At 74.1% G+C, this 57,671-nt stretch carries 47 protein-coding genes (2 of these 47 running past the window's edge); 31 read left to right on the forward strand and 16 right to left on the reverse strand.

The features are described from left to right. From AC24FB_RS10610 to AC24FB_RS10685, 16 genes are all read left to right on the forward strand, one after another. On the forward strand, positions 1-375 hold the 3' portion of the coding sequence (locus AC24FB_RS10610; RefSeq protein WP_425713651.1) for a NuoB/complex I 20 kDa subunit family protein. The gene continues 180 nt to the left of window position 1, outside the view; only the last 375 of its 555 coding nucleotides appear in the window; the start codon falls outside the window, past its left edge; it ends in the stop codon at positions 373-375. After that, the gene (locus tag AC24FB_RS10615) at positions 372-1,094 is read left to right on the forward strand and encodes an NADH-quinone oxidoreductase subunit C (protein WP_425713650.1); all 723 of its coding nucleotides are present in this window, start codon (positions 372-374) and stop codon (positions 1,092-1,094) included. Before AC24FB_RS10610 ends, AC24FB_RS10615 begins: the two co-directional genes overlap by 4 nt. Further along, positions 1,094-2,437 (forward strand): NADH-quinone oxidoreductase subunit D, encoded by a 1,344-nt coding sequence (locus tag AC24FB_RS10620; RefSeq protein WP_425713649.1) that lies wholly within the window; start codon positions 1,094-1,096, stop codon positions 2,435-2,437. The genes AC24FB_RS10615 and AC24FB_RS10620 overlap by 1 nt, the downstream gene beginning before the upstream one ends. Further along, on the forward strand, positions 2,434-3,249 hold the full coding sequence (gene nuoE, locus AC24FB_RS10625; protein ID WP_425713648.1) for an NADH-quinone oxidoreductase subunit NuoE: 816 nt from the start codon (positions 2,434-2,436) through the stop codon (positions 3,247-3,249). The genes AC24FB_RS10620 and nuoE overlap by 4 nt, the downstream gene beginning before the upstream one ends. Continuing rightward, positions 3,246-4,571, forward strand: coding sequence for an NADH-quinone oxidoreductase subunit NuoF (nuoF, locus tag AC24FB_RS10630; RefSeq protein WP_425713647.1), 1,326 nt, complete (start codon positions 3,246-3,248; stop codon positions 4,569-4,571). The genes nuoE and nuoF overlap by 4 nt, the downstream gene beginning before the upstream one ends. After that, on the forward strand, positions 4,568-7,180 hold the full coding sequence (locus tag AC24FB_RS10635; RefSeq protein ID WP_425713646.1) for an NADH-quinone oxidoreductase subunit G: 2,613 nt from the start codon (positions 4,568-4,570) through the stop codon (positions 7,178-7,180). The genes nuoF and AC24FB_RS10635 overlap by 4 nt, the downstream gene beginning before the upstream one ends. An 11-nt stretch (positions 7,181-7,191) precedes the next feature. After that, a complete protein-coding gene (nuoH, locus tag AC24FB_RS10640) occupies positions 7,192-8,553 on the forward strand; it encodes an NADH-quinone oxidoreductase subunit NuoH (RefSeq protein WP_425713645.1) in 1,362 nt (453 codons plus the stop codon). Between the two features lies 1 nt (position 8,554). Next, entirely contained in the window at positions 8,555-9,274 is a 720-nt protein-coding gene (nuoI, locus tag AC24FB_RS10645; protein ID WP_425713644.1) for an NADH-quinone oxidoreductase subunit NuoI, read from the forward strand. Then, positions 9,271-10,281, forward strand: coding sequence for an NADH-quinone oxidoreductase subunit J (locus tag AC24FB_RS10650; RefSeq protein WP_425713643.1), 1,011 nt, complete (start codon positions 9,271-9,273; stop codon positions 10,279-10,281). The genes nuoI and AC24FB_RS10650 overlap by 4 nt, the downstream gene beginning before the upstream one ends. Continuing rightward, positions 10,278-10,577: an NADH-quinone oxidoreductase subunit NuoK gene (nuoK, locus tag AC24FB_RS10655; RefSeq protein ID WP_425713642.1), complete on the forward strand. Its 300-nt coding sequence runs from the start codon at positions 10,278-10,280 to the stop codon at positions 10,575-10,577. The genes AC24FB_RS10650 and nuoK overlap by 4 nt, the downstream gene beginning before the upstream one ends. A gap of 10 nt (positions 10,578-10,587) precedes the next feature. Next, positions 10,588-12,555 carry an NADH-quinone oxidoreductase subunit L gene (gene nuoL / locus AC24FB_RS10660; RefSeq protein ID WP_425713641.1) on the forward strand — a complete coding sequence of 656 codons (1,968 nt, stop codon included), beginning with the start codon at positions 10,588-10,590 and terminating at the stop codon, positions 12,553-12,555. Between the two features lie 24 nt (positions 12,556-12,579). Further along, entirely contained in the window at positions 12,580-14,205 is a 1,626-nt protein-coding gene (locus AC24FB_RS10665) for a complex I subunit 4 family protein (RefSeq protein ID WP_425713640.1), read from the forward strand. Beyond that, complete coding sequence (gene nuoN, locus AC24FB_RS10670; protein WP_425713639.1) at positions 14,202-15,791, forward strand: NADH-quinone oxidoreductase subunit NuoN; 1,590 nt, start codon at positions 14,202-14,204, stop codon at positions 15,789-15,791. Before AC24FB_RS10665 ends, nuoN begins: the two co-directional genes overlap by 4 nt. Beyond that, complete coding sequence (locus AC24FB_RS10675; protein ID WP_425713638.1) at positions 15,788-16,783, forward strand: polyprenyl synthetase family protein; 996 nt, start codon at positions 15,788-15,790, stop codon at positions 16,781-16,783. The genes nuoN and AC24FB_RS10675 overlap by 4 nt, the downstream gene beginning before the upstream one ends. 78 nt (positions 16,784-16,861) lie before the next feature. After that, positions 16,862-17,194 carry a transposase gene (locus tag AC24FB_RS10680; RefSeq protein WP_425713637.1) on the forward strand — a complete coding sequence of 111 codons (333 nt, stop codon included), beginning with the start codon at positions 16,862-16,864 and terminating at the stop codon, positions 17,192-17,194. A gap of 106 nt (positions 17,195-17,300) precedes the next feature. After that, positions 17,301-17,744 carry an OsmC family protein gene (locus tag AC24FB_RS10685; protein ID WP_425713636.1) on the forward strand — a complete coding sequence of 148 codons (444 nt, stop codon included), beginning with the start codon at positions 17,301-17,303 and terminating at the stop codon, positions 17,742-17,744. 2 nt (positions 17,745-17,746) lie between these two features. Here the strand turns inward: AC24FB_RS10685 and AC24FB_RS10690 are convergent, their stop codons facing one another. After that, positions 17,747-19,270 (reverse strand): MFS transporter, encoded by a 1,524-nt coding sequence (locus tag AC24FB_RS10690; RefSeq protein WP_425713635.1) that lies wholly within the window; start codon positions 19,268-19,270, stop codon positions 17,747-17,749. Continuing rightward, positions 19,267-20,163, reverse strand: a complete 897-nt coding sequence (locus AC24FB_RS10695) for an ABC transporter substrate-binding protein (protein WP_425713634.1) — start codon at positions 20,161-20,163, stop codon at positions 19,267-19,269. The genes AC24FB_RS10690 and AC24FB_RS10695 overlap by 4 nt, the downstream gene beginning before the upstream one ends. Positions 20,164-20,391: 228 nt before the next feature. Here AC24FB_RS10695 and AC24FB_RS10700 point away from each other — a divergent pair, with 228 nt between their 5' ends. The 5 genes from AC24FB_RS10700 to AC24FB_RS10720 are packed head-to-tail and all read left to right on the forward strand — an operon-like array spanning position 20,392 to position 27,624. Then, positions 20,392-22,014 (forward strand): ABC transporter substrate-binding protein, encoded by a 1,623-nt coding sequence (locus tag AC24FB_RS10700; protein WP_425713633.1) that lies wholly within the window; start codon positions 20,392-20,394, stop codon positions 22,012-22,014. 4 nt (positions 22,015-22,018) lie between these two features. Continuing rightward, complete coding sequence (locus AC24FB_RS10705) at positions 22,019-23,107, forward strand: ABC transporter permease (RefSeq protein ID WP_425713632.1); 1,089 nt, start codon at positions 22,019-22,021, stop codon at positions 23,105-23,107. Continuing rightward, a complete protein-coding gene (locus AC24FB_RS10710; protein ID WP_425713631.1) occupies positions 23,104-23,970 on the forward strand; it encodes an ABC transporter permease in 867 nt (288 codons plus the stop codon). The genes AC24FB_RS10705 and AC24FB_RS10710 overlap by 4 nt, the downstream gene beginning before the upstream one ends. Then, positions 23,967-25,565, forward strand: a complete 1,599-nt coding sequence (locus tag AC24FB_RS10715) for a dipeptide ABC transporter ATP-binding protein (protein WP_425713630.1) — start codon at positions 23,967-23,969, stop codon at positions 25,563-25,565. The genes AC24FB_RS10710 and AC24FB_RS10715 overlap by 4 nt, the downstream gene beginning before the upstream one ends. A gap of 52 nt (positions 25,566-25,617) precedes the next feature. Beyond that, entirely contained in the window at positions 25,618-27,624 is a 2,007-nt protein-coding gene (locus AC24FB_RS10720; protein ID WP_425713629.1) for a thioredoxin domain-containing protein, read from the forward strand. A 33-nt stretch (positions 27,625-27,657) separates the two neighbouring features. On the opposite strand, the gene AC24FB_RS10725 is transcribed toward AC24FB_RS10720, so the two are convergent. Then, positions 27,658-28,623 (reverse strand): helix-turn-helix transcriptional regulator, encoded by a 966-nt coding sequence (locus AC24FB_RS10725; protein WP_425713628.1) that lies wholly within the window; start codon positions 28,621-28,623, stop codon positions 27,658-27,660. A 125-nt stretch (positions 28,624-28,748) separates the two neighbouring features. Between AC24FB_RS10725 and AC24FB_RS10730 the strand changes: the two genes are divergently transcribed. Then, positions 28,749-29,144 (forward strand): RidA family protein, encoded by a 396-nt coding sequence (locus AC24FB_RS10730; RefSeq protein ID WP_425713627.1) that lies wholly within the window; start codon positions 28,749-28,751, stop codon positions 29,142-29,144. Here the strand turns inward: AC24FB_RS10730 and AC24FB_RS10735 are convergent. The 3 genes from AC24FB_RS10735 to eccCa form a co-directional block, all read right to left on the reverse strand. After that, entirely contained in the window at positions 29,141-30,076 is a 936-nt protein-coding gene (locus tag AC24FB_RS10735; RefSeq protein ID WP_425713626.1) for a carbohydrate kinase family protein, read from the reverse strand. The two genes, AC24FB_RS10730 and AC24FB_RS10735, sit on opposite strands and share 4 nt — an antisense overlap. Further along, positions 30,073-31,464, reverse strand: coding sequence for a mannitol dehydrogenase family protein (locus tag AC24FB_RS10740; protein WP_425713625.1), 1,392 nt, complete (start codon positions 31,462-31,464; stop codon positions 30,073-30,075). The genes AC24FB_RS10735 and AC24FB_RS10740 overlap by 4 nt, the downstream gene beginning before the upstream one ends. Before the next feature lie 105 nt (positions 31,465-31,569). Further along, a complete protein-coding gene (eccCa, locus tag AC24FB_RS10745; protein WP_425713624.1) occupies positions 31,570-35,658 on the reverse strand; it encodes a type VII secretion protein EccCa in 4,089 nt (1,362 codons plus the stop codon). Between the two features lie 207 nt (positions 35,659-35,865). On the opposite strand from eccCa, the gene AC24FB_RS10750 reads away from it, so the two are divergent. Beyond that, positions 35,866-37,245, forward strand: coding sequence for a hypothetical protein (locus AC24FB_RS10750; protein ID WP_425713623.1), 1,380 nt, complete (start codon positions 35,866-35,868; stop codon positions 37,243-37,245). Between the two features lie 1,415 nt (positions 37,246-38,660). Next, the gene (locus AC24FB_RS10755) at positions 38,661-39,332 is read left to right on the forward strand and encodes an RDD family protein (RefSeq protein WP_425713622.1); all 672 of its coding nucleotides are present in this window, start codon (positions 38,661-38,663) and stop codon (positions 39,330-39,332) included. 127 nt (positions 39,333-39,459) lie between these two features. Here the strand turns inward: AC24FB_RS10755 and AC24FB_RS10760 are convergent, their stop codons facing one another. From AC24FB_RS10760 to AC24FB_RS10795, 8 genes are all read right to left on the reverse strand, one after another. Then, positions 39,460-40,968, reverse strand: a complete 1,509-nt coding sequence (locus AC24FB_RS10760) for a hypothetical protein (protein ID WP_425713621.1) — start codon at positions 40,966-40,968, stop codon at positions 39,460-39,462. A 17-nt stretch (positions 40,969-40,985) separates the two neighbouring features. Beyond that, the gene (locus tag AC24FB_RS10765) at positions 40,986-41,348 is read right to left on the reverse strand and encodes a WXG100 family type VII secretion target (protein WP_425713620.1); all 363 of its coding nucleotides are present in this window, start codon (positions 41,346-41,348) and stop codon (positions 40,986-40,988) included. Positions 41,349-41,433: 85 nt separating this feature from the next. Next, entirely contained in the window at positions 41,434-43,398 is a 1,965-nt protein-coding gene (locus AC24FB_RS10770; protein WP_425713619.1) for a hypothetical protein, read from the reverse strand. Positions 43,399-43,444: 46 nt separating this feature from the next. Then, complete coding sequence (locus AC24FB_RS10775) at positions 43,445-43,795, reverse strand: hypothetical protein (protein WP_425713618.1); 351 nt, start codon at positions 43,793-43,795, stop codon at positions 43,445-43,447. Positions 43,796-43,874: 79 nt separating this feature from the next. Next, positions 43,875-45,815, reverse strand: coding sequence for a hypothetical protein (locus tag AC24FB_RS10780; protein ID WP_425713617.1), 1,941 nt, complete (start codon positions 45,813-45,815; stop codon positions 43,875-43,877). Positions 45,816-45,846: 31 nt separating this feature from the next. Beyond that, a complete protein-coding gene (locus AC24FB_RS10785) occupies positions 45,847-46,224 on the reverse strand; it encodes a hypothetical protein (RefSeq protein ID WP_425713616.1) in 378 nt (125 codons plus the stop codon). Between the two features lie 136 nt (positions 46,225-46,360). Continuing rightward, the gene (locus AC24FB_RS10790) at positions 46,361-46,657 is read right to left on the reverse strand and encodes a WXG100 family type VII secretion target (protein WP_425713615.1); all 297 of its coding nucleotides are present in this window, start codon (positions 46,655-46,657) and stop codon (positions 46,361-46,363) included. A 35-nt stretch (positions 46,658-46,692) separates the two neighbouring features. Further along, positions 46,693-46,992: a WXG100 family type VII secretion target gene (locus AC24FB_RS10795; protein WP_425713614.1), complete on the reverse strand. Its 300-nt coding sequence runs from the start codon at positions 46,990-46,992 to the stop codon at positions 46,693-46,695. Between the two features lie 378 nt (positions 46,993-47,370). Between AC24FB_RS10795 and eccD the strand changes: the two genes are divergently transcribed. From eccD to AC24FB_RS10815, 4 genes are all read left to right on the forward strand, one after another. Then, positions 47,371-48,711 carry a type VII secretion integral membrane protein EccD gene (eccD, locus tag AC24FB_RS10800; RefSeq protein ID WP_425713613.1) on the forward strand — a complete coding sequence of 447 codons (1,341 nt, stop codon included), beginning with the start codon at positions 47,371-47,373 and terminating at the stop codon, positions 48,709-48,711. After that, a complete protein-coding gene (eccB, locus tag AC24FB_RS10805; protein ID WP_425713612.1) occupies positions 48,712-50,229 on the forward strand; it encodes a type VII secretion protein EccB in 1,518 nt (505 codons plus the stop codon). Continuing rightward, positions 50,226-51,566, forward strand: a complete 1,341-nt coding sequence (locus AC24FB_RS10810) for a S8 family serine peptidase (RefSeq protein WP_425713611.1) — start codon at positions 50,226-50,228, stop codon at positions 51,564-51,566. Before eccB ends, AC24FB_RS10810 begins: the two co-directional genes overlap by 4 nt. Positions 51,567-51,647: 81 nt before the next feature. Then, positions 51,648-53,048 carry an FAD-dependent oxidoreductase gene (locus tag AC24FB_RS10815; protein ID WP_425713610.1) on the forward strand — a complete coding sequence of 467 codons (1,401 nt, stop codon included), beginning with the start codon at positions 51,648-51,650 and terminating at the stop codon, positions 53,046-53,048. 24 nt (positions 53,049-53,072) lie between these two features. Here the strand turns inward: AC24FB_RS10815 and AC24FB_RS10820 are convergent, their stop codons facing one another. After that, a complete protein-coding gene (locus AC24FB_RS10820; protein WP_425713609.1) occupies positions 53,073-53,861 on the reverse strand; it encodes a hypothetical protein in 789 nt (262 codons plus the stop codon). A 172-nt stretch (positions 53,862-54,033) separates the two neighbouring features. Between AC24FB_RS10820 and AC24FB_RS10825 the strand changes: the two genes are divergently transcribed. From AC24FB_RS10825 to AC24FB_RS10835, 3 genes are read left to right on the forward strand one after another with little or no spacing between them, the layout of a single operon-like run. Then, positions 54,034-55,431 carry a hemolysin family protein gene (locus AC24FB_RS10825; RefSeq protein ID WP_425713608.1) on the forward strand — a complete coding sequence of 466 codons (1,398 nt, stop codon included), beginning with the start codon at positions 54,034-54,036 and terminating at the stop codon, positions 55,429-55,431. After that, positions 55,428-56,465: a CNNM domain-containing protein gene (locus AC24FB_RS10830; RefSeq protein WP_425713607.1), complete on the forward strand. Its 1,038-nt coding sequence runs from the start codon at positions 55,428-55,430 to the stop codon at positions 56,463-56,465. The genes AC24FB_RS10825 and AC24FB_RS10830 overlap by 4 nt, the downstream gene beginning before the upstream one ends. Before the next feature lie 51 nt (positions 56,466-56,516). Continuing rightward, the gene (locus tag AC24FB_RS10835) at positions 56,517-57,236 is read left to right on the forward strand and encodes an SDR family NAD(P)-dependent oxidoreductase (protein WP_425713606.1); all 720 of its coding nucleotides are present in this window, start codon (positions 56,517-56,519) and stop codon (positions 57,234-57,236) included. Between the two features lie 15 nt (positions 57,237-57,251). Here AC24FB_RS10835 and AC24FB_RS10840 read toward each other — a convergent pair whose 3' ends face one another. After that, positions 57,252-57,671, reverse strand: the 3' portion of a protein-coding gene (locus AC24FB_RS10840) for a YajQ family cyclic di-GMP-binding protein (protein WP_425713605.1). It continues 78 nt past the right edge of the window; only the last 420 of its 498 coding nucleotides appear in the window; its start codon lies off the right edge, out of view — the gene reads right to left on this strand; it ends in the stop codon at positions 57,252-57,254.

The raw sequence follows: 57,671 nt of genomic DNA on the forward strand, positions 1-57,671 counted from the left end.
CGCGCCTCGCCCCGGCACGCCGACGTGATGATCGTGTCGGGCCGCGTGAGCCACAAGATGGCCCCGGTCGTCCGCAACGTCTACGACCAGATGTCGGACCCCAAGTGGGTGATCTCCATGGGCGTGTGCGCCTCCTCGGGCGGCATGTTCAACAACTACGCGATCGTCCAGGGGTGCGACCACATCGTGCCGGTCGACATCTACCTGCCCGGCTGCCCGCCGCGGCCCGAGATGCTCATCAACGCCATCCTCGAGCTGCGGGAGCAGGTCAAGAAGGCGCCGCTCGGCGTCAACCGGGTCGAGGCCGCCCGCGCAGCCGAGCGTGCCGCCCTCGGCGCCACGCCGACCCACGAGATGAAGGGGCTCCTCGCGTGAGCGGCACCGACGCCGGCGGTGACATCGCCGCCGCCCCCGGACCGGACGGGCGCACCGAGCTCGACGTCGTGGCCGTGCGTCGCGGCCAGTTCGGCGTCCACGGCTCCGGCGACACCTCGGGCTTCGGCGGGCTCGTCGTGGCCGTCACCGAGCCCGAGGCCGCGCAGCGCCCCTACGGCGGCTGGTTCGACGAGGTCGTCGACGTCCTGCGCGAGGTCCTCGGCGAGCAGGGGATCGACCCCGACGCCGCGATCGAGCGCGTGGTCGTCGACCACGGCGACCTCACCCTGCACATCGCCGCCGAGCACCTCGTGGCGGTGGCACGCGCGCTGCGCGACGACCAGGACCTGCGCTTCGAGCTGTGCCTCGGCGTCTCCGGCGTGCACTTCCCCCAGCACGCGGGCCGCGAGCTGCACGCCGCCTACCACCTCATGTCGATCACGCACGGGCGCTCGATCGCCCTCGAGGTCACCTGCCCCGACGCGCACCCGCACATCCCCTCGCTGGTCGCGATCTACCCGGGCAACGACTGGCACGAGCGCGAGACGTTCGACCTGTTCGGCATCGTGTTCGACGGCCACCCCGCTCTCGCGCGCATCCTCATGCCCGACGACTGGGTCGGGCACCCGCAGCGCAAGGACTACCCGCTCGGCGGCATCCCGGTGGAGTACAAGGGTGCCACCGTCCCGCCGCCCGACACCCGGAGGTCGTACAGCTGATGTCCGCCCCCACCATGCCCAGCGCACCCGGCCCCGCCCTCGGCGAGGAGGAGCCGGACTTCATCGCCGACGGCGGCGACTGGTCCGACATCGCCGCCGAGGCCGAGCGCCTCGGCGAGGAGCGCATCGTCGTCAACATGGGTCCCGTCCACCCCTCGACGCACGGCGTGCTCCGGCTCATCCTCGAGATCGACGGCGAGACGGTGCACGAGGTGCGGGTCGGCCTCGGCTACCTGCACACAGGCATCGAGAAGAACATGGAGTACCGCACCTGGACCCAGGGCGTGACCTTCTGCACGCGCATGGACTACGTGGCGCCGTTCTTCCAGGAGGTCGCCTACTGCCTCGGGGTCGAGAAGCTCCTCGGCATCACCGACCAGATCCCCGAGCGGGCCAGCCAGATCCGGGTCCTGCTCATGGAGCTCAACCGGATCAGCTCCCACCTCATCGCCGTCGGCACGGCCGGCAACGAGCTCGGCGCCACGACGATGATGACCCTCGGCTTCCGCGGCCGGGAGAACATCCTCGACATCTTCGAGCGCGTCTCCGGCCTGCGCATGAACCACGCCTACATCCGGCCCGGCGGCGTGGCCCAGGACCTGCCGCCAGGCACGGTGGAGTTCGTCCGCGAGCGGCTCGCGGACATCCGGCTGTCCGTCGTCGAGATGATGAAGCTGACGATGGAGAACCCGCTGTTCAAGCTGCGGCACGTCGACGTCGGCGTCATCTCGCTGTCCGGCGCCCTCGCCCTCGGCCTGACCGGGCCCTGCCTGCGCGCCACCGGCCTCCCGGCGGACCTGCGCAAGACCGACCCGTACTGCGGCTACGAGACCTACGAGTTCAACGTCGTCACCAAGGAGCGCTCGGACGCCTTCAACCGCGTCCAGGCGCGCTTCGAGGAGTGCTTCGAGTCGCTGCGGATCGTCCTCCAGGTGCTCGACCGCCTCGAGGCGTCCGCGGGTCGGCCCACGATGGTCGAGGACAAGAAGATCGCCTGGCCGGCGCAGCTCTCGGTGGGCACCGACGGCCAGGGCAACAGCCTCGACCACATCCGCCACATCATGGGCGAGTCGATGGAGTCGCTCATCCACCACTTCAAGCTCGTCACGGAGGGCTTCCGGGTCCCGCCGGGCCAGGCGCACGTGGCGATCGAGCACGCGAAGGGCGTCATGGGCGTCCACCTCGTCTCCGACGGCGGGACGCGCCCCTACCGGGCGCACTTCCGCGACCCGTCGTTCTCCAACCTGCAGTCGATGTCGCTGATGAGCGAGGGCGGCCAGCTGGCCGACGTCGTCGTCATCCTCGCCTCGCTCGACCCCGTCCTCGGAGGAGTGGACCGATGACCGAGCAGACCTACGCGCCGGACGTCGCCGAGTCGCTGACCGCCGACATCGCGGCGATCGTCGCCCGCTACCCCTCGCCGCGCTCGGCGCTGCTGCCGATGCTCCACCTCGTGCAGTCCGTCGACGGCTACGTCTCCGCCCGCGGCATCGCGCTGTGCGCCGAGGCCCTGTCGATCACGCGGGCCGAGGTCTCCGCCGTCGCGACGTTCTACAGCCAGTACAAGCGCCACCCCAACGGCGAGTACAACGTGGGCGTCTGCACGAACGCCCTGTGCGCGGTCATGGGCGGCGACCAGATCTTCGAGGCGGTCTCCGACCACCTCGGGGTCGGACACGACGAGACCACGCCCGACGGCCGGATCACCCTCGAGCAGCTCGAGTGCAACGCGGCCTGCGACTACGCCCCGGTCGTCATGGTCAACTGGGAGTTCTTCGACAACCAGACCCCGGCCTCGGCCACGGCGCTGGTCGACGAGATCGCCGCCGGCCGCCCCGTCCACCCCACGCGCGGCGCCACCACGGTGGGCACGTTCAAGGAGATCTCCCGCGTGCTCGCGGGCTTCGAGGACGGCCGCGCCGACGAGGGGCCCGGTGCCGGCGAGGCCTCCCTGCTCGGCCTGCGCATCGCCCGGGCCAACGGCTGGACCTCTCCGCACGAGGACCACGGCGCGGACGACCGCCACCTCGCCGCCGAGGTCGCGGGCGCCGCGCCCGTGGGCGACACCGGCTCGAGCGCCGACCACCAGGTGCCCACCGCGGGCGAGGCCGACCCCGGGACGGCCGGCCGCACGGTCTCCGAGGAGGAGAAGTGACACTCACCAGCCCCGGCACCCTCACGCCGGTCCTCTCCGACATCTGGGACGCCCCGCGCTCCTGGACCCTCGACACCTACCGCGACCACGGCGGCTACCAGGGGTGGGACAAGGCTCTGACGATGCCCCCCGGCGAGGTCGTCGACCTCGTCAAGGGCTCCGGCCTGCGCGGCCGCGGCGGCGCCGGCTTCCCCACCGGTCTCAAGTGGTCCTTCCTCCCGCCGGCCGACGGAGGGCCGCGCTACCTGGTCGTCAACGCCGACGAGTCCGAGCCGGGCACGTGCAAGGACATCCCGCTGCTCATGGCGAACCCGCACTCCCTCATCGAGGGCATGGCGATCACCAGCTACGCCATCGGCGGCCACCACGCCTTCATCTACCTGCGGGGCGAGACGGTCCACGTCTACCGCCGCCTGCTCGCCGCCGTGCGCGAGGCCCGCGAGGCCGGGCTCATCGGCACCGGGCTGGGGCCGGACGGCGACTACCACCTCGAGATCACCGTCCACGCCGGTGCCGGGGCCTACATCTGCGGCGAGGAGACGGCGCTGCTCGACTCGCTCGAGGGACTGCGCGGGCAGCCGCGGCTCAAGCCGCCGTTCCCCGCCGTCGCCGGCCTCTACGCGCGGCCCACGGTCGTCAACAACGTCGAGTCGATCGCCTCGGTCCCCGGGATCCTCTCCCGCGGCCAGGACTGGTTCACCTCGATGGGCACGGAGAAGTCCGCGGGCCACGGCCTGTTCTCGGTCTCCGGCCACGTGACCAACCCCGGCCAGTTCGAGGCGCCGTTCGGCATCACCATGCGCGAGCTCATCGAGATGGCCGGCGGCGTCCGCGCCGGGCACCGGCTCAAGTTCTGGACCCCGGGCGGCTCCTCGACCCCGATCCTCACCGACGAGCACCTCGACGTGCCGCTCGACTACGAGTCGGTCGGCGCCGCCGGGTCCATGCTCGCCACCCGCGCGCTCATGGTCTTCGACGAGACCGTGTCCGTCGTCCGGGTGATCTCGAAGTGGACGGACTTCTACCAGCACGAGTCCTGCGGCAAGTGCACGCCCTGCCGCGAGGGGACCTTCTGGATGAAGCAGGTCATGCACCGGCTCGAGGACGGCCGCGGGCTGCCCTCGGACGTCGACCTCCTCCTCGAGGTCTCCGCCAACATCGCCGGCCGCTCGTTCTGCGCGCTCGGCGACGCGTCGGCCACCCCCATCCAGTCCGGCATCGCGCACTTCCGCGACGAGTTCGAGGCCGGCTGCCACACGCCCGCACGGGAGCTCTTCCCCTACGAGGCGTCGGCGATCTTCCACGAGGCAGGTGTGCGATGACCCAGACCCAGGAGCAGGCCGCGCCGGCGGCCCCCGAGCTCGTCACGGCCACGATCGACGGCCGCGAGGTGTCCGTGCCCAAGGGCACGCTCATCATCCGGGCCGCCGAGCAGGTCGGCATCCAGGTGCCCCGGTTCTGCGACCACCCCCTCCTCAAGCCCGCCGGTGCGTGCCGGCAGTGCCTCGTGGACGTGGCCAGCCCGGACCGCGAGGGCAACCTCAAGAAGATGCCCAAGCCGCAGGCCTCCTGCACGATGGAGGTGACGCCGGGCATGGTCGTGGCCACCCAGCACACCTCCGAGGTGGCCGACAAGGCGCAGCACGGCATCATGGAGTTCCTCCTCATCAACCACCCGCTCGACTGCCCGGTGTGCGACAAGGGCGGCGAGTGCCCCCTGCAGAACCAGGCGATGAGCAACGGCCGCGCCGAGAGTCGGTTCGTCGACGTCAAGCGGACGTTCCCCAAGCCGATCGCGATCTCCACGCAGATCCTCCTCGACCGTGACCGCTGCATCCTGTGCCAGCGCTGCACCCGGTTCTCCTCCGAGATCGCCGGCGACGCCTTCATCGCGCTCCAGGGCCGTGGCGGCGGCACCCCCGGCCGCGAGGTGCACGCCCTCAACGGCTCGCAGGTCGGTGGCTTCGACGCCGACGTCCTCGGGTTCGACGATGCCGGGCTCCCCGACGCCACGGGCGTCCCGTTCGCCGGCCCCGACGGCGTGCCCGGCATGTCCTCCGGCCACGCGACCGCCCCGATGGGTGCGGCCGAGGCCGACACCTCCGGCCGGCCGTTCACCTCCTACTTCTCGGGCAACACGATCCAGATCTGCCCCGTCGGCGCGCTGACGTCGGCGATGTACCGGTTCCGCTCGCGGCCCTTCGACCTCGTCTCCACCCCGTCGGTCGCCGAGCACGACGCCGGCGGGTCGGCCATCCGGGTCGACCACCGCCGCGGCGCCGTCGTCCGCCGCCTCGCAGGCAACGACCCCGAGGTCAACGAGGAGTGGATCACCGACAAGGACCGGTTCGCCTACCACTGGCAGGACGCGCCGGACCGCCTGCGGATGCCCCTCGTGCGCGACCAGGCCACCGGGGAGATGCACGAGACCAGCTGGTCCGAGGCCCTCTCGGTCGCCGGCTCCGAGCTGGCCCGCGCCGCCGCTGCCGGCGGCGTCGGCGTGCTCCCCGGCGGGCGCCTCACCCTCGAGGACGCCTACGCGTGGTCGAAGTTCGCCCGCACGGTGCTCCGCACGAACGACGTCGACCACCGCGCGCGCCCGCACAGCGCCGAGGAGGCCGACTTCCTCGCCTCCCACGTGGCGGCGACCGGCCTCGGGGTGACCTACCGCGACCTCGAGCGCGCCGGCCGCGTGCTCCTCGTCGCGCTCGAGCCCGAGGAGGAGTGCGGCACGATCTTCCTCCGCCTGCGCAAGGGCGTCCTCGCCGGCACGGCACGGGTCACCACCCTCGCGCCGATGGCCACCCGCGGGACCACGAAGATGCGCGCCGACCTCGTCGAGGTCGTCCCCGGCGGCGAGCCCGCCGCGCTGGACGCCCTGGGCGACGAGCTGCTCTCCGAGCTGTCCGCTCCCGGCGCCGTCATCCTCGTCGGCGAGCGCGCGGCGGCCCTGCCCGGCACGCTCACCGCCGTCGCCCGCCTCGCCGAGCGCACCGGGGCCCGCCTCGCGTGGGTGCCGCGGCGCGCGGGGGAGCGCGGCGCCGTCGACGCCGGCCTGCTGCCGACCCTCCTGCCCGGCGGCCGCCCCGTGGCCGACCCGGCCGCGCGCGCCGACGCCGGCGCCGTGTGGGGCATCGACTCCCTGCCCGACCGTCCCGGCCGCGCCCACCGCGAGATCCTGCGGGCCGCCGCCTCCGGCGAGCTGACCGGCCTCCTGATCGGCGGCGTCGAGACGCTCGACATGATGGACCCCGCGGCCGCGCTGCGGGCGATCGGCCAGGTCGACGTGCTCGTCCAGCTCGAGGTGCGCCGCAACGCGATCTCCGAGCTCGCCGACGTCGTCCTGCCCGTGGCCCCGCCGGTCGAGAAGGCCGGCTCGTTCGTCAGCTGGGAGGGGCGCGTGCGTCCCTTCGGGCAGGTCCTCGCGTCCCACGCGCAGTCCGACCGCCTCGTGCTCGCCGACATCGCGCGCGAGATGGGTCGCGACCTCGGCCTCGGGACCCTCGCCGAGCTGCACGCCGAGCTCGCCGAGCTCGACCCGTGGGACGGCCCGGTCGTCACGAGCGACGACACCGCGGGGGCGCCCGCGGCGCGCCAGCAGCCCGGCGCCGGCCAGGCGGTCCTCGCCACGTGGAAGCTGCAGCTCGACGCCGGCCGCGGCCAGGACGGCGAACCGCACCTCGCGGGGACCGCGCACCGCCCGGTGCTCCGCCTCTCGCCGGCCACGGCCCGCGCGGTCGGCGCCGTCGACGGCGGCCGCGTCCGCCTCACCGGACCGACCGGCTCGCTCACCCTGCCGCTGACCGTCACGCGGATGGCCGACGGTGTGGTGTGGGTGCCCGAGAACTCCCCGGGCAGCGCCGTGCGCGCCCAGACCGGGGCCGGCGCCGGCAGCGTCGTCACCGTCACCACCGCGGAGGCCCAGCAGTGATCACCCCGGTCATGTCCACCGCCTCGGCGCTGCCGACGGCGGACTTCAGCCACGACACCTGGTGGATCTCCCTCATCAAGGCCGTCGTCATCGTCGTCCTCCTGCTCACCGGCGTCCTCATGGCGCTGTGGGTCGAGCGGCGCGGGCTCGGCAAGATGCAGACCCGCGAGGGACCCAACGTGCTCGGCCCGTGGGGCCTGTTCCAGGCGGTCGCCGACGCCCTCAAGCTCGTCCTCAAGGAGGACATCCAGCTCAAGGGCGCGGACCGGGTCCTCTACATGCTCGCGCCCGGCATCGCCGCGTTCTGCGCGTTCATGGTGCTCGCCGTCATCCCGATGGGTCCGGACATCACCAACGGCGCCGACCCGACGTGGTGGACGCCGATGCAGCTGACCGACGTCCCGGTCTCCGTGCTCTACATCCTCGCGATCACCGCGCTCGGCGTGTACGGCATCGTGCTGGGCGGCTGGTCGTCGAACTCGACCTACCCGCTGCTCGGCGCCGTGCGCTCCTCCGCGCAGGTCATCTCCTACGAGCTGTCGATGGGCCTCGCGCTCGTCTCGGTCTTCCTCGTGTCCGGCTCGATGGCGACGTCCCAGATCGTCGACGCGCAGACCAACGTGTGGTGGGCGATCTCGCTGCTGCCGGCGTTCGTCATCTACGTGGTCTCGATGGTCGCCGAGGTCAACCGGCTGCCCTTCGACCTGCCCGAGGCCGAGGGCGAGCTCGTGGCGGGGCACTCCATCGAGTTCTCCTCGATGAAGTTCGCGTGGTTCTACCTCGCCGAGTACGTCAACATGTTCAACGTCTCGGCCGTCGCGACCACGCTGTTCCTCGGCGGCTGGCGGATCCCGTTCCTCTCGGACCACATCGTGTGGTGGGCCGCGCCGATCGTCGGGTTCCTCGTCTTCTGGCTCAAGGTCTGGGCCTGCATGTTCGTCATGATCTGGATGCGCGGCACCCTCCTGCGCGTACGCTACGACCAGCTGATGAACCTCGGCTGGAAGATCCTCATCCCGGCCGCGCTCGTCTGGCTGGTCGCGGTCGCGATCATCCAGGGGGTGCGCCAGTTCAGCGACTTCGAGCTGTGGCAGCTGCTCGCGGTCATCGCCGGGCTGCTCGTCGTCGTCATGATCGTCACCTTCCTCCTCCCGGAGAAGAAGGAGCCCGACGACGAGGAGCGCGATCCCGAACCGTTCGACGCCTTCGCCGGCGGCTTCCCCGTCCCGCCGCTGCCCGGCCAGACCCTGCCCCCGTCGCCCCGCGCGGGCCGACGCCGGGCCGACGCCGCCGAGCCGGTCGTCGCCAGCAGCGCCCGGGCGAGCGCCGCCGAGCGGGGCACCGCCACCGACGCCACCACCGAGGAGGCCTGACATGGCTGACGAGAAGGGCTCCGAGCTGAGCCGCCGCATCACCGCGGACGACGTGGTCGTGCGCAACGGTGACGAGGAGATCCGCCTCGCTCCGGACGTCCCCGGGCCCGTGGGGTCGCTCCTCGCGCCCGTCGCCGGGTTCGGCGTGACGATCACGTCGATGTTCCGGCCCTCCCGCACGGTCCAGTACCCGTTCGAGAAGCCCCCGACGCAGCCGCGCTACCACGGCCGTCACCTGCTCAACCGGTACGCCGACGGGCTCGAGAAGTGCATCGGCTGCGAGCTGTGCGCGTGGGCGTGCCCCGCGGACGCCATCTACGTCGAGGCGGGCCCGAACGGCCCCGACGGTCAGTACTCGCCCGGCGAGCGCTACGGCCGCGTCTACCAGATCAACTACCTGCGCTGCATCTTCTGCGGGTACTGCATCGAGGCCTGCCCGACCCGCGCCCTGACGATGTCCAACGACTTCGAGCTGGCCGGACCCACCCGCGAGGGCCTCATCTACGAGAAGGGCGACCTGCTCGCGCCGATGGCCGACGGCATGCTCGCCGCCCCCCACCCGATGGTGGCCGGAGCGACCGACGCCGACTACTACCGCGGCGAGGTCACCGGCCCCACCGCCGAGCAGGTCGAGTGGGTCGAGACCCACCGGCCCGACGACGAGACGCTCGCCTCCGCCCGCGAGGCCGTGGCCGCAGGTGCGAAGGGGACCGCGCGATGACCCCCACCCCCGTCATGACGGTGCCCGGCGAGATCGGCGGCGGCGAGACCGCGCTGTTCTGGGTCCTCGCGGCCGTCATGGTCATCGCCTCGAGCGGGCTGCTGTTCGCCCGCCGCGCGGTCTACGCCGCCGTGTCGCTCATCCTCGTCATGCTCTGCCTCGCCGTGATGTACGTGGCCCAGGGCGCCCCCTTCCTCGGGGTCGTCCAGGTGGTCGTCTACACCGGCGCGATCATGATGCTCTTCCTCTTCGTCCTCATGCTCGTCGGCGTCGACGCCGCCGACTCGCTGCACGAGACGATCCGCAACCAGCGCTGGGTCGCGGTCGTCGGGGGAGTCGGCCTGCTCGCCGTGCTCGTCGGCGTCGGGGCCCAGGCCGTCGGTCTGCCCGACTCGGCGGGTCTCGCGGCCGCGAACGCCGACTCGAACCCGGTCGGGGTGGCGCTCGTCCTGTTCGGCGACTTCGTCCTCACGATGGAGCTCACGGGCGCCCTGCTCATCACCGCCGCCCTCGGCGCGGTCGTCCTCACCCACCGCGAGCGGCTCACGCCGAGGACCACGCAGGTCGAGGTCGAGGCCGCCAAGATGCGGGCGTTCAAGGAGGACGGCGCCCGGATCGGCCAGCTGCCGACGCCCGGCGTCTACGCCCGGTCCAACGCCGCCGACCTGCCGGCCCTGTCCGCCGCGGGCGAGCCGATCGTCGAGTCCGTGCCCCGGGTGCTGCGCATCCGCGGGCAGGAGCGCACGATCGGCGAGGTCAGCCCCGAGACCGTGGCCGCCGTCGCCCGGTCGCGCACCGAGCCGGCCCGCGGCCTGCACGGCCGCGACGCGACGCGCAGCGTGGGTCGCGCCGGCTTGCCCGCCATGCCCGGCGAGCCCGCCCCGATACCGCTCGTGCCCGGCTCGCCCGGTCGCGAGGTCGTCGCCCGGCGCCGCGCCGCGCGCGCCGAGGCCGCCCGCACCGCGGCCGAGCAGAGCTCCGAGACCACCGCAGGGGACGACCGATGAACCCGATGAACTACGTGGTGCTCGCCGGCATCCTCTTCGCCGTCGGCGCCACGGCGGTGCTCGTGCGCCGCAACGCGATCGTCCAGCTCATGGGCGTCGAGCTCATGCTCAACTCGGCCAACCTCGTGCTCGTGACGTTCTCGCGCGTGCACGGCGACCTCACCGGGCAGGTGGCCGCGTTCTTCGTCATGGTCGTCGCCGCGGCCGAGGTCGTGGTCGGCCTGGCGATCATCGTGTCCGTGTTCCGCACCCGTCGGTCCGCCTCGGTCGACGACGTCAACCTCATGAAGAGCTGAAGGGAGCACGATGACCACCGCCACCCTTCACGCCGTCACCGAGGTCGCCGCGCCCGTGGCCGCCGACGGCCCCGCGAGCCTGGCCTGGCTGCTCGTCGCCGTGCCGCTCGTCGGCGCAGCGGTCCTGCTGCTGTCCGGCCGCGCCGCGAACGCCTGGGGCCACTGGCTCGGCGTCCTCGCCTCCGCCGCGACCTTCGTCGTCGCCGCCTGGATCACGGTCGACATGCTCGGTCGCGACGCGGGGGACCGTGTCATGGACCTCCACCTGTACGACCTGCTGCCCGCCGGCACGCTCGACGTCTCCCTCGGGATGCGGATCGACCCGCTGTCGATGACGTTCGTCCTGCTCGTCACGCTCGTCGGCACGCTCATCCACATCTACGCCGTGGCGTACATGGAGCACGACCGCGACCGGCGCCGGTTCTTCGCCTACCTCAACCTCTTCGTCGCGGCGATGCTCCTGCTCGTCCTCGGCAACAGCTACCTCGTGCTGTTCGTCGGCTGGGAGGGCGTGGGCCTCGCCTCGTACCTGCTCATCGGGTTCTGGAACCACGTGCCCGAGTACGCGGTCGCGGCGAAGAAGGCGTTCGTCATGAACCGCGTCGGCGACATGGGCCTGCTCATGGCGATGGCCGCGATGTTCGCCGGCCTGGACACCGTCAGCTTCGCCGGCGTGGCCGAGACCGCGCCCGCCGCGTCGACCGGCCTGCTCACCGTCATCGGGCTGCTCCTCCTGCTCGCCGCGTGCGGCAAGTCGGCGCAGTTCCCGCTCCAGGCCTGGCTCGGCGACGCGATGGCCGGCCCCACCCCGGTCTCGGCGCTCATCCACGCGGCGACGATGGTCACCGCCGGCGTCTACCTCGTGGTGCGCTCCGGCCCGATCTTCGACCTCACGCCGGACGCGCGGATGGTCGTCGCGGTCGTCGGCGCGATCACGCTGCTGTTCGGCGCGATCGTCGGCTGCGCGAAGGACGACCTCAAGAAGGTCCTCGCCGCCTCGACGATGTCCCAGATCGGGTACATGATCCTCGCCGCGGGGCTCGGCCCGATCGGCTACGCGTTCGCGATCTTCCACCTCGTCACGCACGGCTTCTTCAAGGCCGGCATGTTCCTCGGGGCCGGCTCGGTCATGCACGGGATGAACGACCAGGTCGACATGCGCCGGTTCGGCGGCCTGTCGAAGGTCATGCCGATCACGTGGATCACGTTCGGCCTGGGTTGGCTCGCGATCCTCGGCATCCCGCCGTTCTCCGGCTTCTGGTCGAAGGACAAGATCATCGAGACCGCGTTCGTGCCCCAGGACGGCCACGCCGGCTGGGAGCCGTGGGTCTTCGGCATGGTCACGCTGATCGGTGCCGGCATCACGGCCTTCTACATGTCCCGGCTGTTCTTCATGACCTTCCACGGGAAGCGCCGCTGGACCACCGCTGAGGAGGGCTCCGAGGTCCACCCGCACGAGTCGCCGTGGCTGATGACCGTCCCGATGATCGTCCTCGCGATCGGCTCGGTGGGCCTGGGCTTCGCGCTCCAGCTCGGCGGCGGGTTCGTCACCTGGCTCGAGCCGGTGACCGGCCACCACGAGCACGCCGACCCGGTCCTCGCGGTCCCGGTCATCATGGGCGCCACGATCGCGATCGTCCTGCTCGGCGCCGTCATCGCCTGGGCGATGTACGCGCGCCGCGAGGTGCCCGCCGTGGCCCCCGCCGGCAACGTGCTCGTCACCGCCGCCCGCAACGACCTGTACCAGGACGCCGTCAACGAGGGCATCTTCATGCGCCCGGGCCAGCAGCTCACGCGCGGCCTCGTCGAGGCCGACCGGGGAGTCGTCGACGGCGCCGTCATGGGCACCGCCTCGGCCACCGCCGGTCTGGGCCGCCTCCTGGGCAGGCTCCAGAACGGATTCGTCCGCAGCTACGCCGCACTGATGACGGCCGGCACCGTGCTCGCCCTGCTCGCCGTCCTGGCCTGGCGTCTCTAGGCCGAGGGAAGAGGAACCGAACCTGTGAACACCGCTACCCTCCCGTGGCTCACGCTGCTGATCGCCGTCCCGGTGGTCGCCGGCGCGCTGCTCCTCGTCCCCGGGCTGCGCCGCGTCGCCCGGCCCGTCGGCCTCGGCGTGTCCCTGCTCGTCCTCGCGGGCACGATCGCCGCCGTGGCCACCGACTTCGACCTCGGCGCCGCCGGTGAGCATCAGCTGACCGAGCAGGTCGCCTGGATCCCGCAGCTGGGCGTGTCCTACGCGCTCGGCGTCGACGGCCTCGGTGTGGCGATGCTGCTGCTCACCGCGTTCCTCGTCGTCGTCGTCCTGATCTCGGGCGTCCCCGTGCGCGCCGGCGACGACGACGCGACGACCGAGCGGCGCACCGCCACCTACGTCGCGCTCGTCCTCATCCTCGAGGGCATCCTCGTCGCCGTCTTCGCGGCCCGGGACGTCTTCCTGTTCTACGTCCTCTTCGAGGCGATGCTGCTGCCGATCTTCCTGCTCGTCGGGATGTACGGCGGGGCCCGGCGCCGCGCGGCCGCGATCAAGTTCCTGCTCTACTCGCTCGCGGGCGGGCTCATCATGCTCGCCGGCGTCGTCGCCCTCTACCTCCAGGGCCCCGGCGGCCCCGAGGGCTTCCTCGTCGACAACCTCGCGGGCGCGATGGCCGGGACGTCCGACACGACGGCGCGCCTCATCTTCCTCGCGTTCCTCGTCGCGTTCGCCATCAAGGCGCCGATGGTGCCCGTCCACACGTGGCTGCCCGACACCGCCGAGCAGTCCCCGGGCGGCGTCTCCACGCTGCTCGTCGGCGTCATGGACAAGGTCGGCACCTTCGGCATGATCACGCTGCTGCTGACGATCTTCCCCGAGCAGGTCGCGTGGGCCGCGCCCGCGATGATCGTCCTCGCGGTCATCTCGATCCTCTACGGGGCGCTCCTCGCGCTCGGCCAGCAGGACGTCATGCGGCTCGTCGCCTTCACCTCGGTGTCCCACTTCGGGTTCATCGTGCTCGGCGTCTTCGTCGGCTCCGAGGTGGCCCTGACCGGCGCGATGTTCTACATGGTCGCCCACGGCCTGTCGACCGCCGGCATGTTCCTCGGCTCCGAGTACCTCGTGCGACGCGGCGGCACGCAGCGGATCGCCTCCTTCGGCGGCTACCAGCGCGTCGTCCCGGTGCTCGCCGGCACGTGGCTCGTCATGGGCCTGGCCTCGATCGCCCTGCCCGGCCTGTCCGGCTTCTGGGGCGAGTACATGGTCCTGCTCGGCACGTTCGAGGTCAGCTGGATCGCGGCGGCGTTCGCCGTCGTCGGCGTCGTCCTCGCCGCCCTCTACGTCCTCATGCCGTACCAGCAGATCTTCACCGGCCCGGCACCCGTGGGCGCGGGCGTCACGGACGGCGAGTCACGGCCCGACGGCGAACCCCGCCGGCGCGCCGACGCCCTGCGTGACCTGACCGGGACGGAGCGCACCGTCATGGGGCTGCTCGTCGCGGGCGTGCTCGCGCTCGGCCTCTTCCCGGCGCCGGTCGTCGAGCTGATCCAGCCCGTGGCCGAGCAGGTGGTCGTCCTCGCCGACGGCGCGGACGCCGCTGCCGCTGACGCCGCCCAGTCCAGCCCGATCTCGACCGTGGGGAGCGCCCTGTGACCGCCGCCCTGAGCGCGACCGCCTTCGTCGCACCGACCATCGCCTGGGCGCCGCTCGTCCCGGTGCTCATCGTCGGCGGGGCGGCCGTCGTCGGCGTCCTGCTCGAGGCGTTCCTCCCGCGTACCGCGCGCCGGGGCGTCCAGGTGCCCTTCGCCCTCCTCGCGATCGCCGCCGGCCTCGTCGCCGTCGTCTGGCGCCTGGCGACCGTCCACGGCGCCGAGGCGCCCACCGAGGTCGTCACCGGCGGCGCGTACGTCGAGGACCTGCCGTCCCTCGCGATCCAGGCGGTCCTGCTCGTCAGCGCCCTGCTCGCCGTGCTCGTCATGGCGGACCGCACGGAGACCCGCGAGGGGGCGTTCGCGCCCCAGGCCGCCGCCCGCCCGGGCTCGGCCGAGAGCGAGGCCGCCGCCCGCGCCGGCCTCACGCAGTCGGAGATCTTCCCGCTCACGCTCTTCTCGCTCACCGGCATGATGGTCTTCCCCGCGGCGGGCGACCTCATCACGCTCTTCGTCGCGCTCGAGGTCCTCTCGCTGCCGCTGTACGTGCTGGCCGCCACCGCGCGGCGCCGCCGCCTCCTCTCGCAGGAGGCCGCGATCAAGTACTTCATCCTCGGCGCGTTCGCCTCGGCGTTCTTCCTCATGGGCATCGCGCTGCTCTACGGGTTCGCCGGCTCGCTGCGGCTGACCGACATCGCGGCCGCCGTGCCCTCGACGCCGGGGCTGGACTCGCTGCTCCTGCCCGGGGTCGTGCTCGTCCTCGTCGGCCTGCTCTTCAAGGTCGGCGCCGTGCCGTTCCACGCGTGGACCCCGGACGTCTACACCGGCGCCCCGACCCCGGTCACCGGCTTCATGGCCGCCGCCACGAAGATCGCCGCCTTCGGCGCGATGCTGCGGTTCGTCTACGTCGTCGCGCCGGGCCTGGGCTGGGACCTCGAGCCGGTCGTGTGGACGATCGTCATCCTCACGATGCTCGTCGGCACCGTCATGGGCATCATCCAGACGGACATCAAGCGGATGCTCGCCTACAGCTCGATCGCCCACGCGGGCTTCGTGCTCATCGGCGTCTTCTCGCTGACCTCGGCGGGCATCGGGTCGGTCATCTTCTACCTGCTGGCCTACGGCGTGGCCACGGTCGGCGCGTTCGGCCTCGTCACCCTGGTGCGCGAGACGGACGCCGCGGGCTCGGTCACCGGCGAGGCCACGCGCATCGACCAGTGGGCCGGCATCGGTCGGCGCCGCCCGGCGATCGCGGTGTCGATGCTCGTCTTCCTGCTGTCCTTCGCGGGCATCCCGCTCACCGCCGGGTTCGTCGGCAAGTTCGCCGTGTTCAGCGCCGGCATCGCGGGGGGCGACGCGGTCCTCGTCGTGCTCGCCGTCCTCGCCTCCGCCGCGACCGCGTTCTTCTACTTCCGCCTCGTCGTGCTCATGTTCTTCGAGGAGCCGAAGGACGAGGGCGTGACCGTCGTGTCCTCCGAGGGCCTGACGATCGTCGCCGTCGTGGTCTGCGCCGTCGCGACCGTCGCCCTGGGCGTCTACCCTGGTCCCGTGCTCGAGCTCCTCACCGACGCCGCGGTCTTCGTCCTGTGAGCAGGCTCGAGCTCATCTCCGCCCGGCTGGAGCAGGTCGACCCCGCTCTCGCCGAGGTGGAGGAACGCCTGGCGGCGGCCGTGCGCGGCGCCGACCGGCTGACGGAGGAGCCCGCCGCGCACCTGTCGGACGCCGGCGGCAAGCGCCTGCGTCCCCTGCTCACCGTGGTGACGTCCCAGCTCGGGTCCGGGGCCGGCGACGAGGTCGTCCGCGCCGCCGTGGCCGTCGAGCTCACCCACCTGGCCACGCTGTACCACGACGACATCATGGACTCGGCCGAGGTGCGCCGCGGGGTGCCGGCCGCGCACGTCGTGTGGGGCAACAACGTCGCCATCCTCACCGGCGACCTCCTGTTCGCCCGGGCCTCCTCGCTCGTGGCGTCCCTCGGCGCCGAGGCCGTCCAGCTCCATGCGGCCACCTTCGAGCGCCTGTGCCTGGGCCAGCTCCACGAGACGGTGGGACCGGTCGAGGGCGACGACGCGATCGAGCACTACCTGCGGGTCCTCGCCGACAAGACGGGCTCGCTCATCTCCTCGGCCGCCTACTACGGCGCCCGGTTCTCCGGCGCGGACCAGGCCCAGGCCGACGCCGTCGCCGCCTTCGGGGAGAAGGTCGGGGTGGCGTTCCAGCTCGCCGACGACGTCATCGACGTCGCCTCCGACCCCGAGGAGTCCGGCAAGGTGCCCGGCACCGACCTGCGCGAGGGCGTGGCCACGATGCCCGTGCTCCTGCTGCGGGCCCGCCGCGCAGCCGGCACGCTCGACGAGGCGGGGGAGCGGGCGCTCACCCTCCTCGAGGGCGACCTGTCCGGGGACGCCGAGCTGGCCGCGGCCGTGTCGGCCCTGCGCGACCACGAGGTGCTCGAGGAGTCCCGGGAGGTCGCGCGGCGCTGGGCCGACGACGCGGTGGCCGAGCTCGCCGTGCTCCCCGCCGGCGAGGTGAAGGACGGCCTGTCCGAGCTCGCGACGATGCTCGTCGACCGCATCGGCTGACCGTCGGCGGACGGGCGGACCTCCGCCCGCCGTCCGCCACAATGGGTGGCCACCGGTCTGCACGCGTGAAGGGTCCCCATGCCGTTCGAGAAGAAGTACAGCGACGAGCTGCGTGACGCCGCCGTGCGGCGCGTCGTCGAGCGGCGTGAGGCCGAGCCCGGCAACCGCTCGATCTTCCGCGAGGTGGCGGAGGAGTTCGAGGTGGGGGAGCAGTCGCTGCGCCTGTGGGCGAAGCGGCTCGACGACGGCATGTTTGACGCCACGCCGGCCGCGAGCCTGCGCTCGGCCCCGAAGGAGCAGCTGCTCGCGCGCATCGCCGAGCTGGAGGACCAGCTCGCGCACGCCCGCGAGGAGGTCGAGGTCCTCAAGCGGGCGTCGGCGATCTTCGCCGCCGAGATCGCGAGGCGCTGACCCGCGACCCGCCCGCCATCCGGACCGACGGGGGTGGTGCGGGTCCGGTCGCCCGGCCGTCGGCGCACACTGCTCCCACGACCCGACGCGAACGTGAGGAGCACCGATGTCCGACACCGACTACTCCAGCTCCGTCGTCGCGTGTACGACCGACGTGCGCGGCCGCTTCACCGTCCGCGGCCCGGGCTTCGAGCTCCTGGCCGACGGCTCCGTCGCGACCGGCGGGCCCGGGCGTGCGCCCGGGCCGCTCGACCTCCTCGTCTCCGCGCTCACCGTCAACCTCATCAACACCCTGCGTGCCGGGGCTAGTCCCGGTACCGATCCCGACGACGACCTCGCGGTCCGGGTGCGGTCCCGCACGACGCGGTACGACCGCGGCCGGGTCAAGGCGGGGCGGCTCGTCGTCGAGGTCGTCGTCGACGGGTTCGACGAGATCGACACCGCGGCGCTGGTCGAGCGTTACCGCGCGGGGTGCCGCATCCTGCCCGCGGTGGAGTCCCTGCTCGACGTCGACATCCGCGCAGTTCCCGCCGCCACGATGGCGGCCTGACGCTACCGGTCGGCGGTGCGCCGCCGGTCGGCGGTGCGCCGCCGGTCGGCGGCGCGCTGCCGCCGCAGGTCGACCAGCGCGACCGCGAACGCGGCGAGGAGGAAGCAGACCGCGACGGCGGTGGCCCGGACGGTCGCCGTGCGGTGGTCGGCCGCCGGCGCGTCCGAGAGGCTCCAGCCCCTGCCGTAGATCACGGTGAAGTAGGCGACCGAGGCCGCGGCCACGCCGAGGCTGTTGGCGATCCGCTGGCCGAGCTGACCGACGGCGCCGGCCGCGCTGCCCTCCTCGGGCGGGACGTCGGCCAGCATCTGGGCGTGGTTCGGTGAGACGACCATGCCCGTGCCGAGCCCGGAGAGGGCCTGCAGGACCCCGACGGCGGCGAGGAGCGCGGTGGACGGGAGGGGCGCGTGCAGGAGGACGACGGTTGCGAGCATGGACACCAGGGCGAGCGACATGCCGAGCGCGGTCAGCCGGCGCCCCCACCGCAGGACGACCCGCCCGCCGATGGCGGCACCGACGGCCGAGAGCAGCGCCGCAGGCAGCATGACGAGCCCGGCGAGGAAGGGGCTGATCTCCTCGACCTGCTGGAGGTACACCGTCAGCGCGAGGGAGAAGCCCGGGACGGCGGCGAACCAGGTCGTCGAGATGAGCACGCCGTTGCGGAACGAGGGCAGGGCGAGCAGCGCCGGGTTGACGAGCGGCGCACGTCCGGCCGCCGCGCGGGCGTGGGAGCGCCGCACGAGAAGCGTCACGCCGGCGGCCGCGGGCAGCAGCAGGAGCCAACGAGCGGGCTCGTCTCCGGGGCGCCCGGTGGTGAGGACGACCGGCAGGAGGAGGCAGACGAGAGCCACCGAGAGGAGGGCGACGCCGCCGACGTCGAGCTCGGGCCGACCCCGCGCGGCGCGTCGCCGCCCGGGGGAGCGGAGCAGGAGGTGCGCCGCGACGACGAGAACCGCGCCCACCGGGAGGTTCATCGCGAAGACCCCGCGCCAGCCGAACAGGCCGGGGAGCAGGAACAGGCCGCCCACGCTCGGCCCGAGCGCGGTCGCGCAGGCGACACAGACCCCGTAGACGCCGAAGGCGCGGGCCCGCGCCGCCCCCGTGAACCGCTGCTGGACGATGCCCATGAGCTGCGGCATGAGCAGGCCGGCCGAGACGCCGAGCAGTGCGCGGCCGGCGATGACGACGTCGGCGTCCGGGGCGAGGGTGCACACGAGGCTCGCGACCAGGTAGCCGTGGAGGCCGACGAGGGCGAGCGTCCGGCAGTGGCCGTGGTCCCCGAGCCGGCCGGCCGGGACGAGCGTGACGGCGAAGCAGACGACGTAGGCGGCAGCGACGAGCTGGATCCGCACCGGACCCGGGTCGAGGGCGGCGTCGATGGACGGGACCGCGATCGAGACCTTGTGCAGGTCGAGCAGCAGCATGCCGGCCGCGAACCCGCAGAAGAGCGTGAGAGCGCGGTCCCGCCCGGTGGCGGGCGCGGTCGACGGCGCCGACGGGCGCGGCGCCGCCGACCGGACGCTCACCGGAAGTCGACGAACTTGGAGGTGTCGACGAGCGCCTCGTACTCGGCGTCCGCGTCGATGAGGCCCCAGCTCGCGATCCAGTCGAGGATCCGCTGGTACTCCGCCTGCGGGTACGGACCGGGGTGGATGTACCGGAGGCGGCCGAGCTGGAAGTCCTCCGGCACCAGCTCCTCCACCCCGGCGGCCTGCTCGACGAAGTAGTGCAGGTAGGGCCGCACGTCGGCCCGGATGTCGTCGACGGCCCGGCTCACCGCGCGGTTGATCCGGTCGAAGTCCTCGGGGCTGATGTCGTCGTCCGCGACCTCCGCACCGAAGTAGTGGGCCTCGGCGAGCACCTTGTAGCCGCGCTTCTCGGCGACCGTGATCCACGGCTCCATGAGGGCGACGGCCTCGAGGTCGCCGTCGGCGAGGGCGTCCAGCCGGCTCTTGCCCTTGACCCCGAGCAGCCTGATGTCGGCTCGGGGGAGGAAGCCCTCGAGGGTCTGCAGGACCAGGTAGTGCGACCCGTGGTGGAAGTTGACGCCGACGGGCACGCCCGCGAGGTCGCTCGGGACGTTGTGGGGCGAGTCGCCGCGGACGACGATCGCCTGGCTCGCGACCGCCGCGCGCCGGGCGACCACACGTCCGCCGCGCGCGCTGTCCTGCGACCGGCGCAGCTGCCCCCACTCGCACGCGTTGTAGAGCTGGGTCGTGCCCGCCTCGAAGAGCGTGAAGGTGTGGAAGGAGTCCTGGGCGCCGGGGTCCTCGATGAGCTCGAGACCGTCCTCGGGCGGGGCCGGCTTCGGCACCAGCTCGACGTCGAGGCCCTCGTCCGTGAAGTAGCCCTTGTCGCGGGCGACGAAGTACGGCAGGTAGAAGACGGCGGCGTGCGTCTCGATCTTGATCGTGCTCATCAGTGATCCCCAATGCTCGTCGGTGCGGCGCTCTATATGGACGCTCGCTGAGGACGTTAGGACAGCCGTCATCATCGCTATCCGCTACTTATTGAAATCTCAATATGTGAAAGACAGGCGAAGATTCATATAGAAGATCCATGCGCCTCTCTAACGTCTCCTCGCGTCACGTCAGCAGTCGGCCCGCACCTCGCTCCGGTGCCGGGCGCCCACCGAGAGGACCACTCCATGGCACGCAGCACCCGGCACAGGCGCACCGGCTACCCGCGGCGCACGCTCGCTGCCGTCGCCGCCACCCTCCTGCTCGCGGGCTGCGCCTCCGCGGCGGGCGGGTCGGGCGACGGCCCGGCCGACATCGACGGCGCACCCGTCGCCGGCGGCACGCTCCACTACCGGGCGGCCCCGGGCGCCGGCGGCACGAGCTCGATCGACCCCGCCGCCGCCACCGGCTACGGGCTGGCGGTGCCGCTGCGGCAGATCGTCGACTCGCTCGTGTTCCACGACGCCGAGGGCGAGTTCGAGCCCTGGTTGGCCACGGACTGGACCGTCAACGAGGACGCCACCGTCTACTCGTTCACGATCCGCGACGACGTCACCTTCAGCAACGGCGAGCCGCTGGACGCCGAGGCGGTGGCCGCCAGCTACCGGGCGATCGTCGACGGCGGCGCCGGCTACGCGGCAGCCGGCTCCTGGCTCGGCGACCTCGCGGAGATCAGCACCGAGGGTGATGACGAGGTGGAGTTCCGCTTCGAGACCCCGAACTCGTCCTTCCTCCAGGCGGCCTCGACGAGCGTGCTCGGCATCGTCGCCCCCGAGACCTCGGCGCTGACCTACGAGGAGCGCCAGGAGGGGCTGAGCATCGTGGGCTCCGGACCGTTCGTCCCCACGGACGTCACCCCGAACGAGGGGTACGTCCTCGAGCGCCGCGACGACTACGCCTGGTCCCCGGAGTCGTTCCCCAACCAGGGGGCCGCCCACCTCGACGCGATCGAGGTCCACCACATCACGGACAACGCCCTCGCCGCGTCCGAGCTGCGCAGCGGCGGCCTCACCCTGCTCCACAACACGGAGCCGGCCGACAAGACCGAGCTGTCCGCCAACCCGGACGTCACGATCCGCCGCGAGCCGCTGCCAGGTAGTGCCCTCGGGCTCATCGCCAATACCGACGTGCCTGGTCTCGACGACCCCGCCGTGCGCGAGGCGCTCGACCTGGCCACCGACCGCGAGGCGATCCTCGAGCGCGCCTCGGCCATCGACGTCGCGGCGACGAGCGTGCTCAGCGCGAGCAACCCGTACTGGGAGGACGCCTCCGACCTCATCGTCACGGACACCGCGCGGGCGGAGGCGCTGCTCGACGAGGCCGGGTGGGTGCCCGGCGAGGACGGTGTCCGGGAGCGGGACGGGGTGCGGCTCAGCTTCGACCTCGTCTACAGCGGGTCCACAGTCTCGCACGAACCCAACCTCGCCGTGCTCCAGTCGCAGTGGGCGGACATCGGGGTCGAGCTGACCTTCGGCAGCCTCACGGTCCCGGACCTCAACCAGCGCCTCGCCTCCAGCGACTACGCGTTCGTCTGGGCCTCGGGCACGCGCCCGGACCCCGAGGCGCTGCGCTCGAACTTCGCCGGCTACGACGACGAGCTCGACTCCCTGTTCGCACAGATCCGGGCCACCCCCGACGCCGACGAGCGCGCACCGCTCGTGACCGAGGCGGCGCGGCACGTGCTCGAGCAGGACTACTTCATCCCGCTCTACGACTTCGTCCAGCCGCTCGCGTACCGCAACGAGCTGGCGCTCCCGGTGTTCGAGGCGAGCCACCAGCCGCTCCTCGTCAACGCATGGATCGAGGAGTGATCCCGTGAGTGCCACCGAGGTGCTCCCGCAGGTCGAGGAGGAGACCACCGCGCGGGCCGTCCCCGCGGCGGCCCGTGTCGGGCGCACGCGCCGGGTGCGGGGCGTCGTGGCGACGGTGGCACGTTCCCTGGCGGTCGTCCTCCTGGCCTACACGCTGGCGTTCGTCCTACTCTTCGTCCTGCCGGGCGACGCCGTGCTCGCCCGGATCGGGGCCGCGGACGCCGTCGGCACGAGCGAGCTGTCGAGCGTCGACGTCGCCCCGCTGCGCGAGGAGCTCGGACTCGAGGCGTCCCTGCTCGAGCAGTACGCGAGCGGCCTCGCGGGCCTCGCGCGGGGGGACCTCGGCGACTCCCTCGTCACCGGTGAGCCGGTCACCCGCCTCATCGGGCAGGCCCTGCCGAGCACCGCGCTCCTCGCCGGCGCCTCCCTGGTCGTCTCGATCGTGCTGGGCGTCCTCCTCGCGGTCGCCGCGGTGGCGCCCCGCAGCCGGGTCGTGCGTGGCGTCGTCGGGCTCGTTCCTGCCGCCTGGGCGAGCCTGCCCGTGTTCTGGGTCGGCATCCTGCTCATCTACGTGTTCGCGATCCGGCTCGGCTGGTTCCCCTCGTCGGGGAGCGACGGGTTCGTCTCCCTCGTGCTGCCCGCCACCGTCATCGGCCTGCTCGGGGCGGCCCAGCTCGCGCAGGTCCTCATCAGCTCGCTGCGGACCGAGGTCGCCACCACCTACGCCGCCGTCACCGCACCCGCGAAGGGCGCCTCGCGCTGGTACACCGTGCTCCGGCACTGCCTGCGCAACGCCCTGCTGCCGTTCCTCACGGTCCTCGGCCTGCGGGTGGCGTCGCTGCTCGGCGGGACCGTCGTCGTCGAGCAGGTCTTCTCCCGCAACGGCCTGGGCCGGCTCGTCGTCGACTCGGTCAACTCGGTCGACCTCACGGTCGTGCTCGGGGTCGTCGTGCTGCTGGCGGTCGTCTACGTCGTCGTCAACGCTCTCGTCGACGCCGCCTTCCCGCTCGTCGACCCCCGGCTGCGCAGGCGCGACGGCGCCGCGGCCGGTCGAGGCGCACCTGCCACATCCGCCACCGAGGAGGAGCGATGACCGCGCAGACCACCCCCGACGCCGCGCCCGGCACGTCGTCGACGCGCCCGGGAGGCCGACGACGGCGCCCGCCGCGCCGCTCCCGCGAGCTCGTCGTCCTGCTCGCAGTGCTCGTGCTCCTCGTCGTCGTCGCCGTGTTCCCCGCGGCGTTCGCGCCCTACGACCCGCTCGAGCTGGCCGGACCGTCGCTCTCCCCGCCGGACGCGACCCACCTGCTCGGGACGGACGAGGTGGGCCGCGACCTGCTGTCGCGGATCATCCACGGCCTGCAGATCTCGCTGCTCGCCGGCGCGGTCGCCATCGGGGTCGCTCTGGGGGCCGGGCTCGTCGTCGGCGTGCTCTCGGGCCTGCGGCCCGGTGGGATCCTCGACCGCGTCCTCGGCGTCGTCAGCGAGTCCGTCCTCGCCGTCCCGGCCATCCTGCTCTCGCTCGCCGTCATCACCGCCTTCGGACGCGGCGCGCTCGTCGCCGGCGTCGCGGTCGGGATCGCGGAGGCGCCCGGCTTCGCCCGCCTGATCCGCGGCCTCGTCATCCAGGCGCGCACGCTCACGTACGTCGAGGCCGCCGTCGGGCTCGGTACCGGACCGCTGCGCGTGATCACCCGGCACATCGTCCCGCGGATCGCGCCGCCGCTCGCCGCCTACACCGCCCTCAACGTGGCGCTCGCGCTGCTCGCCATCGGCTCGCTCAGCTACCTCGGGTTCGGCGAGGCCCCGCCGTCGCCGGAGTGGGGCGTCCTCATCTCGGAGGGGCAGCGCCTGCTCGTGCACTCCTGGTGGGTGGCCCTCCTGCCCGGGCTGGCGCTCGCCGCCACCGCGGTCCTGCTCAGCCGGATCTCCCATCTCCTCCAGGAGGACGCATGACCGACGCCGTCCGCATCGAGAACCTCACCGTGCGCTACGGGAGGGGCCGGGACTCGACGCTCGCCCTCGACTCCGTCTCCCTGGACGTCCCGCGTGGCCGGGTCACGGCCGTCGTCGGCGAGTCCGGGTCCGGCAAGTCGACGCTCGCGCACGCGATCGTGCGCCTCCTCCCGCGCGGTGCCGACGTCACGGGCGGCGTCCTGCTGGGCGGCGAGGACGTCCGCCGGCGCAGCGAGCAGGAGTTCCGCCCGCTGCGCGGCCGGCGGATCGGGTTCGTCCCGCAGGACCCGATCGCCTCCCTCAACCCCACGAGGACCGTCGGCGCCCAGCTGCGCGAGACCTACGGCCTCGCCGGGCGCCGGGTCGACGACGCCGCGGAGGCGCTCATCCGCGAGGACCTGCGCGAGCTCGGGTTCGCGGTCCCCGAGGACGTCCTCGAGCGGTACCCGCACGAGCTGTCCGGAGGGATGCGGCAGAGGATCCTCGTCGCGATCGCGTTCTCGCAGCGGCCCGACCTCGTCATCGCCGACGAGCCCACCTCCGCCCTCGACGCGCTCGTCGGGCGGGCGGTCCTGCGCAGCACGGAGCGGATCCGCGAGCACCACGGCACCACGGTCCTGCTCATCACCCACGACCTCGCGGTCGCCCGCCGGTACGCCCAGCACGTCCACGTCCTCCACCGGGGGACGGTGGTGGAGAGCGGCCCCGTGGCGGAGGTGTTCGCCGCGCCGACGCAGGAGTACACCCGGACCCTCCTGGGCTCCTCGGTCCGCATCCGCGGCGGCGAGGTGGTGAGCATCGCCGACGCCTACGCTCAGCAGCCCCCGAGGGCCCGGCCGCCGGTCGTCCCGGGCGCCGAGCCCGCTGTGCGCCTCGACGGGGTGTCGAAGTGGTTCGGCGACAGCCTCGCCGTCGATGACGTCTCCCTCACCCTTCCCGTCGGGCAGACGCTCGCGGTGGTCGGCGAGTCCGGGTCGGGGAAGACGACGACGGGGCGGATCATCCTCGGCCTCGAGCAGCCGAGCGAGGGCGCCGTCCGGGTGTTCGGTCGCGACGTCCCGTCGTTGTCGCGGCGCGGCCGGCGCGAGCTGCGACGGCACATGCAGGTGGTCTACCAGAGCCCGTACGAGTCGCTGAACCCGAGGCTCACCCTCGCGCAGATCGTCGCGGAGCCGCTCGAGGCCCACCGCGTGGGAGACCGGTCGTCGCGTCGACGCCAGGTCGACGAGCTGCTCGAGCTCGTCGCGCTGCCCGCCGCGTACGCCGACCGTCGGCCCGCCGAGCTCTCCGGCGGTCAGCGTCAGCGGGTGGCGATCGCCCGCGCGCTCGCCCTGCGCCCCCGGCTCCTCGTCCTCGACGAACCGGTGTCCGCGCTCGACGCCACCGTGCAGTCCCAGGTGGTCACCCTGCTCGCCGACCTCCGCAGCGAGCTCGACCTCACGTACTTCCTCGTCACCCACGACCTCGGAGTCGTCACGGAGCTCGCCGACCAGGTGATGGTCCTGCGCCGGGGGCGCGTCGTCGAGGCCGGGCCCGTCGGCGAGGTCGTCACCGCCCCCGCCGACGCCTACACCCGCGACCTGCTCACCGTGTGACCGGGCGGTCGCCAGGCTGCGCCGTCGCCACGGGGACAGAGAGGATGGGGACATGAACAGGCTCGCCGACGCCGTGTCGCCCTACCTGCTCCAGCACGCCGACAACCCGGTCGACTGGTGGGAGTGGGGCGAGGAGGCGTTCGCCGAGGCGCGGCGCCGGGACGTACCCGTCCTGCTGTCGGTCGGCTACGCCGCCTGTCACTGGTGCCACGTCATGGCGCACGAGTCCTTCGAGGACGCCGGCGTCGCGGAGGTGGTCAACGCCGGGTTCGTGGCCGTCAAGGTCGACCGGGAGGAGCGGCCAGACGTCGACGCCGTCTACATGGCCGCCACTCTTGCCGTCAGCGGCCAGGGCGGCTGGCCGATGACCTGCCTGCTCACCCCGGACGGACAGCCGTTCCACTGCGGCACCTACTACCCGCGCGAGCAGCTGCTCCGGCTGCTCACGGCCGCCGGTGCCGCCTGGCGGGACCGACGGGACGAGGTGCTCACGGCGTCGGCCGGCCTGACCGAGGCCCTGCGTGCCGTGAGCGACGCGGGCCCGCCGAGCCCCCTCGACGCCGAGGTGCTGGACGGCGCCGTCGCGACCCTTGCCCGTGAGTTCGACGCCGCGCACGGCGGCTTCGGGGGAGCGCCGAAGTTCCCGCCGTCGATGGTCCTCGAGCTCCTCCTGCGCCACCACGCGCGCACGGGCTCCGAGGGGACGGACGCCCTCGCGATGGTCGAGGCCACGTGCGAGGCGATGGTGCGCGGGGGCATATACGACCAGATCGCCGGGGGATTCGCGCGGTACGCCGTCGACGCGGCCTGGGTGGTCCCGCACTTCGAGAAGATGCTGTACGACAACGCCCAGCTGCTCCGCGTCCTCGTCCACCTCGTGCGGGCGGTCCCGGACGGGCGGGTCGCCGGTCTCGCCGAGCGGGCGGCCCGGGAGACCGCCGACTTCCTCCTGCGCGACCTCGCCACGGACGAGGGCGGCTTCGCCTCCGCGCTCGACGCCGACACCGAGGGCGAGGAGGGCCTCACCTACGTGTGGACGCCCGGCGAGCTCACGGACGTCCTCGGGCCCGACGACGGCGCGCGGGCCGCCTCGCTGCTGGGCGTGACGGCGCAGGGCACGTTCGAGGGCGGCGCCTCCACGCTGCGGCTCCTCGCCGACCCCGAGGACCCGGTGTGGTGGGCGGGCGTACGAGAGCGCCTGCTCGCCGCTCGGGCCGAGCGCCCGCAGCCCGAGCGGGACGACAAGGTCGTCACGGCGTGGAACGGCCTGGCGATCGCCGCCCTCGCCGAGGCCGGGACCCTGCTGGGCGAGCCGGGGTACGTCGACGCGGCGCGGACGTGCGCCGAGCTCGTGCTCGACGTCCACGTGGTCGACGGCCGGTTGCGTCGCCTGTCCCGCGACGGCACGGTCGGCGCGGCCGCCGCCGTCTCGGCGGACCACGGCGACCTCGCCGAGGGCCTGCTCGCCCTCCACCAGGTCACCGGCGAGGCGCGCTGGCTCACAGCGGCCGACGACCTGCTCGACACCGCGCTCGAGCTGTTCGCCGCCCCGGGCGGCGGGTTCTTCGACGTCGCCGCCGACGCCGAGGCGCTCGTCACCCGGCCGCGCGAGACCACGGACAACGCCGAGCCGTCCGGGACGTCGGCGCTCGCCGGGGCGCTCGCCACGTACGCGGCGCTCACCGCCTCGACGCGGCACCGGACGGCGGCGGAGGCGGCCCTCGCCACGGCGGGGTCGGTCGTCCGCCAGGCGCCGCGGTTCGCCGGGTGGAGCCTGGCGACCGCCGTGGCCCTGCTCGCCGGTCCCCTCGAGGTGGCGATCGTCGGCCCGGACGCCGGGCCCGGGAGAGTGCGCCGCGACGAGCTCGGGGCCGTCGCGCGCGCCTCGGCCTCGCCCGGGCTCGTGCTCGCCGTGGGGGAGCCCGACGCCGAGGGGATCCCGCTGCTCGTGGACCGGGCGCTCGTGGGTGGTGAGCCGGCCGCCTACGTGTGCCGGCACTTCGTCTGCGACCGGCCGGTCACCACTCCGGGCGAGCTGGTGAGGTTGCTCGGGAGCTGACGCGAGGATGTCCGCGTCATGCGGAGCGGCCGGTCAGGAGCGGTATCTGTCCACCAGGTCATCCGCACGCCGGCGCAGGCTCTCGCGGACGGTCTCCGGCGAGACTGCCTCGGCGTCCGTCCCGAGCTGCCAGACGGCCCAGACCGCATGCCGGAGATCGTCGAACGTCACCTCGAGCCGGACCCGACCGTCCATCAGGGGCTCCTCGGCCCTGACGGCCCGCGCGGAGCCCAGGAGATCGTCCCGGCGGTCCGGGTGGACCTCGACGACCACGGAGACGTGGCTCTCGGCGAGGAACTGCGCGGCGCGCTCCGCCCAGATGCGTTCGAGGTCGACCCGCTCAGGGCGCTCGGCGGGTTCCGGGAGCGCCTCGGCGTCCGTCATCCGGGACAGCCGGTAGGTGCGGTCCTTCCCGTGCGTGGTGGCCAGCAGGTAGGTGCGGCCGCGCACGGTGACCAGCCCGATCGGGTCGACCGTCCGTGGGCTCGGAGGCGTCTCCGGTCTCGCGTAGTCGAAGCGGAGCCGTCGGCCCTCGAGAACCGCGGAACGGACCGCGTCCACCACGCCGTCGGCGAGGTCCTCGCCCGGTGCTCGTCTCGCCAGCAGGTCGTTCTGCGGCTCGATCAGCAGCCGTCCGGCGTCGTCGTCCAGGCGTGCGCGGTGACCGGCCGGCAGCGCGTCGACGACCTTGCGCATCGCTGCGGCCAGCGGCGCGCCGAGCCCGAGGACGGAGCTTCCACGACCGGATGCCGCGGTGAGCAGGGCCAAGGCCTCGTCATGGTTGAGCCCGGTCAGCTCCGTGCGGAAGCCGGGCAAGAGCGAGAAGCCGCCGTACCGGCCCCGGTCCGAGAAGACGGGGACGCCCGCGGTCGAGAGCGCGGAGATGTCGCGCAGCACCGTGCGCGTGGACACCTCGAGCTCCGTCGCGAGCTGGTCCGCCGTCATGCGGCCGCGCCGGCGCAGGAGCAGCACCAGCGAGACCAACCGATCCGCACGCACGGGGGTCACCCTCTCAGAAATCACGACAGGCGGTGTCGTGATTGATTGCCAGGCTCGAGGGGCAGCGTCGAGGACGGCGGTCGTCGGGCCGCCGGGCGCGTGCACGACGTGGGACAGGAGACGCGATGGAACGCACGGCAGTGAACCCGGTGACGTGGTCGCAGGAGATGGGCTTCAACCAGGGCGAGATGGTGTCGGGGGAGACGCGAACCCTCTACATCTCCGGGCAGACGGCGACGAGCGCGGATGGTCGCCCCCAGCACGACGGGGATGTCGGCGCCCAGCTCGCACTGGCCGTGGAGAACCTCGAGGCGGTGCTCGCCGGGGCCGGCATGTCCCTCGCGAACCTCGTCCGGCTCAACGTCTACGCGACCGACATCGACGCGCTGCTCCCGCACTACGGCATGCTCGCCGGGAGGCTCGGGGCAGCGGGCGTCGCCCCGACGACGACGATGCTCGGCGTCGACCGGCTCGCGATCCCGGGGCAGGTGGTCGAGCTCGAGGGGACGGCGGTCGCCTAGCGGGGCGCGAGACCCTCGAGGTCCGCGGCCGTGGGCAGGTCGGCGCCGCGGCGGCTCACCGTGATGCCCGAGGCGGCGGCGCTGCGCCGGCCGATCGCCTCGAGGTCGAGCGGCGCGTCGCCCGGCAGTCTGAGCAGCGAGTCGATGAGGGCGGCCATGTAGCTGTCGCCCGCGCCCACGGTGTCGACCACCTCGACCCCGGCCGCCGGGACCCGCACCGACCGCTCCCGGTCGGCGACGATCGCCCCCTCGGCCCCCATCGTCAGCACGACGAGCCGGGGGCCGAGGGCGAGCGTGCGCGCGACGACGTCGTCCCCCGACAGGCCCGGGAAGAGCCACTCGGCGTCCTCGTCGGAGATCTTGACGACGCTCGCGTGCGCGGCGAGCTCGTCGTAGCCGGACTGCACCTGCTCGAGCGGCGGGAGCAGGGCGGCGCGGACGTTCGGGTCGAAGGAGACGAGGGCCCCTGCACTCCGCGCCCGCGCGGCGATCTCCCGGACGCGCGTGGCGCCGGGCTCGACGAACGCGGAGTAGGAGCCGACGTGCACCGCCGCCGGGATCGCGAGATCCGCGACCGGCGGCAGCTCCCAGGCGATGTCGAACTCGTAGGCCGGGACCCCGGCGTCGTCGATCGTGGCGACGGCGGTCGACGTGCGGCCCGGGGTCACCGAGCCCGCGAGCACCTCGACCCCGGAGGAGACGAGGTGGTCCCGCACGAGGGCGCCGTCCTCGTCGTCGCCGATGTGGGTGAGCAGGGCGACGTCGACGCCGAGCCGGGCCAGCCCGACCGCCATGTTCGCGGGGCTGCCGCCGGGCACGCGGCCGCTCGCCCGCGCGGGGCCGCCCTCCTCGTCCGGGAAGACGTCGACGAGAGCCTCGCCGACGACGAGCACGCGGGATGCGCCGGGAGCGTCCGCCGCCGTGCCGCTCATGCGTCGTCCGAGCCGTCGAGCAGCGCCTGGGCCGCCGCGACGACGCCGTCCGCGGCGATCGCCTCGTGGGCGGCGACGAACGCCGCGCGGAAGCGGTCGTCGGCGCCGATCCGGGCGAAGAGGGTCTCGTCGTCGAGGAAGGTCCCGGTGTCCGCCCGAAGGCGGGCGACGGCCTCGTCGAGCCGGCCGCGCTGCCGGTCGGAGACGGCCTCCCGGTGCGTGTCGGTGGCGGACACGGTCGCGAACGCGGCGAGGACGAACGCGGTGGCCCGCACCGGCAGGTCGCGCTCGACGAGGTCCTCGACGACCGGGACGACGAAGGCGAGCACCCGGTCCGAGGCATCCGTGACGATGCGGACGAGGGTGTCGGCGATCGCCTCGTTGCCGAACCGGTCGACGATCGTCGCCCCGTAGTCCGCGAGGTCGATCCCCTCGACCTCGCCCACCGTGGGGGCGGCCTCGTCGGCGATGTAGGCGGCGGCGAGCCGGCCGAGGACCGGATCGGTCACCGCCTCGTGGACGTACGTGTGGCCGGCGAGCAGCCCCGTGTGGCCGAGCAGCTGGTGGGTGGCGTTGAGGATGCGCAGCTTCATCCGCTCGTAGGGGACGACGTCGTCGACGAGCTGGACGCCCACCGACTCCAGGTCGGGACGGCCGTCCGTGAACCGGTCCTCGAGCACCCACTGGACGAACGGCTCACCCACGACGGGCCGGCGGTCCTCGACGCCGAGCTCGTCCCTGACCATCGCCCGGTCGTCGTCCGTGGTCACCGGGGTGATGCGGTCGACCATGCTCGCCGGGAACTCGACGTTCTTCTCGATCCAGTCGGCGAGGTCGCCGCCGCGGGCCCGCGCGTGCCCGAGGACGCTGCGCCGGGCCACGTGCCCGTTGCCCTCGATGTTGTCGCAGCTGACCACCGTGAACGGCGGCGTCCCGCGCTCGCGGCGCACGGCGAGGGCGTCGACGACGTAGTCGAACGCGCTCGGCGTGCCGTCCTCGGCGGGGTGCTCGCCGTAGCCGCCCTCGGTGATCGTCAGGCTGACGATCCGGGTCTCGGGCGCGGCCATGCGCTCGACGACGGCATCCGGCTCGTCGGGCGCGTAGAGCAGCTCGACGATCGAGCCGATCGTGCGCGCCTCGAGCGGCCGGCGCGAGTCGCGCAGGACGAGCGTGTAGCGGAAGTCCTGGGCGGCGAGGTCGTCCCGCATCGCCCTGTCCCCCGGGAACAGGCCGACGCCGCAGATCGCCCAGTCCTCGGCGCCGCCCGCCTCGAGCAGGCGGTCGAGGTACATCGCCTGGTGCGAGCGGTGGAAGTTGCCCACCCCGAAATGGACGATGCCCGTGGTCAGCGCGCCCGTGTCGTACGTCGGTCCCTCGATCTGCGTCATCGCAGCCCCCCGTGGTCGTCGCGGGCCGGGTCCGGCCCGAGGGACACCAGGATGCCAACGCGGCCCCGCGCCCGCCACCCCTGAAGGGTCCGGGCGCGGGCCGCGTCAGCCGTGGATCTTCGGCAGCCAGGCGAGCTGGCCGACCTCGTTGCCGCGGTCGCGGGTGATCATCTGCGCGCGGCCGGGGTTCGTCTTCTTCGCCCGGATGCGCCCGATGACCGGCCCGTCGTCCGGGTTGCCGGACAGCAGGTAGGCGGGGGCCGCGAGGTCGGTCATCGTCTGCATGACCGGCTCGAACATCGCGCGCGACGCACCACCGATCCGGCGCGTGATCACGACGTGCAGGCCGATGTCCTTGGCCTGCGCCATGAGCGGCTGGATCGCGCTCAGCGGGTTGCCGGCGGAGGTGTTCACCAGGTCGTAGTCGTCGACGAGGATGTAGACCTCCGCGCCTGACCACCACGAGCGGCTGCGCAGCTGGTCCGGCGTGACGTCCGGTCCGGGCAGGCGCGACTTGAGGAAGCCGGCGAGCCCCTTGAGCTCGGTCGTCGCCATGTCGTGGGTCGACAGGTAGAGACCGAGGTGCGACTCCGGGAGCTCGCCGAGCAGCGCGCGCCGGAGGTCGACGGCGATGATCTGCGCCTCCTTGGGGCCGTTGAGCCTCGCGACCTCCGAGGCGAAGGCCCGCAGGAACGTCGACTTGCCGGACTTGGAGTCGCCGAGGAGGAACATGAGCGGGTCCGCGGCCGGGTCGAGCACGACCGGCGCGAGCCGGGCCTCGTCGACCCCGAGGAGGATGCCGCCGGCCAGCTCCTCGGGCGTGGCCTGGGCGCGGATCTCGTCGAGGCCGATCTGCTCGGGCAGGAGACGCAGCTTGGGTCCGGGGCGGCCGGTCCAGGCCTCGCCGACCCGTCGCACGAGGTCGTCGACCCCGGCGCCGAGCGTGCCCGAGCTGCCGTCGCCGTCGATGCGGGGCAGCGCCGTGAGGATGTGGTGCTTCGACTTGGCCAGGCCCCGCCCGGGCCGGTTGGGGATGTTCTTCGCCAGCTTGCGGTCCACGTCGGAGTCGAGCGCGTCGCCGAGCCGGAGCTCGAGGCGCGAGCCGATCATGTCCTTGAGCTGCATGCGGAAGTCCATCCACCGGTTCGCGGTGCCGATGAGGTGGAAGCCGAACGTGAGGCCGCGGCCGGCGAGCTGCTGAAGGGGGATCTCCAGGTCGTCGAAGTCCGCCTTGATCGTGGGCCAGCCGTCGACCACGAGGAAGATGTCCCCGTAGCCGTCGTCCACCCGGCCCTCGGCCCGGCGGGTCCGGTACGTCTCGATCGAGTCGATCTTGTTCGCCCGGAAGAACGCCTCGCGCTCGTCGACCAGCTGGCGCATCTCGGCGACGATCCGGCGCACGACGTCCGGCTCGCCGCGCGTGGCCACGCCCGCGACGTGCTCGAGGTCCGTCATCGCGGCGAACGTGCCGCCACCGAAGTCGAGGACGTAGATCTGCGCCTCCTGCGGCGTGCGCGTGAGGGCGAGCGCGGCGACGATCGAGCGCACGGCCGTCGACTTGCCCGTCCGCGGGCCGCCGACGATCGCCATGTGGCCGCCCGCGCCGTCGAGGTTGAAGACGAGGTCCTCGCGGCGCTGCTCGAGGGGCTTGTCGACCACGCCGAGCGGGATCGTCAGCGCGCCGGCGCCTCGCCACCGCGGCGAGTGCAGGCCGAGCTCCGGGGTGACCGTGAGGTCGGGCATGAGCTCGTCGAAGGTCTGCGGCACGTCGAGCGGCGGCAGCCACACGACGTGCGCCGGCGGGCCCTGGCCCTCCATGCGGCTCACGCCGATGTCGAAGGTGGAGGGCTGGTTCTTCCGCTCCTCCTCGGCCTTCTTCTCGGCCTCCTCCGCCTTGCGCTCCTCGATCGCCCGGGTCGCGTCGTCGGCCGCCTCGAGGCGCCGCTGCAGTTCCTCGGGGCTCTCGCCGAGCACGGGCGCCGCGGTGTACGGCGAGATGTCGATGTCGATCTGCTCGACCTGCTGCTCGGCCCCGCCACCCTCGGAGCGCTTGCGGCGGCGCCGCACGGGCGGCGCGCCGGACACGTAGGCGGCGCGGAACCGGATCATCGTCGTCGTGTCCGGCTTGAGGTAGCCCACGCCGGGCATCGGCGGGAGGTCGTAGGCGTCCGCCACGCCGAGGACCGTGCGGGACTCCTGCGCGGAGAACGTGCGCAGACCGATCCGGTAGGACAGGTGCGACTCCAGGCCGCGCAGGCGGCCCTCCTCGAGCCGCTGCGAGGACAGCAGGAGGTGCATCGACAGCGAGCGCCCCAGCCGGCCGATCGCGACGAACAGCTCGGCGAACTCCGGCTTCGCGGTGAGGAGCTCGGAGAACTCGTCGCAGATGATCATCAGCGCGGGCAGGGGCTCGAGGTCGGTGCGGCCGTTCGTCCGCGCCTTCTCGTAGTCCGTGACGTTGGCGAAGTTGCCGGCGGCGCGCAGGAGCTCCTGGCGGCGGACCATCTCGCCGCGCAGGGCGTCCTCCATGCGGTCGACGAGCGTGAGCTCCTCGCCGAGGTTGGTGATGATCGCGGAGACGTGCGGCATGTCCGCCATGCCGGCGAAGGTCGCGCCACCCTTGAAGTCGACGAGGACGAGGTTGAGCGCCTCGGAGCTGTGGGTCATCGTCAGCGCGAGCACCAGGGTGCGGAGCACCTCGGACTTGCCCGAGCCGGTGGCGCCGATGATGAGGCCGTGCGGCCCCATGCCCTGCTGCGCGGACTCCTTGATGTCGAGCTGGACCACGCGGCCCTCGGGGGTCAGCCCGATCGGCACGCGGAGCCGGTCGCGGGGCAGGCGCGGTCGCCAAGCCTGGCTGACGTCGAAGTCCCGCACGTCGCCGAGGCCGAGGAGGTCCGTCAGCTCGGCGGAGACCTCCGCGGGCGCCTCGCCGGACTCGCCGGAGTCGTCGGCGACCTGGCCGGAGCGGATGGAGGCGAGGCGGGCGGTGAGTCGGCGCGCGGCCGCCTCGGACTCGGCGACGCTCAGCTGGTCGGCGACACCGATCTGCGGCTCCGCCCCCACCTGGAGGATCTCGACCGGCGTGGCGCCGGTCAGGGGACCCTCGTCGACCTCGTCGTGCAGCAGCAGCCGCAGCGTCGAGGGGGAGACGAGCGCCTCCCATGTCTCGGGCAGGTCGACGACGGTCACGCCCATGACGCCGTCGGGCGTGAGCACCGGGTTGACGGCGGGGACGTCACCCCCGTCGACGACGACGAGCACGTGCGGCAGCTCCGGGTCGCCGCCCGAGAGGCCGAACCGGGGCCGCTCCGCGATGCCGGCGGGCAGGAGGTCGGCGAGGTGGGCGAGCGAGGTCGTCAGCATGCGGGCGGGGCCCACGGCGTCGTTGACCCGCGGGGACAGGGCGTGCGGGAGCCACTTGATCCACTCCCACTCGGGCAGCGCGTCCTCCGACGCGATGACCGCGATCTTCAGGTCCTCGGGCGAGACGAAGGTGGCCAGGTGGGTGATGACGCCGCGGGCGAGCGCGCGGGCGGAGTCCTCGGAGCCGGCGACCTCGATCCGGGCGAACGCCTGGAGGTCCATGCCGAGCGGGAGGCCGCTGACCTCGCGGTGGGTGACGAGGAACCGGTGCGCGGCGGAGGCCGTGACGGGGTCGAGCTGGGCGAGCGTGGGGATCTCGGGAGACTTGAGGTCGAGCGACAGCGGCTGGGTGGCCGACCCGATGCGGGTGAGCAGGAAGTCCTCGTCCTCGGAACTGCGCTCCCACGTGCGGGAGCCCTCCTCGCCCAGGGCCGCGAGCGACCGGGGGTCGGGCATCCGCCAGGCCGAGTAGTCGAGCTGCATCTTCGCGGCGGTACGGACCTTCTTGCGCAGGTCCGTGAGGTAGGCGAGGTACTCCCGGCGGGAGTCCATCACCGCCTTCTTGTGCTGGTTGCGCTGGCGGATGATGTTCATCGCCACCATGAGCACCATGGCGGACATCATCGCGGCGCCCATGAGGACCATCCGCTGGTTGCCGGAGCCGCCCCCGAACATCATCACGCCCATCATGCCCATCGAACCGATCATGGGCACGACCATCATGAGGATGTTCTGCAGGCCCTCGGGCTCGGGGAGCTCGGGCGGGACCTGCAGCGTCTCCTCGCTCTGCGGCGGGGGCGGCGGCGCCTTGGTGGACGGACGGACCACGGACTTCCTCCACGTCGATCGCCGGGACCAGGTGCCTACCTCCCCCGGGGCTGGACCGCGGCGCCGCCGGCCGGTGGGCCGGCGTGCGCGCGACCGGACGGAACGTCCGGAGCCGCCCCTAATATAGGGTCCGGGGCGGCACGGGGCAGCCCTGATCAGGTGCCACGGCCGCCGAGATCGTGCCCGCCGGACGGGGGAGGGGAACGGATGACCACGACGGCCGAGCCGCGCGTGCACGCCACCGTGGTCCTCGGACCCGTCGTGCGCGACGTCGCCGTCCCCGACGGCGCCACCGTGGCCGACGTCCTGCGCCGCCTCCGGGTCGACGCGCGGTCGCGCTCCGTCCTCGTCACCGACTCCTCCGGCTGGCGGGTCGCCGCCGACGACGTCATCGGGATCGACGTGCCCGACGGTGTCCTGCTCACCGTCACCCGCGGGTCCGCCGGCGCGTCGATCGAGTCGGACGAGCTGGGTCGCGCCCGGGTGCTGCCCGCCGGCGCCGACTCGTTCGCGGTCGCCGGAGCGGGCCTGGTCCTCGTCGTCGGGGGCGTCCTGCTGCTCGCGGGCACCGCGTGGTGGGGGATGACCGACCCGCTGCCCGCCTGGTGGCGCGGGACGGTGGTCGCCCTGCTCGCCCTCGCCGCGCTCGGGCTGGCGCTGCGGCGCGGGCGCGAGGGGGTCGTGCTGCTCGACATCGCGGCGCTCTCGCTCGTGTCGGTCGCCGCCGGCGTCCTCGTCGTCCCCGCGGACGGGCCCGCCCAGCTGCGGCTCGCGCTCGTCGTCGCCCCCGCCGTGGCGGGAGCCGCCCTCGCGCTGCGCGCCGGCGCGGCCGAGCGGAGACGGGACCGCACCGCCTCGGCCGCTGCCCTCGTCGCCACCGTGTGGCTCGGCGCCGCGATCGCCGCGCTCGCCACCCTCGAGATCGACACCGGCATGTCGGTCGTCGGCGCCCTCGTCGTCGGCGCCGTCCCCCCGCTGCTGCTGGCGATGCCCGACCTCGCGATCGACGTCCCCGACGACCAGCTGCTCGACCTCGAGCACGTCTCCCGCGACGCCACCGGTGTCCGCCAGGCCGCGCCGAAGGCGCCCGCGGAGGTGACGGCGCCCCGCGTGCGCCGGGTCGTCACGACCGCGCGGCTGCGGCAGGACCTCGTCGTCGTGCTCATGTCGTTGCTCGCCGCGATGCTCGCGCCGTCCGTGCTCGCGATCGTCCCGGTCGGCGGGATCCGCGGGTGGGCGGCGCTCGTCACCGTGGTGCTGCTCGTGCTCGCGCTGCTGCTCGTCCCGCGCGGGGCCCGGGCCCGCACCGTGCGCGTGCTGCCGCGCGTGGCCGCGTTCGTCGTCATCGGCCAGATCGCGTGGGCGGCCGTGGTCGGCGGGCGTGCGGAGGCGCTGACGGTCGGGATCGTCGCCGTCGTCGCGGCGCTCGTCATCGCCGGGCTCGCGATCGCCGTGGCGCGCGGCCTCAGCAACGTCGCGCTCGCGCGCCTCGGGGACATCGTCCAGGGGTTCGCCACGCATCTCGCCCTGCCGGCCGGAGCCGTGGCCGCGGGCGCCATCCACTGGGTGAGGCAGGTGGGACTGTGACCGAGGGCAACGACCCCCGACCGCGCCGGCGCGACCGCCGGGAGCAGGGCCGGCCGGAGTCGCCGACGCCGGGAGGGACACCCCCGTCCGACGACGCCGCGCCGCCCGCCCAGGGGGTGCCCGGTCAGGGCGAGAGGGGCGCCCGAGGTGGGGCGCGCCCGGCCGGTGGGTCCCGGCCCGCGGGTGGTTCGCGACCCGCGGACAGCGCTCCGCGTCCCGATGGTGGCTCACGTCCCGCGGCCCAGGCCGGTTCACGCTCGGCAGGTGGCTCGCGCCCGGCGCCCGGGGGCGGATCCCGGCCGGCGGCCCAGGCCGGTTCACGCTCGGCAGGTGGCTCGCGCCCGGCGCCCGGCGGTTCTCGACCCGCCGGTGGGTCTCGGCCCGCGGCGGGCTCGCGCTCCGCGGGCGGCCCAGGACCGGCGCCCGCGGGTGGTTCGGGGCCCGCGCCGACCGGTGGGTCGCGCCCGGCGCCTGGTGGGCATGACGGGACCGGCGCGACCGGACCGATCGTCGGTGGGGGAGGCCGCCGGCGCGGTCCGCGCAGCGGCTCACCGCTGGCCGGCGGATCCACGCCGGTCGGCGAGGGGACGAGCACGCCCGGCGCACCCGGTCAGGGATCGTCCGCCGCGACGGGCACCGTGGGCCGCACCTCGGGCGACCGCGCGCGTGCCGGCCTCCCGCCCGCACGGCCCCACGGCGCTCCGGCCGACCCCGGGTCCGCCCGGTCCGAGGCGGCGCCTCCCGGCACACCCGACCCGAGCTCGCGCACCGAGGACCCGTACCGCGACCGGCAGACGCTGCGCGTCCAGCCGCGCGCCGGGGCTCCCGCCGCCGCTCCCGACGGTCCGCGCGCCGGTCTGCCGGCTCCGGGTGCGAGTCGTCCGACGCCGGAAGCGTCCACGGCCCCACCGCCGCGCCAGGCCGGCGGATCGGCGCCCGTCGCCGGCTCGGCCCCGGCACCGTCCGGAGCCTCGGCACCGGAGGCGTCCACGGCCCCACCGCCGCGCCGGGCCGGGGGATCGGCGCCCGTCGCCGGCTCGGCCCCGGCACCGTCCGGAGCCTCGGCACCGGAGGCCGGGCACACCGACTGGGACGCGCGCTTCGGCCCGAACGCGGTCCTCCCCTCGGCCCCGTCCGGCCCCGACGCGGCCCCCGCACCGGACGGCCGTGCGTACCAGCCGCCGCGCGGGGCGGGCAGCCGGCCCGCCGGACCGCCGCCGGCGACGCCCGCCGGTGGCGCGCGGGCGCCCGAGCGACCCGCCGACCGCGGCCCTGGAGCGCAGGGGCAGCCGTGGCAGCAGCCCTCGGCGCCGTCCGCGGGCTCGTCCGCCGTCGCGTCGTCCGGGGCTCCGTCCGCGCCCGTGGCCCAGTCGCCGGCTCGTGGCGGCGGTCCGCGGCCCGCGGGGTCACGACCGATGGACGGGGTGCCCGCGCAGGGGCGGCGCGAGCAGCCGCGCGGCCGCGGCCGCACGGACGACGAGGCAGCGAGGTCCGGTCACCTCACCGCGCCGACCGGGGCCGACCCGGGCCGGTTCCCGGACGGCCGCCCGACCACGAGCTCGCTGCTCCAGCTCGCGTCGTACGTCATCACGCTGATCGTCGTCGTCGGACCGGGTGTCGGCGTCTGGTTCCTCACCGAGTCGATCGTGCTCACCGTCATCACGGTGGTCGAGCTCGCGGCCCTGCTCGTCCTGCTCCGCGCGCGGACCGGCGTGACGCCCGGTGGGCTCGTGCTGGGGCTCCGGGCGGCCCGACGCACCAACCACCTCGCCCCGGGCCTGTCCCGCGAGGCCGCGCGCTCCGGCATCCTCGGCGGTTCGCACGTCACCGTCGTCGGTGGCCTCGTGCTCTCGTTGTCCGGCCTGTTCGACCCGCAGAAGCGGGGCCGGGCCTGGCACGACCGGGTCGGACGCACGCGGGTCCTGCCCGCGCGGCGGATCGCGAAGGAGCTCGCCACGGAGCCCGACGGCGGCCGGCGCGTGCGCGCGACGATGGCGCCGCTGCCCGCCGACCGCATCGATCTCGGTCGCCAGGTCACCCGGCTCGGCGACGACCCGCGGCACGGGTCCGGCACCCGACGGGACTGAGCGGGAGTCGGGACCGAACGGGCGCCGGCGGTGTGCGGACGGCTCACCCGTGACGGCGCGGACAGCGAGCGGCCCCGCCGACCGTTCGGTCGGCGGGGCCGCTCGCTCGCGGATCAGGAGCGGGTGGTCACCACTCGTCCGTCCTCTGGTCGTCGCCCTTGCGCAGCTCGTCGGGCGCGGGTCGGCTGTCGGTCCGGTCGCCGCCGTACGCACCCGCGGGGCGTGCGATGACCGTCGGCCGCTGCGGCTCCTCCTGCGGTGTCGCCTCCAGCTCCTCGGCCGGGTCCTCCCCGTCCTTGCGCTTCTTCCGCTTCCCTGATCCGCGGCCGCCGGCCATGCCACCCATCGGCATGCCGCCCATCATCGGTCCCCGGCCGCCTGCTCCGGCGCCCGTCGAGCTCGAGGATCCGGACGAACCGCCGGGGCCGGCCCCGACGACGCCGGTACCCGTGCCGGTCCCTGAACCTGCAGGTCCGGCCAGCGTCCGTGGCTGAGGCGGGGTCGTGCCCCCGGACCGACCGCCCCCTGCACCCGGGGCGCCCGCGACGCCGCCGATCGGCGCGACAGCACCGCCGCCCGGACCGCCGGAACCGGCGACACCGCCCGGAGCGACGCCGACGGAGCCGCCACCCCCGGGTCCACCGGCGCCGGGTGCGCCGGGTCCACCGGCGCCAGGTGCTCCGGTGCCCGGTCCGCCGGCGACGGGCGGTGCCGTCGTGCCGGGAGCTCCGGCGCCAGGACCACCGGTCCCCGGGCCGCCGGAGCCAGGACCGCCGGCACCCGGCGGCGGGGCCGCGTCGACGGAGGGATCGCGAAGGAACGGACCGTCGGCCTCGGGGATCTGGGTGTCCGGCGGACCCCAGCTCGGGCCGCCCGGCCGCGGGAAGGTGTCGCGCGGTTGGTCCCCGAAGAGGATCGGCGCCCCGTGGCCGGGCAGGTCCCGCTCGGGGATCTGGGTGTCTGGAGTACGTCCCGGCCGTGGAGTCGCGATGATCCGGTGCATCTCGGGCTCCGGCGGGAGCGAGCGGTACGCCGGCACGCCAGTCACCTCGGGCGGCGGTGTCCGCTGGGCGATCGCCATGCCCTCCTCCGGGGGCGGGGGGATGACCGACGGGCCGTTGGCCGTGCGGGCGCGCGCGAGTCCGCCCGCGTCCTCGCGCCACGGTTCCCCGCCGGCGGTGATCTCGGGCATCATCTCGACGGCTTCCTGGACTGTGTCCTCGAGGTCCCACAGGGAGTTGCTCGCGTGGGCGTTGTACCGGAAGGTGTCGAACTCGTCGTAGTTGCCGCTCGCGCGATCCTGCTCGTACCTCTGGATCGTGTCCTCGTAGGTCCGCATGGCCGTGTCGGCGCCGCTGCGCGCGTGCTCGACCGCGGAGCTGACCTCCCAGACCTCGCCCGAGCGGTGCCTCGCCCAGCGCTCGACGCGTGAGAAGACCTCGACCGCGTTCTCACCAGCCTCGCCGGTGATGCCGAGCTCGCCCTGGGAGCTCCGGAGCTCGTCGGCCACCCGGGCGAGCTCCTGGGCGATGCCGTCGAGCCCCTCGGAGAGCTCGAGGGTGGCCGGCTCCTGGAAGGTCTCGATCCGCCGCATGTTCTCGGTGAGGACCGTGGGGATGTTGTCGTCGTTCGTCATGCTGCGTCCTTTCCTCGTCAGGCCTCGACGGCGGCCGGCGTGCGGGGCAGGTCGAGCCCCTCGAGCTGGGAGCGGGTCGACGCGAGGAGGGTGGAGACCTCCTCGTCGACGTCCTCGATGCGCGCCGCCGACTCGGTCAGCGACTGAGCGAGCTCATCGAGCTGCGACAGCAGGATCGACATGCTGCCGTTGATGTCGTTGAGCTCCTGCACCACGGCGAACCGCATGCGCGTGGGGCCGGGGAGCTCACCCCAGCTTGTCTCCTGGTGCCCGATCTCGTCGCTGACGCGCTGCTTGAGCCCCGCGATGTCGTCGACGGTGCTCGCGAGCAGGCGCACCCGGGCCTCGAGCACGTCCGGATTCAGCTCCACCTCGTTCATCTCGTCCCCCCTCGGGATCATGGAGCGCCCGTCCGGCTACTACGGCGATGCGCCCCGATTCTTGGTCGTCACTTCTGTCGTCGTCTCACCACTCGTCGGACTCGTCGGGAGTCCTCAGCCGGGGCGCCGGGCGGGACTCGCCGCGGCGCCCTCCTCGGTCGGCGAGACCGCGAGCGGGTCGCTCGTCGGTCTCGATCTGGTCGACGAGGTCCATGTGCTCGGCCTCGTTCGCCTGGTCCTTCGAGCGACGGCCGCCACCACGGCCACCGGCGCCTGCCATGACCCCGGGGCCGGCGACCCCGGCCCGGCCGGCACCTCCGCCGCTTCCGGCACGTCCGGCGCTTCCCGCGCGCCCGGCACCCGCGCCGCCCGAACGGCCGCCGGTGCCGCGACCCGCAGCGCCTGCTGCGCCGGCCCCACCCATGAGGGGACCGGCCATGCCCGCGCGGCCCGCCGCGCCCGCGCCGGCTCGACCGGCGCTGCCGCTGCCGGCGCCCGGTCGACCGGCTGCGCCGGAGCGTCCTGCGTCGGGTCCGGCCGCGCGTGCGGCGCCGGTGCGTCCGGAGACGCCCGGGCGGGCCGCCCCGCGGCCGTTGGCGCCTCGTCCGCTCGAGCCGCCGGCGCCACCCATGAGCGGCGCGGCCATGCCGGCGCGGCCCGCGGTGCCTGCGCGCCCGGCACCGGCGCGACCGGCACCCGCCCGGCCGGAACCTGCCCGGCCGCCACCACGGCCACCGGCGCCCGCGCCGGCCCCGCCCATCATGGGGCCGACCATGCCAGGGCGCCCCGCGGCGCCCGGACGAGCTCCGACGCCCCCGCGCGCACCCGGTCCGCCTCGAGCGGCGGCGCCTCCGGCGCCACCCATCATGGGGCCGATCATCCCGGGGGACCCGCCGGCGCCGGGTGCGCCCGGGAGAGCCCCGGGACCGCCGACGCCGACGCCGCCACCGGGGGCGCCCGGAAGTGCACCGGGTCCACCGATGCCGGGGCCTGCGCCCGGGGCGCCGGGAAGTGTGCCTGGTCCGCCCAGGCCCGGACCTGCGCCGGGGCCGCCGGGCAGCGTCGGGAGCTGCGAGTCGACCGACGGTGGTGGGCCCGGGTCGGGGATCGGGGGCAGCGGCGGCCGGTAGAAGTCCGGCCGTCGAGGCGGTTCGTTCCCCGGCGGGCCCGTGCGGTCGGGCGGACCCGGGTACTCGGGAGGCTGGGGCCGCGGGTAGCGGTCGTCCGGCGGAACCGGGCGCTCGGGACGCTCGGGCGGGTCCGGCCACGGGTAGCGGTCGTCCGGCGGAACCGGGCGCTCGGGACGCTCGGGCGGGTCCGGCCACGGGTAGCGGTCGTCCGGCGGCCCGGGTGGGTCGACGTCCGGGTCGCGGTAGTACGGCGGCTCGGGAGGCTGGGGCGGGTTGAACGGAAGAGGCGGGACGCCGGGACCGCCAGGCCCGCCGGGGGGCGGCACGACGTGCGACCCACCGCCACCACCGCCACCGGGCGGCAGTCCGCCGCCGCCACCCGGAGGGAGCCCGCCGCCACCGCCGGGAGGGAGCCCGCCGCCGCCGGGCGGCTCCTCGCCGCTCGCACCGGGGATCTCGCCGCTCGGGTCGGCGATGTCCGGAAGCATGGCGATCGCGTCCTCGACCTGATAGTCGAGCGACTCGATGGCCTCGCCGGCGGCGAGGTTGTACTCCTGCACACGCGAGTCGTCCCAGTTGTCGCCCTCGTGAGCGGCCGTGTAGCTCTCGTTGAGGTCGAAGTAGTAGGTCTGCGTGGAGCTGCCGGCCCCGCGCGCGTAGTCCACGGCGGCGGCGACCTGGTCGACCTCGTCGGCCCTGTGCTCGGCCCAGCGCTGGACCCGACCGAACGCCAGCACGGCCTCGTCGCCGGCCTGGCCCTCGATCCCGAGGTTCCCGGACGCAGCGCCGAGGTCCTCCGCCAGCGTGCGGAGGCGCGACGCCAGGCCGGTGAGGTTCGTGGAGTAGCTGTCGATCGGGTTCGTCTGGAACGGGCCGATCCTGCGCAGGGTCTCGGTCAGGGTCGTCGGTTCGTCACTCATCGGAAGGTCCTGTGTCCTCTCCCCGCGCGCGGACGCGTCGGTCGTCCTAGCGGTCGTTGAAGTTGCCGAGCTCCATGTCGCTGAGTCGCTCCCGGGTCTTCTCCAGCAGGTCGGTCGTCTCCTCGTCGACCCCCTGGATGAGTGCCGCGGAGTCCTCGAGGGCGCGGGAGAGCCCGTCGAGCTCGAACAGCAGCGCCGTCATCGCGTCCCCGAGCTCATACATCCGCTCCGAGACCTGGTCGCTGATCCGATTGATCGTCGAGAGGTCGGACCAGCCGGGCTTGTGGTCGTAGCGACCGCTCCACGCCTCGGTGCGGATCTCCTGGACCTCCTCGACGGTGGTCGAGAGCAGCCGGACCCGCGCCGCCAGCACCTCGGGCTGGAGCTCGATCGCCATCGTCGTTCCTCTCGCGGATCAGCGGGACGGGATCGGTCGGGAGCAGCGCACCGTGCGGGGTGCGCCGCTCCCGGACCACTCACCAGTCGTCGTTCTCGGTCTCGGTCGCGATCGTCGGCGCCGAGCGGGAGTCGGTGCGCGAGCCCTTGGCAGCACCCGCGGCGGTCGTGGGCGCCTTCTCGGTCTCGAGCTGCTCGACGAGGTCCATGTGCTCGACCTCCCCCTGCTTGCGCTCCTTGTCCTTCCCGGCCGGGCGGCCGGCCATCATGCCGCCCATGGGGCCGCGCGCCGAGCCGCCGGCGGCACCGCCGCGAGCGGCGGTCGCACCCGACCGGCCGACGGCGGGCGACGCCGGACGGACACCGCCGCGACCAGCGGCCCCCGCGCCGGCCCGACCGGCCGCGCCCGTCGAACCCGCACCGGCCGGGGAGCCGAGGGTGCCGGGACGAGCCGCCCCGCGAGCACCGTTCGCCGCGCCGCCGCGACCGGCGGCGCCGGGAGCTCCGACCGCTCCGGGACGTCCGGACGTGCCTGCACCGGGGCGCCCGGCCGCGGCAGCACCGCGTCCGGCTGCGCCGGCTCCCGCTCCGGGACGGCCCGCCGCACCCGTACCGGGACGGCCGACCGCGCCTGCACCGCGTCCTGCGGCGCCCGCACCGGCGGCTCCGGGCCGACCTGCGGCGCCGGGGCGGCCTGCCGCACCTGCTCCACGCGCGGGGGCTCCGGCCACGCCGGGCCGGGCCGCACCGCGTGATCCACCGGCCGGGGCTCCGGCCATGCCGGCGCGTCCAGGCGTGCCCGCGGCACCGCCGCGCGCGCCGGTGGCGCCGCGTCCGGCCACGGCTCCGCCGCGGCCCGCGGGCGGCATGCCCGCACCCGCGCCGGGACGACCCGGTGCGCCGGGCAGCCCGCGACCGCCGGCGCCGCCCCCGATGGGGCGAGCGGCGCCGCCGGGGCGGCCCGCACCGGGGCCACCGATGGTGTGGATCGGCGGGCGTCCGGGCGTGGCTCCACCGCCGGGCGGACGGCCGCCGAGGCCGGGACCGGGGATGCCCGGGGCGATCGGCGGAGGGACGGGCATGCCGCCACCACCGGGCGGCGGGACCGGCGCCGGGCCGGGCATGATCGGGTTCGGGGTCGGCGTCGGCGGGGCCGGCAGCGTCGGGACCGTAGGCATCGGCGCGTCGATGTTCGGCGGCGGCGCCGGCGGGTCGACCGGGAGCCCCGGGGGCGGGAGGACGACCGGCGGCTCCCAGGGGTCCTGCGGCGGGACGGTCGGCGGCAGGTCGGGAGGCGTGGGACGAATGACGCCGGGCGGCGGCTGAGGGTTCGTCCCCGGAGGCTCGGGCAGGTCGGGAGCGGGCGGGGTCGGGGTGATGACGCCGACCCGCGGCCCCTCCGGCCCGCTCGGCGGCGGGGGAGAGGTCGGGACCGTCCCGCTGCCACCTCCCCCCGGCAGCGGCGCGCCCGAGCGGGTGTGGTCCGTGCCGCCGCGGTCCGGGGTGTAGTGCCGGTCCTTGAACGGGGAGCCGGTCGCCGGCGTGATCTCGGGGATCATGTCGATCGCGTCCTCGACGCGGTAGTCGAGCGACTCGATGGTCTCGCCGGCCGGCAGGTCGTAGCGCTGGATGAGCTCGCGCTGCTCGTCGTCCGTCATCTCGTCCCAGCGCTCCCGCGCGGAGTCGTTGGACCAGTCGCCGCTCTCCATCCGGTACGTCGAGTGCGCCTCGTCGCCGGCCGTCCGCGCCTCGCGGACCGCGTTGCCGATCTCCTCGGCCTCGGCGGCCCGGTGCCGGGCCCACGCCTCGAGGTCGGAGAATCCGGCGCCGGCGGCGTCGCCCGTCTCTCCCTCGATGCCGAGCTCCGCACGCCGGGTGCGCATCTCGTACGCGAGGTCGTCGAGCCGGTCGGCGTAGCCGGTGAAGTTGGTCTCGATGCCCTGGAGGCCGCTCTTCTCGAGCCCCTGGATCCGCGCGAGGGTCTCGGTGAGCGTGGTCGGCTGGGTCTTGTGGTACGTCATCTCGTCAGCTCTCGATCGTCCTGGCTCGTGCTCAGACCGCAATCGGGGTCGGTCCGCCGCGCGGCCCGGGCGGGGGCGGCGGGGTGGCCTCGTCGATCTGCTCGCCGATGGCCTCGAGGTCCGCCATCAGCGTCTCGTCGGTCTCGGCGAGGTTCTCTGCCGCGCGCACGAGCGCGAGGCGGATGTTGTCCGCGCTGCGGAGCAGCTCGGTGACCCCGGTCGCGAGGTCGAAGGTCGCGGTCGCCAGCGGTGACCCGATGCGGCTCACCGTCGACAGCTCCGACCACATGGCCTGCTGGCTCACGCCGTCGTTGTTCATGTCGTCGTTGAGCTTGGTCAGCTCGGTGACGACGGTGTCGAGGTAGTTCACGCGAGCGCGCAGCACCTCGGGCTCCAGGACAATGTTCATTCCGGACCTCTCTCCAGTTCATCTCTCCGCCGCACCGGGAACGGCGCTCGGCCGGACGGCACCACACGCGCCGACGCACGAGAGCCACGGAGGCACCGGGACCGTCCGGTCCCGGTGCGACCGAGGCTTGCGTGTGTCAGACGTTGCCGCCGAAGTTGCCGGCCGAGATGCGGTCGGCGTCGGCGAAGTTGCCCTGGCTGCGCAGGACGAGGGACTCGATGAGCATGAGGATGGAGTCGACGTCCTCCATGTTCTGGTCCCAGTGGTGCTTGGCGGTGTCCCAGGCCTGGCGGGCCTCACCGTGGAAGCGCTCGCGCAGGTCGGCGGTCCCGCTGTGCAGGTCGTCGAGGTGCTGACGGATCCGCTGGCCGGCCGAGCTGATGTCGGCGGCGCCGGACTGAAGGGCTGCGTGAGTGACGCGGATGTCGTTCATCTGGATAGCTCCCAATTCTTAGGTCGTGTGTCGGGTCAGCCGAGCAGCTGGTTGAAGTTGACGGTGCCCTCTTCGTCCTGGGCGGTGAACGAGGACTGCGTGCCTCGCAGGTTCTCGGCGAGGGTGGTGAGCACCTCGTTCGTGTGGCGGGCCTCCTCGTCCCAGCGGACCATCGCGCGGTCGAACGCCTGGCGCGCGGCGCCGGTCCACTGCATGCCGATGCCCTGGAGCTGGCCACCCAGTCGGGTGAACTCGCCCTCGACGGTGGCCTTGGTCTCGTCCACACGACCAGCGGCGGTCTCGAGTGCGCCCTCGCCTGCCTCAACGGTGTTCATGCTGTCCTCCTACTGAATCTCTCGTGAGTGGGACCTGTTGGACCCGATGCCCCGTGGGGCCTGACTCCGCCGATCCGGTTGACCCGCTCTCGACGTCGACCATCACGTTACGGCCACGGACGGATGCCGGGAGCCGCCCTCCTCGGGGAGACCTCCCCACCCCTGCGACCTGGTCGGGGACCAGTGTTCGTGCGGTCGGTGACGACCCGCCAGGGGAGCACGCGACGGTCACCGATCCGTCACCCTCCGGACACCTTCCAGGCACGGGACGTGACCGGTCGTGCGACGTCCGTGACCTGTCCCGCCGCCCGCTGCAGATATCCTCGTGCGGGCGCTCAGGACACGGGCGCGACACATCGCGTCGAGGGAGGGCACCGCGTGAGCCAGGCAGTCAGCCGCCGCGCCGTCGGCACCGTGGTCCGGGTGACTCTCGTCGAGGGCGACGACCGCACGGACCTCGCGCTGCCGGGCTCGGTGCCGGTCGCCGAGATCGTGCCGGGCCTGGCCCGCAGGCTCGGGATGCTCGAGGTTCGCGCCGCCGTCACCGGCTACCGGCTCACGCGCACCGACGGCACCGAGCTCGCCCCCGACCAGTCGCTCGCCGCCCAGGGCATCGAGGACGGCGCCCTGCTCGCCCTCGTCGCCCGGGACGCCGGCACCGCGGGCCGCGTCTACGACGACCTCGTCGAGGCCGTCTCCGACGCCGTCGAGGACCAGCACAAGGCATGGACGCCCGCCGACTCGGCCCGCATGACGCTCGTGGCCACCCTGGTCCTCGTCGTCACGGGCAGCGTCGTCCTGCTCACCGCCGACGACTCCTCCCTCCTCGTCCCGGTCGTCGCCGGCGCGGCCGCCGTGCTCTCGCTCGGCGTGACCGGCGTCCTCGCCGCCCTCGGCCGGGGCGCCGCGAGCCTGACGATGCTCGGCGCGACCTCGATCCTCGCCCTGACCGCCGGCCTCGCCCTCGGCGTGGGGCCGATGACGGGGGAGCCGCTCGCCTACGGCGGGCTCGGCGTCCTCGCCGTCGGCGCCCTCGCCCTGCCCTTCCTCGGGTCCGTGCGGGAGTACGCCGGCGTCCCGGTCCTCGTCGGCCTCGCCCTCCTCGCGCTCGGCGGGCTGCCGCTCGTCACCGACCTGCGGACGGGCCAGGTGGCCGCCGGCATCGTCGCCGTGTCCGGCATCGTGCTCTCCTCCGCGCCCTGGATCGCCCTGTCGATGACGGGCATCCGGGTGACGGTTCCCCGCAACCAGGCCGAGCTCGACGCCGAACGGCAGGAGATCCGCGCCGCGCGCGTCCGGTCCGAGTTCCTCCGCGGGTCCCGGCTGCTGCTGGCGATGCGTCTCTCGGGCGCCGCGGCCATCCTGCTCGCCACGCCGCACGCGGTCGCCACCGGGGTGTGGGGGACCGCGCTCGTCCTCGTCATCTGCGTGGCCTTCGTGCTCGGTGTGCGCGAGATCTACGCGCGCCGCGACGTCATCGTCATGACGGCGACCGGTGTCGCAGGGGCGGCGCTCGTCGGCCTCACCGCCGTCGTCGTCCACCCCGACTGGTGGCTCGCTGTCGCGATCGTCGTCGCCGCCCTCACGGTGGGCATCGTCGGCATGGCCGTGCTCAGCCCCGGGCCCCGGCCCGCCCTCCAGCGGGTGGGCGACACCCTCGAGGTGATCTGCGTGCTCGCCGTCCTGCCCCTCGCGGCGTTCGCCACGGGTGTGGTGTAGGTGGCCTCCAACAAGGACATCCTCGACGCGCAGAGGTTCAACCGGCAGCGCCTCGTCACCTCGTTCGTCTCCGGCGCGCCGGACGGACGCGAGCTCGAGCCGGGCAAGCCGTGGCGCGGCGTCGTCGGGGGCCTCGTGCTCGTCGGGCTCATCCTCGCGGGCGGCTTCGTCTCTCGGTGGCTCGCCCCGGGCACCCCGGAGGGCTGGGAGGCCGGGTCGCTCGTCATCATCGAGGAGGACGGCTCCCGGTACGTCACGTCCGAGGGCGTGATGTACCCGGTGCTCAACACGGCCTCCGCGCGGCTCGTCCTCGGCGCGGGCGAGATGGACGTCCACACCCTGTCCCAGGAGGAGGTCGCCGGCGTCACGCGCGGCCCGACGGTCGGGATCCCGGACGCCCCCGACTCCCTCCCGGAGCCGGGCGACCTCGTCAACGACGAGTGGCTCTCCTGCCTCGCGCCGTCGGGGGCCTCGTGGACCGCGGTCGGGCGCCCGACGATCGACACCGACGGCACCCAGGTCTCGGCCGAGCCCGCGGAGGACCGCGCCACCGTCGTCCGCGTCGAGGGCGTCCTGTGGCTCGTCTCGGGCGCCACGCGGCACGAGATCGACGCCGAGCACGAGGAGGCCATCGTCCGGGCGCTCCGCCTCGACTCGGCGCCCGTCGTCGAGACCTCCGCCGCCTGGCTCGAGCTCTTCGCCCCCGGCACGCCGCTCGGCCCCATGTCGAACCCCGGCGCCGGCGACCCGATGCCGGAACCGATCGAGGGGATGCCCGACGTCCTCGCGGGGCAGGCCGTCTCCATGGGCGAGGGGGACGACGTCTCGTACTACATCCTCGGCGCCGCCGGTGAGCTGCAGCCGCTGAGCGCGGTCGGCTACGAGATGTACCGGCTCGGCGACGGCGAGCACCTCGAGCGCGACGCCATGGCGGTCAGCGCCGGCGACCTCGGCCAGATGCCGAGCGGCGACGACGCGGACCCGGCCGACTGGCCAGACGAGATCGCCGGACCGGTCGTCGACGACGAGGGGGTGGCACCCTGCGCCCAGCTCGTGTCCGACGCGATGGACGCGTCCGCCTCGTCGGTGCTCGTCGCGGGCCATGACGTCCCGGAGGTCGGCGACGACACGGTCGTGGTCCAGGGCAGCTCCGGCGCCCTCGTCTCCGGGTCCGGCGGCGGACTGCTCACGGCCGATTTCTTCATCGACGAGACCGGGCGGGCCTACCCGCTGCTCGGCGCGCGGGGCGAGACCCTCGGGATGCTCGGCTACGAGCTCGAGGACCGGGCCACCGTGCCGAACCCGTGGGTCCGGCTCTTCCCGCACGGGCCCGGCCTCCAGCCGCTCGACCTCCCGGCGCTCGGCGCCCCGGACGGCGAGTCGCCCAGCGGGACCGCCACCACCCCCGAGGAGTCCTCCGGCGACGACACCGGTTCCGGCGGCGATACCGCGACCGGTGGAACCGGCGGCGAGACGGCGACCGGAGGATCTGGCGAGACCGCGAGCGACGGCTCGTGACCGGACGTCACGCGCGGTGCAGGACCGGCCGCGCCGACCGGCCCGCGGGAGCGCTCGCCGCCGCGCTCGCGGGCGGTGCGATCCTCGCCGCACCGGTCCTGGGCGCGCTCGGCCCGGGCACCCTGGCGCAGGCGGCGCCGGGACCCGTCGCCCCGGTCACCGAGCTCGAGCTGCCCGACGGCTGCACGCCCGAGGAGGAACCGACCGAGCCGTCGCCGCTGCTCCCGGCGCTCGGGATGGAGCAGGCCTGGGAGATCTCGCGGGGCGAGGGCGTCACGGTGGCCGTCGTCGACTCCGGCGTCCTGCCGAGCGACCCGCAGATGCCGGCCGACGACGTCGTCCTGCCCGGTTTCGACCCGATGGGGACCGTGCCCGGCTCGGAGAGCGTGACCGAGGGTCCGGCGCTCTCGAGCTCCGACGGCCGCACCGACGTCCACTCCCACGGCACCGCCGCGGCGAGCCTCATCGCGGCCCGCGACGTCGACGGCACGCAGGTGGTCGGCCTCGCCCCCGAGGCGGACATCCTCCCCGTGCGCGTCTACGTCACCGACCAGGACGACGAGCTCCAGGAGGCCGGCTACGGCACCGACGCCGGCCGGATCGCCGAGGGCATCCGCTGGGCCGCCGACCAGGGCGCGCAGATCATCTCGGTCTCGATGTCGCAGGACCGGGACGACCCGGCGATGCGTGACGCGGTGGCCCACGCCGCCGCCTCCGGCTCGCTGGTCGTGGCCAGTGCCGGCAACGCCGGGACCACCGACAACGTCGAGCCGGGCCCGCGCTACCCGGCGGCCTACCCGGGCGCGCTCGCGGTGACCGCCTCGACGATCGAGGGCGAGGTGACCGAGGACGCGATCCCCGGCGAGCACGTCGAGGTCGCGGCACCCGGCGACCCGGCCTGGTACCAGTACCTCGACCTCGGCCCGTGCTACTCCTCCCCGGGCGGCGGGCAGACGAGCTGGTCGACGGCGTACGTCGCCGGGATCGCCGCGCTCGTGGCCGCCGAGTACCCGGACGAGACGCCCGCGCAGTGGGAGCACCGACTCATGTCCACGGCGGTGCGCGCGGTCCCGGACGAGCGCACCGACCAGCTCGGCTGGGGCATCGTCGCGCCCTACGACGCGCTCGCGTTCGTCGACGACGGCGCGGCCCCCGGCCCGCCGAGCCCGGTCCACGAGGCCCCCAGCGCCGACGCGCCCACGTACGTCCCCGTGCCGGAGCGGCCCGCGGACCCGCTCGACGCGGTCAAGGGCACGGCGGCCTGGTGGGTGTTCGGGGCGTTCGTCGTCGTCGGGGGAGCCGGTCTGCTCGCCCGCTCGCCCCGCAGACGCGGCTGACCTCACGCCGGACGGCACTCCCGGCGCGGCGGGGCGGACCTACACTGGCCGACGGACCATTCCGCGCACCGAGAGGACGCAGTGACCAGCGCACGCCCCCTGCACGTCGCCCTGGTGGGCGCCGGCCCGGCCGGCACCTACGCCGCCGACATCCTCTCGGCCTCCGGGCTCGACGTCCGCATCGACCTCCTCGAGCGCCTGCCCGCCCCGTTCGGGCTCGTGCGCTACGGGGTCGCCCCGGACCACCCGCGGATCAAGGCCATCATCCGGGCCCTCGAGAAGGTGCTCTCGCGCGGCGACGTCCGCCTGCTCGGCAACGTCGACGTCGGGAAGGACGTCAGCCTCGAGCGGCTGCGCGAGCTCTACGACGTCGTCATCGTCTCGACCGGCGCCGACGCCGACGCCCCGCTCGACATCCCGGGGGTCGACCTGCCGGGCGTGCACGGCGCCGCCGACTTCGTGTCCTGGTACGACGGCCACCCCGACGTGCCGCGGACGTGGCCCCTGACGGCCCGCGAGATCGCCGTCCTCGGCGTCGGCAACGTCGCGCTCGACGTGGCCCGGATCCTCGCCAAGCACCCCGAGGACCTGCTGACGACCGAGGTGCCGGCCAACGTCGTCGCCGGCCTCGAGGCCTCCCCGGTCACCGACGTCCACCTGTTCGGCCGCCGCGGCCCCGCCCAGGTCAAGTTCACCCCGCTCGAGCTCCGCGAGCTCGCCAAGGTGCCCGACGTCGACCTGCTGGTGGACGAGGAGGACTTCCACTTCGACGAGGGGTCCGAGGAGGCGATCCGCTCGTCGAACCAGACCAAGCAGGTCGTCAACACCCTCATGGACCTCGCCATGCGGGACCCCGCGACGCTCACCGCGTCGCGGCGGATCCACCTCCACCTCTTCCACTCGCCGGCGGCCGTGCTCGGCACGCCCGAGGAGGGCGTGACCGCGCTGCGCACCGAGCGCACGGAGCTGACCGGCGACGGGTCGGTCCGCGGGACCGGAGAGCTCGTCGAGACCCCCGTCCAGGCGGTCTACCGGGCCGTGGGCTACTACTCGGCGCCGATCGACGGCCTCCCGTTCGACGTCCGCGGCGGCGTCATCCCCAACGTCGAGGGCCGCATCCTCGGCGACGACGGCGAGCTCGTCCCCGGCGTCTACGTCACCGGATGGATCAAGCGCGGCCCCGTCGGCCTCATCGGGTCGACGAAGTCGGACGCCCAGCAGACGATCGGCCACGTGGTCGAGGACGTCGAGGCCGGGGTCCTCGGGACGGGCCCGGAGCGGGCCGGCCGCGACGGACTGACCGCGGAGCTCGACGCCGCCGGGGTCCCGTGGACGGACTGGACCGGCTGGGAGGCCCTCGACGCGTTCGAGCGGCGGCTCGGCGAGACCGACGCCCACGTGCGCGAGCGCGTCAAGGTCGTCGCCCGCGAGGCGATGACCGCGATCGCGCGGGGCCAGGAGGACGTCGGCCCGCTCGTCTGAGCGGTCGTCCCGTCCGGCCGGTCGTCAGCGCAGCCGGGGCAGGACGCGCGCCGCGCGCAGGACGCCCCACAGGATCCACAGCACGACCGTGGCGGCCCCGACGACGACGAGCCCCGCCGTGCTCACCCGCGTGAGCGTGTAGTACGCCGCGACCCGGTCGGCGGACGGCGCGGGTGCCACCCCGACGTGCGCCGTGGCCGGTGCGGGCACGAGCTGCCCGTCGTCCGCCGGCTCGCACGCGATCTCGAACGTGCCGGTCGACCCGCTGGGCATGACGAGCGCCGAGACGAGGTCGTCGTTCGTCAGCTGCCGCAGGAGCCAGCGCGGCTCGAGCCCGAGCCCCTCGGAGTCGGTGGCCGAGCAGTCGACGCCCGGCGCGTCCTCGGGCACCCAGAGCCAGACGTCGGACCCGCGCTCGACCGTCACGCTCGTCGGCGTCCCGTCGAGGGGGACGTCGACCCGCCCGTTGCTCATCCGGGAGTGCAGGACGATCGCGACGACGAGCATCACGAGGAGCGGGAGCAGGAGCCAGCGGCCGATCCGGACGAGCCCGTGCAGGGTCGCGCCGACCCTCGGGCGGAGCGAGTGCCACGACCAGGGCGACGCGTGGCGGCCGTACCCCTGCGCTGCCCGCGGGTGCTCGTGGTCGGCACGGGTGGCGACGGGCGCCCACGGCGATGCGTCGGCGGCCACCCGCATCGCCTCGACGTCGGAGCCCGCCGCGGGACCGCCGGACGGAGGGCTCCCGTACGGGTTCGTCGACGCGCGGCCGGGCGGCGGTGCCGCGCCGTAGCTCGAGGGGTCGTGGGGCACGGGGACAGGGTAGATCGGGGTCGGGGGCCGTCGATGCGCACGAGGGGCGTCGCATGCTTGTAGCCTGCGTGCACCCGCTCCACCGCGACCCGAGGACACCGATGCCCGGCCGAAGTACCAGCCCCGTGCCCCCTGCCCGACCACGCCCGGGGGGTGCGGAGTGATCCCGGCGGTGTCGATCGCCGTCGGCGTTCTCGTCATCGTCCTCATCACGGCGGCCACCGCCTACTTCGTCGCCCAGGAGTTCGCCTACATCTCGGTGGACCGCTCCAGGCTCGCCGCCCGCGCCGCCGCGGGCGACCGGACCGCCGCGCGATCCCTCGCGATCACGCGTCGGACGTCGTTCATGCTCTCGGGCGCCCAGCTCGGCATCACGGTGACCGGGCTGCTCGTCGGCTACGTCGCCGAGCCGCTCGTCGGGCAGGCGTTCGGGGAGATCCTCGGCTCCGCCGGCCTGACCACGGCGGTCGCCGTCGGGATCGGCGCCGTGCTCGCCCTCGTCCTGTCCACCTACGTCCAGATGCTCTTCGGGGAGCTGTTCCCCAAGAACGTGGCGATCGCGTCCCCGGGCCCGCTCGCCGACCGCCTCGCGCCGTCGACCACGTGGTACCTGCGGCTGTTCGGCTGGCTCATCCGCGTCTTCGACGCCGCCTCCAACCTGCTGCTGCGGCTCCTGCGCATCGAGCCGGTGCACGACGTCGAGCACTCCGCCTCCGCCCGTGACCTGCGCAGCATCGTCGCCGAGTCGCGCGAGGCCGCGACGCTCTCGCCCTCGATGTCCACGCTGCTCGACCGCGTCCTCGACTTCCCCGAGCGCGACGTCGAGCACGCGATGATCCCGCGCGCCCAGGTCGACGTGGTCCGCGAGACCCTGACCGTCGCCGGCCTGCGCGAGGTCATGGCCGGCGGGCACACCCGATACCCCGTGCTGGCGGAGGACTCCGAGGAGGTCCTCGGGATCGTCGACCTCAACGACCTCCTCAGCACCGAGCTCCCGGGCGACGCACCCGTCACCGAGATCATGCGCGAGCCGTTCGTCGTCTCCCACCTGTCCTCGCTGACCACGGCCATGGAGGACCTCGGCCACGGCGGCCGCATCGCGTGCGTGGTCGACGAGTACGGCGGCTTCACGGGCGTCCTCACGCTCGAGGACCTCGCCGAGGAGCTCATCGGCGAGATCGCCGACGAGCACGACCCGGCCCCGCAGGAGCTCGCCCCGGGCCGGGAGCCCGGCGAGTGGGAGGCCCCCGGCGACGTCCACCTCGACGAGATCGAGCGGGCGCTCGGACTGACGCTCCCCGACGGCGACTACGAGACGATCGCCGGCCTCGTCATCGACGTGGCCGACGGGCTGCCGGAGGTGGGTCAGGCCGTCGACGTCGAGCTCCCCATCGACCCCGGCGAGTTCGCCCGCAGCGACGACCCCGAGCCCGGCGTGCTGCACGCCGAGGTTCTCGAGATCGACCGGTGGGTGCCGAGCCGGATCCGCCTCACCGTCACCCGGCCGGAGAGCGACGAGCCGCTGCTCGGCGACGCCCTGCGCGCCGACGACGCGGAGGAGCAGGCATGAGCCCCCTCGTCGTCGTCCTCGTGACGATCGGTCTCGTGGCGGCCAGCGCGTTCTTCGTGGCGACCGAGTTCTCGCTGGTGTCCGCGAAGCGGCACCGCATCGAGGAGCTCGCGCCCACGTCCCGCTCGGCCCGCGCCGCCCTGCGCAGCAGCTCCGAGCTCACCCTCCTGCTCGCCGGGTCCCAGCTCGGCATCACCGTCTGCACGCTCGCGCTGGGTGCCACGACGAAGCCCGCGGTGCACCACGCGCTCACCCCGCTGCTCGAGCTCACCGGCATGCCGTACGTGGCCGCCGACGTCGTGGCGTTCGTGGCTGCCCTCGTCGTCGTCACGTTCATCCACCTCGTCGTCGGCGAGATGGCCCCGAAGTCGTGGGCGATCGCCCACCCCGAGCGTTCCGCGATGCTGCTCGCCCTCCCGATGCGCGGCTTCCTCACGCTCACCCGGCCGCTGCTGCGGATGCTCAACGGCCAGGCCAACTGGCTCGCCCGCAAGGCCGGGGTCGAGCCCGTCGACGAGGTCCAGGCCGGGCAGGACCCCGACGCCCTGCGCCACCTGGTCGAGCACTCCGCCGAGGTCGGGGCGCTCGACCCCACCTCGTACGAGTCGCTCACGCGCGTCCTCGACCTGCGTGCGGCGACGATGGCCGACGTCCTGGGCGACGACGAGGTGACGGCGATCCCGCCGGGGGCGACGGCGGCCGACGCACAGGAGCTCGCCCGCACCTCGGGGCACCTGCGGCTCGTCGTCGGCGAGGCCGGCCGGTACACGGGTGTCCTGCACGTGCGCGACACCCTCATGGCACCCCCGGGGTCGCCCGTGGCGCCGCACGTGCGCGCACTGCTCGCCCTCGACGCGTCGACGCCGCTGACGGAGGCGACACAGCTCATGCGCGTGGGGCGCCACCACATCGCCCTCGTCACGGGCACGGACGGCCGGGTCGGCGTGGTCACCCTCGCCGACCTCCTCCCGCGTCTGCTCGCGCTGTCCGGCGAGCCGGCGCAGGGCACCGAGGAGGGTCGCCCGGCCGTCTGAGCGGGCGTATCGTCGTCCCCGCGCCGCCGTCCCGGCGCACCGGGAGCAGCCATGAGCGCGCACGACCTGTCCGCCCGCACCGTCCTCGTCGCCGGTGGCACCGGCAACGTCGGCGAGGGGATCGTCCGCGCACTCCTGACGTCCGGGGCGCGCGTGGTCGTCCCCAGCGCCCGCCCGGGCCGTCTGGCCGAGCTGCGCGAGCTGCTCGGGGCGGAGCGGGCCGCGCGGCTCGAGCTCGTCGACCACCCCTACGAGTCGTTCGACGACGCCGCGGCGCTCGCCGACCGCCTCGCGGACCACGGGCTCACCGACGCCGTCGCGGCGATCGGTGGCTGGCACCAGGGGGAGCACGTCTGGGAGCTGACCGAGGAGACCTGGCGCCGGGACTTCCTCAGCACCGTCACTACGCACGTCGCGCTCGCCCGGGCCTTCGTCCGCGCCCTGCCCGCCGACGGCTCGTACACGTTCATCACCGGGACGGCCTCGGTCGAGGCCGTCGCGACGGCCGGCCCGGTGAGCATGGCGGGCGCGGCCCAGCTCATGCTCCGCCAGGTCGTCAGCGCCGAGGCGGCCGGCTCGCCGCGCGCCGTCTCCCTCGTCCTCGGACCGATCGTCAGCCGCTCCCGCCCGCAGGGGAAGAAGGAATGGCTGACGGCCGACCAGGCGGGCGAGGCCGTCGCGCACGTGGTCGCCACGCCCGGACTGCGCGACGAGACGATCGCGGCCCCGACGGTCGACGCCCTCGAGGGACTGCTCGGCGCGACCGCCTGAGACGCCGCTCCCGCGTCAGCGGTAGTTGACGAACTGGAGCGCCGCGTCGATGTCCTCGGCCCGCTTGAGCAGGGCGATGACGGCCTGGAGGTCGTCGCGGGACTTGCTGCTCACGCGGATCTCGTCACCGGTGATGTTCGCCTTGACGCCCTTGGGCCCCTCGTCGCGGATCAGCTTGGTGATCTTCTTCGCCACGTCCTGGTCGAGGCCCTCCTTGAGCGGGCCGGCGAGGCGGAACTCCTTGCCCGACTGGACGGGCTCCTTCTCCCCGAGGTCGAGCGCCTTGAGCGAGACGCCGCGGCGGACGAGCTTCGTCTCGAGCACGTCGAGGACCGCGAGCACCCGCTCGGCCGTGTTCGCCGCCATCGCCACGACGTCCCCCTTGAGCTCGACCGACGCGCCGACGTTCCGGAAGTCGTAGCGCTGCCCGATCTC

The sequence above is a fragment of the Georgenia sp. Z1344 genome (genome assembly GCF_057652375.1).

What these genes read in the sequence shown, in the direction of transcription:
- AC24FB_RS10620 (WP_425713649.1), top strand. Translation starts at nt 1,094, where the DNA reads ATGTCCGCCCCCACCATGCCCAGCGCACCCGGCCCCGCCCTCGGCGAG.
- nuoE (WP_425713648.1), top strand. Translation starts at nt 2,434, where the DNA reads ATGACCGAGCAGACCTACGCGCCGGACGTCGCCGAGTCGCTGACCGCC.
- AC24FB_RS10635 (WP_425713646.1), top strand. Translation starts at nt 4,568, where the DNA reads ATGACCCAGACCCAGGAGCAGGCCGCGCCGGCGGCCCCCGAGCTCGTC.
- nuoH (WP_425713645.1), top strand. Translation starts at nt 7,192, where the DNA reads ATGTCCACCGCCTCGGCGCTGCCGACGGCGGACTTCAGCCACGACACC.
- nuoI (WP_425713644.1), top strand. Translation starts at nt 8,555, where the DNA reads ATGGCTGACGAGAAGGGCTCCGAGCTGAGCCGCCGCATCACCGCGGAC.
- AC24FB_RS10650 (WP_425713643.1), top strand. Translation starts at nt 9,271, where the DNA reads ATGACCCCCACCCCCGTCATGACGGTGCCCGGCGAGATCGGCGGCGGC.
- nuoK (WP_425713642.1), top strand. Translation starts at nt 10,278, where the DNA reads ATGAACCCGATGAACTACGTGGTGCTCGCCGGCATCCTCTTCGCCGTC.
- nuoL (WP_425713641.1), top strand. Translation starts at nt 10,588, where the DNA reads ATGACCACCGCCACCCTTCACGCCGTCACCGAGGTCGCCGCGCCCGTG.
- AC24FB_RS10680 (WP_425713637.1), top strand. Translation starts at nt 16,862, where the DNA reads ATGCCGTTCGAGAAGAAGTACAGCGACGAGCTGCGTGACGCCGCCGTG.
- AC24FB_RS10685 (WP_425713636.1), top strand. Translation starts at nt 17,301, where the DNA reads ATGTCCGACACCGACTACTCCAGCTCCGTCGTCGCGTGTACGACCGAC.
- AC24FB_RS10695 (WP_425713634.1), bottom strand. Translation starts at nt 20,163, where the DNA reads ATGAGCACGATCAAGATCGAGACGCACGCCGCCGTCTTCTACCTGCCG.
- AC24FB_RS10700 (WP_425713633.1), top strand. Translation starts at nt 20,392, where the DNA reads ATGGCACGCAGCACCCGGCACAGGCGCACCGGCTACCCGCGGCGCACG.
- AC24FB_RS10710 (WP_425713631.1), top strand. Translation starts at nt 23,104, where the DNA reads ATGACCGCGCAGACCACCCCCGACGCCGCGCCCGGCACGTCGTCGACG.
- AC24FB_RS10715 (WP_425713630.1), top strand. Translation starts at nt 23,967, where the DNA reads ATGACCGACGCCGTCCGCATCGAGAACCTCACCGTGCGCTACGGGAGG.
- AC24FB_RS10720 (WP_425713629.1), top strand. Translation starts at nt 25,618, where the DNA reads ATGAACAGGCTCGCCGACGCCGTGTCGCCCTACCTGCTCCAGCACGCC.
- AC24FB_RS10730 (WP_425713627.1), top strand. Translation starts at nt 28,749, where the DNA reads ATGGAACGCACGGCAGTGAACCCGGTGACGTGGTCGCAGGAGATGGGC.
- AC24FB_RS10735 (WP_425713626.1), bottom strand. Translation starts at nt 30,076, where the DNA reads ATGAGCGGCACGGCGGCGGACGCTCCCGGCGCATCCCGCGTGCTCGTC.
- AC24FB_RS10740 (WP_425713625.1), bottom strand. Translation starts at nt 31,464, where the DNA reads ATGACGCAGATCGAGGGACCGACGTACGACACGGGCGCGCTGACCACG.
- AC24FB_RS10750 (WP_425713623.1), top strand. Translation starts at nt 35,866, where the DNA reads ATGACCACGACGGCCGAGCCGCGCGTGCACGCCACCGTGGTCCTCGGA.
- AC24FB_RS10755 (WP_425713622.1), top strand. Translation starts at nt 38,661, where the DNA reads ATGGACGGGGTGCCCGCGCAGGGGCGGCGCGAGCAGCCGCGCGGCCGC.
- AC24FB_RS10760 (WP_425713621.1), bottom strand. Translation starts at nt 40,968, where the DNA reads ATGACGAACGACGACAACATCCCCACGGTCCTCACCGAGAACATGCGG.
- AC24FB_RS10765 (WP_425713620.1), bottom strand. Translation starts at nt 41,348, where the DNA reads ATGAACGAGGTGGAGCTGAATCCGGACGTGCTCGAGGCCCGGGTGCGC.
- AC24FB_RS10770 (WP_425713619.1), bottom strand. Translation starts at nt 43,398, where the DNA reads ATGAGTGACGAACCGACGACCCTGACCGAGACCCTGCGCAGGATCGGC.
- AC24FB_RS10775 (WP_425713618.1), bottom strand. Translation starts at nt 43,795, where the DNA reads ATGGCGATCGAGCTCCAGCCCGAGGTGCTGGCGGCGCGGGTCCGGCTG.
- AC24FB_RS10780 (WP_425713617.1), bottom strand. Translation starts at nt 45,815, where the DNA reads ATGACGTACCACAAGACCCAGCCGACCACGCTCACCGAGACCCTCGCG.
- AC24FB_RS10785 (WP_425713616.1), bottom strand. Translation starts at nt 46,224, where the DNA reads ATGAACATTGTCCTGGAGCCCGAGGTGCTGCGCGCTCGCGTGAACTAC.
- AC24FB_RS10790 (WP_425713615.1), bottom strand. Translation starts at nt 46,657, where the DNA reads ATGAACGACATCCGCGTCACTCACGCAGCCCTTCAGTCCGGCGCCGCC.
- AC24FB_RS10795 (WP_425713614.1), bottom strand. Translation starts at nt 46,992, where the DNA reads ATGAACACCGTTGAGGCAGGCGAGGGCGCACTCGAGACCGCCGCTGGT.
- AC24FB_RS10830 (WP_425713607.1), top strand. Translation starts at nt 55,428, where the DNA reads ATGAGCCCCCTCGTCGTCGTCCTCGTGACGATCGGTCTCGTGGCGGCC.
- AC24FB_RS10835 (WP_425713606.1), top strand. Translation starts at nt 56,517, where the DNA reads ATGAGCGCGCACGACCTGTCCGCCCGCACCGTCCTCGTCGCCGGTGGC.